Below are 53,628 nucleotides of genomic sequence, written 5' to 3'. Positions count from 1 at the left end.
GGTGGTGATCTCTTCGGGTGCCCTTCGGGGCGAGCCTTGTTGATCCTTTCCTCAGGATCTTCCGGGTCTGCCCGCTGAAAAGGCTGCGTTGTCCAAGTCAAGTACACTAACCAAGCTGCAATTCCGCAAGGAATTGTCAGCAATGTCCAATCGCAAGATTGGGCGGGAAAGTATGCTTTTGGTCCAGTTAGCCCGCAAGGGTAAGATGGCAGAGACAAAAGGTCTGTCTTCTTCTGGATCAAATCAAGCGCGAGAAGGGCGTTTGGTGGATGCCTTGGCAGTAAGAGGCGATGAAGGACGTGATACTCTGCGATAAGTCCTGGCGAGTTGAGAATAAGCTTTGACCCAGGAATTTCCGAATGGGGGAACCCACCTGACAGTTCATTATAATAACTTCGGTTACTTATAGTGTTCTGAAACAGGTACTTAAGACCTGAATACATAGGGTTTTAAGAGCAAACCCGGGGAACTGAAACATCTAAGTACCCGGAGGAAAGGAAATCAACAGATACTCCGCTAGTAGTGGCGAGCGAACGCGGACCAGCCGAGCCATGATTGTGACTAGAACGACCTGGAAAGGTCGGCCAGAGTGGGTGACAGCCCCGTATAGGAAGCATGATTGGACGTATTAAGTAGGGCGGGACACGTGAAATCCTGTCTGAAGATCGGGGGACCACCCTCGAAGGCTAAGTACTCCTTACTGACCGATAGCGAACCAGTACCGTGAGGGAAAGGTGAAAAGCACCCCGACGAGGGGAGTGAAACAGTACCTGAAACCGAACGCCTACAATCAGTCGGAGGCCCCTTGCGGGCTGACGGCGTACCTTTTGTATAATGGGTCATCGACTTGGTCTATCTAGCAAGCTTAAGCCGTTAGGTGTAGGCGCAGCGAAAGCGAGTCTTAATAGGGCGAATGAGTTAGATGGATCAGACCCGAAACCGAGTGATCTAGGCATGGCCAGGTTGAAGGTGCGGTAACACGCACTGGAGGACCGAACCCACATCTGTTGAAAAAGATCGGGATGAGCTGTGCCTAGGGGTGAAAGGCCAATCAAACTCGGAGATAGCTGGTTCTCTGCGAAATCTATTTAGGTAGAGCGTCATACGAATACTCCCGGGGGTAGAGCACTGGATGGGTAATGGGGCCCCACAGGCTTACTGATCCTAACCAAACTCCGAATACCGGGAAGTACTATATGGCAGACACACCGCGGATGCTAACGTCCGCGGTGGAGAGGGAAACAACCCTGACCAACAGCTAAGGCCCCTAATTCATGGCTAAGTGGGAAAGCAGGTGGGACGACCAAAACAACCAGGAGGTTGGCTTAGAAGCAGCCATCCTTTAAAGATAGCGTAACAGCTCACTGGTCTAATTTAAGTTGTCCTGCGGCGAAGATGTACCGGGGCTCAAGCCATGAGCCGAAGCTTTGGGTGTGCGTAAGCACGCGGTAGCAGAGCGTAGTGTGACATAGTACTCATCCTCTTCTATCGCCTCGATATGAAAGTTGCGGGCAACCGCGCTCAAGTAGCGAAGCGGTAGCGCAGGGTAGAGTGCTTTCTGTGAAGCCGGCCTGTGAGGGATCCGGTGGAGAGATCACTAGCGAGAATGATGACATGAGTAGCGACAAAGGGGGTGAGAGACCCCCTCGCCGAAAATCCAAGGGTTCCTGCTTAAAGCTAATCTGAGCAGGGTAAGCCGGCCCCTAAGCCGAGGCCGAAAGGCGTAGGCGATGGGAACCAGGTTAATATTCCTGGGCCAGGAGGATGTGACGGATCGAGACTGTAGTTCAATCTTATCGGATTGATTGGGCTGCTGATCGGTTCCTGGAAATAGCCCTCCATCAGACCGTACCCTAAACCGACACAGGTGGATAGGTAGAGTATACCAAGGCGCTTGAGAGAACGATGTTGAAGGAACTCGGCAAAATACCTCCGTAAGTTCGCGAGAAGGAGGCCCGGTTCCAAGGCAACTTGGAGCTGGGGGCACAAACCAGGGGGTGGCGACTGTTTACTAAAAACACAGGGCTCTGCGAAGTCGCAAGACGACGTATAGGGTCTGACGCCTGCCCGGTGCCGGAAGGTTAAAAGGAGGTGTGCAAGCACCGAATTGAAGCCCCGGTAAACGGCGGCCGTAACTATAACGGTCCTAAGGTAGCGAAATTCCTTGTCGGGTAAGTTCCGACCTGCACGAATGGCGTAACGACTTCCCCGCTGTCTCCAACATCGACTCAGCGAAATTGAATTGCCTGTCAAGATGCAGGCTTCCCGCGGTTAGACGGAAAGACCCCGTGCACCTTTACTACAGCTTCGCACTGGCATCAGGCACAACATGTGCAGAATAGGTGGTAGGCTTTGAAGCAGGGACGCCAGTTCCTGTGGAGCCTCCTTTGAGATACCACCCTTGTTCTGCTTGATGTCTAACCGCGGTCCGTTATCCGGATCCGGGACCCTGCGTGGCGGGTAGTTTGACTGGGGCGGTCGCCTCCTAAAGAGTAACGGAGGCGCGCGAAGGTTGGCTCAGAGCGGTCGGAAATCGCTCGTTGAGTGCAATGGCAGAAGCCAGCCTGACTGCGAGACTGACAAGTCGAGCAGAGTCGAAAGACGGCCATAGTGATCCGGTGGTCCCGCGTGGAAGGGCCATCGCTCAACGGATAAAAGGTACGCCGGGGATAACAGGCTGATACTGCCCAAGAGTCCATATCGACGGCAGTGTTTGGCACCTCGATGTCGGCTCATCTCATCCTGGGGCTGGAGCAGGTCCCAAGGGTACGGCTGTTCGCCGTTTAAAGAGGTACGTGAGCTGGGTTTAGAACGTCGTGAGACAGTTCGGTCCCTATCTGCCGTGGGTGTAGGATACTTGAGAGGAGTTGCCCCTAGTACGAGAGGACCGGGGTGAACGATCCACTGGTGGACCTGTTGTTGCGCCAGCAGCAGTGCAGGGTAGCTATGATCGGACAGGATAACCGCTGAAGGCATCTAAGCGGGAAGCCCCCCTCAAAACAAGGTATCCCTGAGGGCCGAGGTAGACGACCTCGTCGATAGGCCGGAGGTGTAAGCGCAGCAATGCGTTCAGCTGACCGGTACTAATTGCCCGATAGGCTTGATTTGATCCAGTAGAAGACAAACCTACTGATCTCAAAAGCATACAACCCCAATATGCTTGACTTGGAAATTGGATTTTTACTCGGTTTGGTGGTCACAGCGCCAGTGAAACACCCGATCCCATCCCGAACTCGGCCGTTAAGCACGGTTGCGCCGATGGTACTGCGTCTCAAGACGTGGGAGAGTAGGTCACCGCCAAACCTAGTAAAAATCCAATAAATCTCTCATAAACGATGACAGCCCTGAACAGACATGACCAGGGCGCAAGAATTGGCGCGGGGTGGAGCAGCCCGGTAGCTCGTCAGGCTCATAACCTGAAGGTCGCAGGTTCAAATCCTGCCCCCGCAACCAATCAACCGGCCCTAGGGCCGGTTTTTTTGTGCCTGCAAAACCGTCCAGGCCAGGGGTGACTCTGCGGAATGTGGCTCATGCGCATGCAAGATCGCACTCTGCTCCCCACAACAGACCAACGTTCCAAAGGACTGGAAAAGCCCGCCCTTGGTTTCAAGGACGGGCTGTGCTTGATCTACTGAAGAATTGGGATGTGCTTACTGGCGGTCGCGGTGCGTCAGGTCAGCTCAGGCAAGGCACCGTTCAGCCAGGCCAGCACGCTGCCCGCGTCCGAAGCAAGCTCCTCGGCCCCACCGCTGGAGAAGGCATCGAATGCGTCCCGGTTTAGCTTGTTGACGCCGACCAGCACCGGGATATCGGCCTGTAGCGCCATGGCGATCGCGTCGCGAAAGCCGCGCCCTTCGGCCTCGTGCTTGCCGAACTTGTTGACCAGCAGAAGGTCGATATCGCCCTTCGTGAGCGCCTGTTCGGTCAGGGCCACGGCCTGTTCCAGCGCGTCCGTGTCCAAGCGGCAACCGCGCGCCTCGACGCCCCGGAATTGCGAGATGCGAATGGTCGGCCCGTCGGGCAGCACCTGCACGTCCATATCGCATTTGCCGCCATCCTCGCGGTCGCTGTCGATCTGCACCGTGCCCGCAATGCGCACGCCGCGATCAGCCAATTGGGCGGCGATATCGGCCAGAAGCAGGTTCGTCTCGCCCCGGCCGGGCGCGATGGTATAGGCGAATTTCATCATCTTGGTCCTTGATGGAAAAAGGGCGGGCCAAACGACCCGCCCCTTCAAGCCAGTGTTGCAGGCTCAGTTGTTGACGGCAAGATAGCCTTCCAGCTCGGCGGCCTGGCGTTCACGACCCGGCATGGCGGGCAGTTCACCGGCGGCGGCCAGCTCGTCGACGACCTCTTCATAGCGCTCCTGCCAGTTTTCCGGCAGACGGTGCGCGATGCCCTGGTGGCAGTCGATGCAGGTCTTGCCTTCGTCCAGCGCGATCTGGTGGTTGTCGGCGGCGCGATTTTCCTGCTGCGTGAAGTCCATGTAGTCGAACTTGTGGCAGTTGCGGCATTCGCGGCTATCGGTGCGCTTCATCGCGGTCCAGACGCGACCGGCCAGGTACAGGCGGTGGTCGTCGAATTTCTCGGGCGTGTCGATCACGCCGGTGATGAAGTGACCATAGAGCTCCCGCGAGGCCTGGATCTTGCGAATGATCTTCGGCCACCAGTCCTTGGGCACGTGGCAATCCGGGCAGGTGGCGCGCACGCCCGAGCTGTTCAACTGGTGCACGGTGCCTTCGTATTCTGCATAGACGTTCACCTCCATCTCGTGACACGAGATACAGAACTTCTCGGTGTTGGTTGCTTCAAGCGCCCAGTGGAAGCCGCCCCAGAACACGATCCCGGCGACGAAGCCCGTGATCATGAGGAAGCCCAGCGAAATGACGCCGGACGGCGACCAGAAGAAGCGCCAGAAGCGGCGGATGAGTCCGGGTTTCGTTTCAGACATGTCCCTTTTCCTTTCCCTCGCTCAACGGCCTCAGTTCGACGGCTCGAAGATGTTTTCCACCAACTCGGGCGCATCGGCTTGGGGCACGTGGCACTGGTTGCAGAACCAGCGGGTGCCCGCGACCGTGTCCAGCTGGTTGCCTTCGCGGTCCTGGTAGTGGGTCATCGACAGGGTCGGGGCCTTGCGTTCACCCGCGTTGGTCCAGTCGTGGCAGGACAGGCAGCGGTTGGCCTTCAGGTCGATCTGGTACTGGTCGACCGAGTGCGGAATCAGCGGCGGCTGCTGACGATAGTTGCGCGTGAAGCGGCTTTCGTCCTGGTGGAAAACATCCTCGACCGCAATGGGCTCGTCCACGCCGACCCCGCGCAGGGTCTCGACGTTCTGCGCGACGGCGATGCTGGCGAACAGGGCCGAGGCCGTGATGGCGCTTGTGAAGAAGATCTTTTTCATGGGTTATCTCCCGTGGTTGTCTCAGGCCGCGCGACTGGCCGTGGATTGGTGTTTGGGTTTCCGGCGCGGCGCGCGCGCGGGCGCCGGGGTTTCATCGAACCGCGTGGTAAAGCGGAATACGTCCGGTGCGCAGACATCCACGCAACGGCCGCAATTGGTGCAGTCGGCGGACAGGATCAGCGGCGTATCCTCGTCCGTCCCGCGCAGGGCGGGGGTTATGACGTGCATTTCGGGGCAGACGGCGAAGCAATCCATGCAATCGTCGCAGTCTGCGCGTTTGGTTGCGCTGATGCGCAGGATCGAACGGGCACCGAGCAGCCCGTAAAAGGCGCCGACCGGGCAGAGGTGGCCGCACCAGCCGCGGCGCGATACGAAGAGGTCGAACAGGAACACGGCGGCGACGAAGGTCCAGGCCGCGCCCATGCCGAAGATCAGCCCGCGGTGCAGCATCGAGATCGGGTTCACCAGCTCCCAGGCGACCGTGCCACCCAGGGCGGACACCGCCAGCACCATGCCCAGCACCCAAAAGCGGGTCGTGCGTTTCGGTTGCCAGCCCTTCTGCAGGCCCAGCTTGTCATGCAGCCAATGGGCGCCATCGGTGACCGGGTTGATCGGGCAGACCCAGCTGCAATAGACCCGCCCGCCGACCAGCGCATAGGCAACCGCGACGATCACCGCACCGATCAGCGCGGTGGTTTCCGGCCAATGTTGCGCGGCCAGCATCTGCACCGTGATGAACGGGTCGGTGAGCGGCAGGACATCGAAGGTCAGCGAACCCGACAGGTTGCCCTTGACCCACCAGATGCCGAACCACGGCCCCAGCATGAACAGGCCCAGGAAAACGGCCTGGCTGATCCGGCGCAGCACCAGGAACTTGTGGGCCTGCCACCAGCCTTTCTCGTCGATGGCCTCGCGGCCGACGGGGAGTTTCGTTTCCGCACTCATTGCGACGTCCCTCCTGTGCCGGGGAGGTTGAAACCGGGGTTGAACCCGCCATCCATCGAAGGATCGGGCATCGTCTCATAGAAACCACCCGGGGCGGCCAGGTTATCGGTACCCGGTCCGGGCAGGCGGTCGGGCAGGTCGATCAGCTCGTCGACCAGCTGCTCGCGGTCTTCCCAGCCCAGTTTGTAGTGATCGGCGGCCTCGGCGGTGGCCAGCCGGATCGGCAGCACCTTGATGGCGCTTTCGCCGGGCAGCACGCAGGATTTCTCGCATTTGCCGCAGCCGGTGCAGGCATCGCTGTGCACCACGGGCATGAAGATCGCATGCGCGCCGGAGCGCTGGTTGTGCGACAGCTCAAGCGTGATTGCCTTGTCGATAACCGGGCAGACCCGGTAGCAGACGTCGCAGCGCAGACCCAGGGCGTTCAGGCAGCGTTCCTCGTCGATGAGGACTGCCAGGCCCATGTCGGCCTCGTCAATATCCGTCAGGTCATGGTCCAGCGCACCCGTGGGGCAAGCCACGACACAGGGAATGTCGTCGCACATCTCGCAGGGGATATCGCGGGCCGTGAAGAATGGGGTGCCGGTGGCGGGGCCGTCCAGGCCCAGCTCGGCCAGTTTCAGCGTGTCATAGGGGCAATCCCGCACGCAAAGGCCGCAACGGATGCACGCGGCCAGGAAATCCTCTTCCGGAAGGGCTCCGGGGGGGCGGATCGCCTGGGCAGGGAGGGCACGGGCATCCGTTGCGAATTTGGTCAGCGCCATGCCCGCCACCGCGCAGCCCGCGGCCACCCGGGCCGCATCCTGCAGGAAGCGGCGCCGATCCATGGCACTGGGTTTGCGTTTCGTGGCGGCGGACATGGTCTTATCCTCTTGTTATCGTTGTGTCTTCAGCGCGATCAGGCGCGTTCAACCTTGCAGGCACACTTCTTGAAGTCGGTCTCTTTCGAGATCGGGCAAGTCGCGTCCAGGGTCAGCTTGTTGGTCAGCTGGCTTTCGTCGAACCAGGGCATGAAGACCGAACCGACCGGCGGCTTGTTCCGGCCGCGGGTTTCGACACGCGACAGGACCGAACCACGTTTGGTCGAGATCTCGATCTCCTGACCGCGACGCAGACCACGGGCCTTGGCGTCATCCGGGTGCATGTAGACCACGGCGGACGGGAACGAACGGTGCAGTTCCGGCACGCGGCGGGTCATCGAACCGGAATGCCAGTGCTCCAGCACACGGCCGGTGATCAGCCACAGGTCGAACTCGGCATCGGGCTCTTCCGCGGCGGGCTCGTAGGGGGCGAAGATGATGTTCGCCTTGCCATCGGGCTTGCCGTAGAACTTCACGCCTTCGCCGGCCTTCACGTAGGGGTCGTACCCCTCGCGGAAGCGATAGAGCGTTTCCTTGCCGTCAACCACCGGCCAGCGCAGGCCACGGGCCTGGTGGTAGGTGTCGAAGGGCGCCAGGTCGTGGGCGTGGCCGCGGCCGAAGTTGGCATATTCCTCGAACAGGCCTTTCTGCACGTAGAAGCCGAAGTGCTTGGATTCCTGGTTCTCGAAGCCGTCCTGAAGTTCCGACAGCGGGTACTTGTCGACCGAACCGTTGGCGTAGAGCACTTCGAACAGGGTCTTGCCGCGCAGTTCCGGCATCTGGTTCAGAAGCTCGTCGTCCCAGACCTCTTCGGTCTTGAAGCGTTTCGAGAATTCCATCACCTGCCAGACGTCCGACTTGGCGTCGCCCGGTGCATCCACCTGCTGACGCCAGAACTGGGTGCGGCGTTCGGCGTTGCCGTAGGCGCCTTCCTTCTCGACCCACATGGCGGTGGGCAGGATCAGGTCGGCGTTCATCGCGGTCACGGTCGGATAGGGATCGGACACGGTGATGAAGTTTTCCGGGTTGCGATAGCCCGGGAAGCCTTCTTCGTTGATGTTCGGCGCGGCTTGCAGGTTGTTGGTGCACTGCACCCAGTGGCAGTTCAGGTCACCATCACGCAGCTTGCGGTGCTGCAGCACGGCGTGGAAGCCGGGCTTGCCGGGAATGGTCCCTTTCGGGATGCCCCAGGCTTTTTCGCAGATGTCGCGGTGCGCTTCTTTCATGACCACCATGTCGGCGGGCAGACGGTGGGCGAAGGTGCCGACCTCACGCGCCGTACCACAGGCCGAGGGCTGACCGGTCAGCGAGAAGGGCGAGTTGCCCGGCTCCGAGATCTTGCCGACCAGCAGGTGCACGTTGTACATCAGGCTGTTCACCCAGGACCCGCGGGTGTGCTGGTTGAAGCCCATGGTCCACAGCGACATGACCTTGCGGTTCGGGTCGGCGTACTGCTTGGCCAGACGCTCCAGCGCGGCGGCGGGCACGCCCGACAGCTCGGCGGTGTATTCCAGCGTGTATTTCGATACGGCCTCGGCATATTCCTCGAAGGAAATCGGGGTCAGTTTGCCGTGCTTGCCGTCATGCGCCGGGTTGGCTGCGGCCTGTTCCAGCTCGTGGGTCGGACGCAGACCATAGCCGATGTCGGTGGCGGTCTTGGTGATGTTGACGTTCTTCTCGACGAACTCCTGGTTCACCGCGCCCGTCGTGATGATGTAGTTGGCGATGTAGTTCAGGATCGCCAGGTCCGTTTGCGGCTTGAAGATCATGCCATTATCAGCCAGCTCGAACGAACGGTGTTCGAAGGTCGACAGCACGTGCACCTCGGCGCCCGGTTTGGTCAGGCGGGTGTCGGTCAGACGCGACCACAGGATCGGGTGCATCTCGGCCATGTTCGAGCCCCAGAGCACGAAGGTATCGGCGTGTTCCAGGTCGTCATAGCAGCCCATCGGCTCGTCGATGCCGAAGGTACGGATGAAGGCGGCCACGGCCGAAGCCATGCAGTGACGCGCGTTCGGGTCGATGTTGTTCGAGCGCAGGCCGGCCTTCATGAACTTGGCGGCGGCGTAGCCTTCCCAGACGGTCCACTGGCCGGAGCCGAACATCGAGACGGCGGTCGGGCCCTTCTCGCGGATCGAGGCTTTCCATTTCTCGGCCATGATGTCGAAGGCTTCGTCCCAGCTGACCGGTTCGAAGTCGCCGTTCTTGTCATAGACGCCGTTGGTCTTGCGCAGAAGCGGGGTGGTCAGGCGGTCTTGGCCGTACATGATCTTGGACAGGAAGTAGCCCTTGATGCAGTTCAGGCCGCGGTTCACCGGGGCTTCCGGGTCGCCCTGTGTGGCGACGACGCGGCCGTCCTTGGTGCCGACCAGCACCGAACAGCCGGTGCCGCAGAAGCGGCAGGCCGCCTTGTCCCAACGGATGTCGGGGCTGCGCGGCTGCGCGGTGGCGCCATTGGGCAGGGTGATGCCGGCGGCCGACGCGGTGGCGGCGGCGGCCGAGGCCTTGAGGAACGAGCGGCGGGACGTGGACGCTGTCATGTTGTGGGTCTCCCGGGTTCAGTGTTTCGTTGGCGAAGCGGCATCGACGGCACCGATTTCGTCGTCATGCTCTTCGAAAGAGTGATAGGTCAGCGTGACGGTCAGCACGCCGGGGATCTGGTGCATGTCCATGATCTGATCCGAGGCGCGTTTGTCCTCGGTATCTTCGACGGTCACGACGATGCGTCCGTCTTCATGAGCGTGAACTTCGCCGCCCTCGGTCGCGTTGATGGCCGTGACGACCTCGGCGGTCCTCTCGGGCTTCGTGTGGACCAGGCAGCCGCAGATGTTCAGCATGGGCGGGCCTCCGTTTCGGGTTTGATTTGTACAAGAGTGATGGCGCCGACCGGGCAGGGGGCAATGCAGGCCCCGCAACCGGTGCAGCTGTCGCGATCAAGCGACATGTCGGCAAGCCCGCCCGGTTTCAGCTGAAAACCGATCGCGCGGGCGTCGCAGAAATCCTGGCAGGTGCGGCAATGCACGCCCTGGTCGGACAGGCAGGTGTTGGCAACTTGTGCGCGCCAGAGCCAGGGCAGCTCGGCGTTCAGCGCGCCGGGTTCGCAGGCGTCGATACAGGCGTTGCAGAAAGTGCATTCCCCGTTCGCAAAGGACAGGACCGGAAGCCCTTCCTTGTCGCGCATGATGATCTCTTCGGGGCAGGCTCGCGCGCAGTCACCGCATTGGGTGCAGGCATCGTGGAACGCGATCTCGCCGCTGGCCCCGGGGGGGCGTTGGACGGGCGCCTCGTTCACTCTTCCCCTGAGAAGGGCGCGTCTGGAAGGCTGTGCGTTCACGGATCCTAGGCTCGCTTGCAATCTGCTGGCTCAGATTTTCCATAGGACGGATGGGCTCGCGACATCTTGACCTAGATCAAACATTTTGGCGAATTTTTCTATTTGAAATCAGTAATTTACACATTCATTATTTTGAATGATGGCGGTAAAATCCGGGCAATGCGCTGAAAATGCGCACTTTTTTGTGATCGCGGGTTGTAATGCATATGCGGCATGCAGGTTTTCTGCATTTGCATCTTAACACGTTCAAAATTCAGTGAGTTTTAAGCGAGTCGCGCGACTCAACCGCCGCGAAACTGCTGCAGGATGAAGACTTCGCTATCCGGGCGCACCGGGTGGTGCATCGCGCGCTGTACGATCTCGTCATCCACGGCGACCGACACGCCCGCCTTGATGACCGGATCAAGGCCCGGATGGGCCTTGACCAGTTCTTGCAGAACCTCGCCGACGGTCGAGGCCTCGACCTCGACCACCTGGGCCCCGTCGGTGAACCGACGCAGGCCAGACCAGAGGTTCACGGCAACCATCAGCTGACGCCCTTGCCCTGGATCGCGCGCAACACGCGCGGGGGCGACATCGGCAGTTTGGTCATACGGTGACCGGTCGCCTTGCTGACCGCGCAGGCGATGGCGGGCAGGGGCGGGGTGATGCCCGTTTCGCCCACGCCGCGCACACCGTAGGGATGGCCGGGGTTCGGCACCTCGACAATCACCGTGTCGATCATCGGCAGATCGCTGGCGACCGGGATGCGGTAGTCCAGGAACACATCGTTCTGAAGGCGACCATCTTCGCCATAGATGTATTCCTCGTTCAGCGCCCAGCCAATGCCCTGCGCAGCGCCGCCCTGGAACTGCCCTTCGACGTAATCCGGATGGATCGCCTTGCCCGCGTCCTGAATGACGGTATAGCGCGTGACGGTCGAACGCCCGGTGTCCGGGTCCACATGCACATCAACGATATGGGTGCCGAAGCTGCCGCCGAACCCGGTCGGGCTGGCGTCGTGGTGGCCGGTGATCGGCCCACCGGTCGATCCCATCTCACCCGCGATCTCGGCGATGCTCAGCGGCTCGAAGTCGCCCGCATTGGGGCCGGAGGGATGGGCAGCGCCGTCCTTCCATTCCACCGCGTCCACGTCGATGCCCCACTTGTCCGCAGCGCGCTGGCAGAGCTTGCCGATGGCCTCGCGGGCGGCCTCGATGGTGGCCAGTCCGCTTGCATAGGTTGCGCGCGACCCATGTGTGGGTTCGTTCACCCCCAGGGCCGCCGTGTCCACCACGTTCACCCGCACGTTCTCATAGGGAATGCCGATCGCTTCCGCCGCCATCAGCGCCATGGAGGCGCGCGAGCCGCCGATATCCGGCGTGCCGACGCCGACCTGCACCGTGCCGTCTTCACCGATCGCCAGCGAGACCGAGGTCTCGCCGCCCCAGTTCATCCAATAGCCCGAGGCGACCCCGCGCCCGGTGTTTTCCGCCAGCGGGGCGGAATAATGCGGATGTGCCTTGGCGGCTTCCAAAGTCTCGACCAGACCCACGGCCTTGTATTTCGGCCCGAAGGAGCTGCGCGTGCCTTCCTTCACCGCGTTCTTCAGCCGCGCGTCGATGGGATCCAGCCCCAGCCCTTCGCAGAGCTCATCAAACACGCTTTCCACCGCGAAGGCGCCCATCGGTGCGCCCGGCGCACGGTAGGCCGCCTGTTTCGGGCGGTTGGTCATCACGTCGAAGCCCTCGTGATGCACATTGTCCAGGTCATAGCAGCTGAACGCCAGCATCGTGGTCATGTCCATCGGCGCACCCGGGAAGGCGCCGCCCTGCATGCGGAACACGCCGGTGGCGGCGGTCAGCTTGCCGTCCCTGGTCATGCCCATCTTGACGTCCATCGAGGCCGAGGCGGTCGGGCCGGAGGCTTTCAGCACCTCGGAGCGGCTCATCACCAGTTTCACCGGCTTGCCCGACTTGCGGCTCAGTGCGAGCGCAATCGGGTCGATGAAGACCGTGGTCTTGCCGCCGAAGCCGCCGCCGATCTCGGACGCGGTGACGCGCAACTGCGTGGCTTCCAGACCCAGCAGAGCCGCGCACATGCGGCGCACATACCAATGGCCCTGGGTGCAGCACCACAGATCGCCCTTGCCGTCCGTGCCCAGCTGCGCGAGGCAGGCGTGGGGTTCGATATAGCCCTGGTGCACGGCCTCGGTCTTGAAGCTGCGCTCGATCACCAGGTCGGCCTCGGCGAAACCTTTTTCCACGTCGCCGCGGCCAAACTCGGTATAGCGCACTACATTCGGGTGCAGCCCCTCCGGCACCGAATGGTCGGCAGCCCCTTCGCGCAGAACCGGCGCGCCGTCGGCCATGGCGGCGTCCACGTCGGTCACATGGGGCAGGACCTCGTATTCCACCTCAATGAGCTTGGCGGCGTCCTTTGCCAACAAAGCCGAGGTCGCGGCCACACCGGCCACCGCATGCCCGTCATACAGCGTCTTTTCCCCGGCGATGGTGTTTTCCAGAAGATTCCAGTCCTCGCCCACCAGCCCTTCGGCAAAATCCGCACGGGTCACGACCGCCTTGACCCCGTCCAGCGCCAGCGCCTTCGAGGCGTCGATCTTGACGATCCGCGCGTGCGCATGGGGCGAGCGCACGACCGCACCATGCAGCATCCCCGGCGCGTAGGCATCGGCGCCGTAACGCGCCTTGCCGGTCACCTTGTCCAGCCCGTCGGGGCGTTCGGGACGGGTGCCGATATATTTGAAGTCGGTCTTGTTATCCAAAGCCATCATGCGCCCTCCCGCAGGTCCTTGGCGGTGTCCAGCACCGCGCGAATGATCTTGTCATAGCCCGTGCAGCGGCAAAGGTTGCCAGCCAGCCAGTAACGCACCTCTTCCTCGCTTGGGTCCGGGTTCTTCTTCAACAGCGCTTCGGTCGCGACCAGGATGCCCGGGGTGCAGATGCCGCATTGCAGGGCGGCATGTTCGATGAACTTGGCCTGCAGCGGGTGCAGGTCGTTGCCCTCGGCCATGCCCTCGATGGTCTTGACCTCACGGCCCTGCGCCTCGACCCCCAGCACCAGGCAGGAACAGACCAGACGGCCGTCGAGCTGCACAGAACAGGCGCCGCAGTCGCCGGTGCCGCAGCCTTCCTTGGCACCGGTCAGACCGACCTTGTCGCGCAGGCAGTCGAGCAGCGTTTCACGCGGATCGGCCAGGAAATCGACCTGGTCGCCGTTCACGGTTGTGGTGACATGAGTACGGGTCATTTTTCCCCTCCGGCGCGGGCGTAAGCGATCTTGGCGGCGCGCTGGGCAAGGACCCCGGCCACATGGGTGCGGAACTCGATCGTGCCGCGTTTGTCGTCGATTGGGTTGCAGGCGGCAGAGGCGGCGGCTGCCAGAGCGTCGAGCGCGGCCTCGTCCAGCGTCGAGCCGATCAGTGCCTTGGCAGCATCTTCGACCAGCAGGGCGGTCGGGGCCACGGCGCCCAAGGACACGCGCGCCTCGGTAATCACATCGCCATCACGGCGCAGGCTGACCGCGCAGCCGACCACGGCGATATCCATTTCCGTGCGCGGAATGAAGCGCAGATAGGCGTCGCCACCGTTTTCACCACGAGCCGGAATGTTCACGGCGGAAACCACTTCACCCTTGGCAAGCGAGGTGCGGCCCGGACCCACCGGCACGTCCTCTACGGCCACCTCACGCGTGCCTTCGGGGCCGGTAACGGTCACGGTGGCGCCTGCAGCAATCATGCCGGGCACGCTATCGGCGGCAGGCGAGCCATTGCACAGGTTGCCCACCAGCGTGGCGCGGCCCTGAACTTGCGTGGATCCGATCAGGTCCATGCCCTCGACCACACCGGGCCAGTCACCCATCAGCGCGGCATGTTCGGTCATCTCGGCGCCTGCAACGGCAACGCCCAGGGTCCACGATCCATCGGCGTTCTGCGTGATCTCTCTCACGCCCGGGATGTGCTTGATATCAATCAGGTCGTCCGGCGTGACGATATCGGCGCGCAGCTGCACCAGGACATCGGTGCCCCCGGCCAGGAACCGCGTGGTTCCGGTCGCCTCGGCGGCAATGCGGGACGCATCCGCAAAGGATGCGGGTGTGTGGTAGTTCATGTCGTCTCCCTGGCTGGCGGCGGCTATGCGCGAATCCTCGACAGAGTGGGAGCCTATCTTAACGTGTATAAATGTCGATCATGAAAACGACCCCGCCTGGCGCGATCAGGCGGGGTCGGCTGGGTCATGTGAGTGGTGGTTTACAGCCCCAGCATCTGCTTCACGCCGCCAATGAAGGTGGCGTCGTCCTGGGCGGCCCGCTGGGCCATGAACTGGGCCGCATCCTCACCGGCGGTATAGCGCAGCTGGGCGGTACCATCGGTGGCCGCCTGCCAGATCACCTCGGCCACGACCGAGGGGGCGGAGGCTGTGCCGCCCAGGCTGTCAAAGGCGGCCATCAGCCCCTGCACGGCAGGCTGGTATTCTTCGAGGCTTTCGTCATTGCGGAAATCGAAGCTGCGCCCGCCGAAATCGGTCCGGATCATACCCGGTTCGACGATCTTCACGCCGATCCCCACCGTTTCCAGCTCGTAATGCAGCGCCTCCGACAGGCCTTCGACGGCGAACTTCGTGCCGTGATAGAGCGTACCCAGCGGGAAGGTCATCTTGCCGCCGATCGAGCTGATGTTGATCACCGTGCCCGATTTCGCCGCCCGCATATGCGGCAGCACCGCCTTGGTCACGGCCAGGAGCCCGGTGACATTGGTGTCGAACTGGCGCTGGATCGCGTCCATCGGGAAGGCCTCCAACGGCCCATAGGCGCCGTAGCCCGCGTTGTTCAGAAGCACGTCGATGGCGCCGAAGCGGGCAATGCCCTCGGCCACGGCGGCGTCAATGGACGGCTGGTCCAGCACGTCGAGCCGGGTCACGAGCACATTGTCTAGCTGCGCCAGCTCCGCGCCGATTTCCGGCGTGCGCATGGTGGCGATGACGTTCCAGCCCTGGGCCTGGAAATGTTCCGCGGTGGCGCGGCCGATACCGGTGGAGGCGCCGGTGATGAGAATGGTCTTGGTCATGGTCTTGTCCTTTCGGGGGTGTCAGGCGGCCGGTTCGGCCGAGTGTTTCAGGTCATAGGTGACGCCGGTCAGTTCTTCGGACAGGGTCCAGAGCCGGGCGGCGGTCTGCGGGTCACGAGCGGTGGGTTTGATCGGTGCGGACATCGGCGGGCCGACGGTTTCAAACCGTTTCGCCGGGCCGAAATAGTCGCCGTTCCGGGCCTCCGGATCAAAGGCCGCACGCAGGGAGGGCTGGGTGCCCATCTCGACGCTTTGCGCGAAGAACCGGTTCAGGAATTCGGTCGGGCCCGAGTGGCGTTGCAGCTCGGTTGCGGTCCAACCCGGGTGGGCAGCGGTCACGCGCGGGCCCTGTCCGTCCAGACGGCGCACCAGTTCGGTCATGAACAAGAGGTTCGCCTGTTTGCTGTCCGCATAGGCGCGGCTTCCCTTATAGGAACGGCTTTCCCAATTCAGATCATCCAGGTCGATCTTGCCGAACTTGTGCGCGATCGAGGCGAGCACCACCAGGCGCGACCCCTTGGTGGCTTGCAGTTTCGGCAGCATCAGCCCGGTCAGCGCGAAGTGCCCCAGATGGTTTGTGCCGACCTGCAGCTCGAACCCGTCCTTGGTGCGTCCAAACGGTGGGATCATCACGCCTGCGTTGTTCACCAGCAGGTCGAGGCGCGGCAGGGCCTCCATGCGCTCGGCAAAAGCCTGCACGGAGGCGAGGTCGGCCAGGTCCAGCGCCTCGACAGTCAGGTTCGCGGAGGGGTTTTCATCGCGTAGCTCCTTCGCGACCGTTTCGCCCTTGGCGGTGTTGCGCACGGCCAGGATCACCGCGGCGCCCTTTTGCGCCAGCACACGGGCGGTCTGTTTGCCCAGCCCGCTGGTCGCGCCGGTCACGACGGCGTTGGTCCCGGTCAGGTCGGGAATGAGGTTGGGGGTCCAATGGTCGGTCATCTCTCTCTCCATGCGCTCGTCTGAGACAGAGATAGAGGGGGGGCTGTGTCATTTCACTCGCACACCGCGCCAATGCGCTTGCGTGTGGTGCCAATGGATTCCCTGCAGAGAGCTGCGGGAAACAGTTTTATCGCAGATGCCCGATGGGCGTTGTCTCTAGCCCCTCAATGCATCGCCTTGCCGCGCGCCTCTGATGGGGTCATGCCGGTCCAGCCATGGAAGGCGCGGTAAAAGGAGTTCGGGTCGCGATAGGCCAGCAGATAGCTGATCTCTTCCACGCTCATTTCGCTCTGGCGCAGGTAGTGCAGCGACAGGTCGGCGCGGGTGGCGTCCAGCACGGACTGAAAGCTCTCGCCCTCCTCCTGCAGCTTCCGCTGGAGGGACCGGCGCGACATGATCAGCCGTTCGCAAACCGCATCCACATTGGCTTGGCCTGCGGGAAGCATGTCCAGCAGCGCGTTGCGCACGCGGGTCGACAGCGACGCCCCTGCCTGTTGCTCGGCCAACTGACGGTTCAGCTCCGGTTCGAACTGCGCCCAGAGCGCCGGGTTCTCGGTGATCAGCGGGCGAAAGGCATCCTCGCGGGTCAGGGTCAGGGTCGGGAACTCGGCCTCATGCGCTGTCACGCCAAAATAGCCGTTCACCTCTTCCTGGTTCCCCTGCATCTGGGGGATGCCGACGGACACCGGCACGATATGTTCAGCCGTGTAGACCCGGCAGCATTCCAGGAAATAGACCATCTCGAACGCCGCCATGCTTTGCGGCAGCTTCAGGTCCGGAGTTTCCGGCACGATGGTCAGGGTCATGACCTCGTCGGTGTGGGTGATCCGAAAGCGCATCGGGCAGAGCAGCGGTTTGAACAGGCCCAGGCGCTCCAGCCCGGCGGCAATCGTCGCGCTGCAGGAAAAGGCGAACAGCGCCGAGATGAACGGGCCGCGGGCAAACTTAACGCCCAGGTCAAGGGCCAGGTCCGGGCGATCCGCCTCGTCAAACATCGCCTGCCACAGGGCAAAGAACTGGTGACCGTCAATTGACCGGTTGTCGTTCAGGAAGAAGTCCGCAGGCAGGCCGGCACGGCGCAGCACGCTGGCCTGGTCCGTGCCCACCAAGGACATCAGCCTGCCGTGATCCTTGGCGACATTGAAACGCGAGCCGCTCATCGGGGCCTCCTGTGGTTGAGATCACCAGTCTGGGCAAGCGAAGTGCGTTGCGCCAGCCCTGGCCGGGGTCCTGGCGCATCATGTTGGCGTTTTGGCGCGAAATGCAAGTCAGCTGGGATCAGCCCGCAGAAAGCGTGCGCTTCACCGCGTCCTTCCAGGTCGCCACGCGGGTTGCGCGGGTGGGTTTGTCCATTGCGGGGGTAAAGGTCCGGTCCAGCGCCCAGGTCGCGGCGAAACCTGCCTGATCCGGGTAGACGCCCGCGCGCATCCCGGCCAGCCAGGCCACGCCAAGCGCCGTCGTCTCCAACACAGTCGGCCGGTCCACCGTCGCGCCGGTGATGTCGGCCAGGAACTGCATGGTCCAGTCCGAGGCGGTCATGCCGCCATCGACCCGCAGCGCCGCGCCGTCACCGGCCCCCATGTCGCCCTGCATCGCCTCCAACAGGTCCAGGGTCTGGAACCCGACGCTTTCCAGCGCCGCGCGGGCGAACTCGTTGGGGCCCGATCCGCGCGTCAGCCCGTAGATCGCGCCGCGACATTCCGCATCCCAATAGGGTGCGCCCAGGCCGACGAAGGCGGGCACCAGGGTCAGCTCGGGTTCCGCCTCCGCAGCCATGGCGCCGGTCTGGGCGGCATCCTCGATGATCCCCAACCCGTCGCGCAGCCATTGCACCACGGCCCCGGCGATGAAGATCGAGCCTTCCAGCGCGTAGGTGGTCTTGCCATCGAGCTGATAGGCAATCGTGGTCAGCAGCCGGTTGGTCGAGGTCACCGGGGTCTCGCCCGTGTTGATCAGCGCGAAACATCCGGTGCCGTAGGTGGATTTCATCATGCCGGGCGCGAAACAGGCCTGACCGATGGTTGCGGCCTGTTGGTCACCCGCGACGCCCAGGATCGGCACAGGGGCGCCCAGCACCTCGGTCACGCCGAAATCCGCTGCGCAATCGCGCACCTCGGGCAGCATCCCCATCGGGATGTTCAGCAGCGCGCAGATATCTTCGTCCCACTCCCCGCGGTGGATGTCATAGAGCATCGTGCGCGCGGCATTGGTCGCGTCGGTCACATGGGCCGCCCCGCCGGTCAGGCGCCAGATCAGGAAGCTGTCGACCGTGCCGAAGGCCAGCTCGCCCGCCTCGGCCCGCGCCCGCACCCCCTCCACATTGTCAAGGATCCAGGCCAGTTTTGTGGCCGAGAAATAGGGGTCCAGCAGCAGCCCGGTGCGCGCGGTGACAAGTGCCTCATGCCCGGCCGCCTTCAGCTCGGAGCAGAGCTCGGACGTGCGCCGGTCCTGCCAGACAATCGCGTTGTGCACGGGCTTGCCAGTGGCGCGGTCCCAGACCAGCGTCGTTTCGCGCTGGTTGGTGATGCCGATGGCGGTAATGTCGCGCCCCTGGGCGGCCTCACGCATGGTGGCAAGGGTGGTGTCCCAGATTTCGTCGGGATCATGTTCGACCCAACCGGAGGCTGGGAAATGCTGGGTAAATTCCTGCTGGGCCGTGGCGACGGGACGCATGCCTGCGTCAAAGACGATGGCGCGCGAAGACGTGGTGCCCTGGTCAATGGCAAGGATATGGGTCATGTGTTCTCCTCCATCCAGGCGCTGACCGCCGCGCGCTGGTCGGGGTTCAGCCTAAGCCCCAGTTTCGTGCGCCGCCAGAGCACATCCTCACCCGTACGCGCATATTCCTCGTCGCGCAGGTAGGTCAGTTCGGCCTCGGTCAGCGTGCCGCCGAAATCCTGCCCCAGGTCGGCGGCGTCGTGTGCCCCAGCCAGCAGTTGGTGCGCGCAGGTGCCATAGGTGTGTACCAGCCGGTCGGCCCAGGCCTCGGTCAGGAAGGCATGGTCCTTGCGCAGGCTGGCCGCCAGCGCCGGGCCGCCGTCCCAGGCAAAGTCGCCGCCGGGCAGGGGCACGCCCGCGGTCCAGTTGTTGGTGTAACCCAGCTTGCCCATCGCCGCCTCGGCGAGTTTGCGATAGGTGGTGATCTTGCCGCCGAAGATGTTCAGAAGCGGTGCAGCGTCTTCATTGAGCGAAAGCACATAGTCCCGCGTCGCCTGGGTGGCCGAGCTGGCCCCGTCATCATAGAGTGGCCGGACCCCGGCAAACCGCCAGACGATATCCTCCATCGTGACGGGTTCGGCCAGGTATTCGGACACAAGGTCACAAAGGTACTGCGCTTCTTCGTCCGTGCAGTCCGCCCTGCCCGGATCGTCCCCGTGATCCACATCCGTGGTGCCGATAAGGGTGAAATCCCCCTCATAGGGGATGGCAAAGACGATACGATTGTCCGCGCTTTGCAGGATATAGGGCTGGTCGTGGTCGAAGAGCCTGCGCGTGACGATATGCGACCCGCGCACCAGCCGTATGCCGTCGCGCGAGTTCAGCCCAAGCGTGCCGGTGATCACATCGGCAATCCAGGGCCCGCCCGCGTTCACCAGCACCTTGGCGCGGTGGGTCTCGGCCCCGTTCGGCCCCTCCACCTGCACCTCCCAATACTCGGCATGGCGAGTTGCGCCCACAACCTTGGTGCGGGTCAGGATGGTCGCGCCGCGCCGTTCGGCATCCACCGCGTTCAGCACCACAAGCCGCGCGTCCTGTACCCAACAATCCGAGTACTCGAAGCCTTTGACAAAGCTGTCCTTCAACACCCTGCCCGTCGGATGGCTGCGCAGGTCCAGGTCACGGGTGGCGGGCAGGATCTTGCGCCCGCCCAGGTGGTCATACATGAACAGGCCCATGCGGATCAGCCAGCTGGGGCGCAACCCCTTGTGATAGGGCAGTACGAAACGCATCGGCCAGCTGATATGCGGCATCGCCTCCAGCAGCACCTCGCGTTCCTTCAACGCCTTGCGCACCAGGTTGAACTCGTAATGTTCGAGATACCGCAACCCGCCGTGAAACAGTTTCGACGAGGCCGAGCTGGTCGCCTGCGCCAGATCGCCCATCTCGGCCAGGGTCACGGACAGGCCCCGCCCGGCCGCATCGCGGGCAATGCCGCAGCCGTTCACCCCGCCTCCGATGATGAACAGGTCGACGGTTTTCTCGCTCATGAAGCTGTCCCTTCGAATGTTGGCGCGTTAGCGCAAACGCGCCTCGGTCTCGGGGTCGAAGAACATGGCTGTTTTAGGGTCGAAGTCAATGCTGACCTTGGTGCCTGCGGGCTGAACCTCGTCGCCCTTGGTCTCGACCACGATCTTCTCGCCGGTCGGCGTGGTCAGGTAATCATAGGCCACCCCGCCCAACCGTTCCGAGATATCGACCTCCACCGTCGCGCTGGGATCAGCCATCAGCACAAGGTTCTGCGGGCGCAGGCCGACGGTGACGGGACCATCGGGCAGGGCGACCGAGGGCGTGATCTCTTTGCCGTCCAGCGCTGGCAGCATGACCGTGCCGCCCGCCACCGTGCCATTCACGAAATTCATGGAAGGCGAGCCGATGAACCCGGCCACGAACCGGTTGTCCGGATCCTGATACAGCTGCATCGGGCTGCCGACCTGTTCGATCCGCCCCGCGCGCAGCACCACGATCTTGTCGGCCAGGGTCATCGCCTCGACCTGATCATGGGTGACATAGATCATCGTCGCGTCGATTTCCTTGTGCAGGCGCGCGATCTCGACCCGCATGTCGACGCGCAGCTCGGCGTCGAGGTTGGACAGCGGCTCGTCAAACAGAAACACCTCCGGCCCGCGGGTAATCGCACGGCCGATGGCGACACGCTGGCGTTGCCCACCAGACAGGGCCTTGGGCTTGCGTTTCATGTAGTCGCCCAGTTGCAGGATCTCGGCCGCACGCCCGACCTTCTCGGCCACTTCCGCCTTGGGCACACCGTTCATCTTCAACCCGAAGCCCATGTTTTCTTCGACCGTCATGTGCGGGTAGAGCGCATAGGTCTGAAACACCATGGCCACGCCCCGGTCCGCCGGATCCGCCCGTGTCACGTCCCGCGCGCCGATCCGGATGGCGCCTTCCGAGGTCTCCTCGAGCCCCGCGATCATGCGCAACAGCGTGGACTTGCCGCAGCCCGAAGGCCCGACGAAGACGCAGAACTCGCCATGTTCGATTTCCAGGTCGACGCCATGGATGACCTGCACGTCGCCATAACGCTTGATGGCCTGGGTAAGGGTGACTGCGGACATGGGGTTTTCTCCGTTCGGGTTCAGGCGGGGAACTGCCAGTTGGTGGCTTCGGCCCCGATCTTTTCGGCTGTGTCCAGAAGGGCCGCGCGGAACGCGTCCAGCCCCTCCAGCGTGTGACGGTTGGTCGAGGTGGCAATCGACAGGGCACCAATGACCCGCCCGTTGGTGGACAGGATCGGCGCGGCGATCGAGATGATGCCTTCCTCGTGCTCTTCGCGGTCATGGGCGATGCCCTTGGCGCGGATCTGGTCCAGCTCCGCCTCCAGGGCGGCGGGGTCGGTCAGCGTCGCGGGCGTGTATTGGAAATAGGCCTGCTGCTGCAACGCCAGCTGCAGGCGTTTCGGCGCCAGAAAGGCCAGCATCGCCTTGCCCACGCCGGTGCAATAGGCAGGGGCGACCTTGCCGACCTGGGCCAGCGTCTCGAACCGGTCGGTGGCTTGCAGCTTGTCGACGAACAGCACCTGCCCCTGTTCGATCTGCGCCAGGTGCACGGTCTCGCCGGTCTGGGCGGCCAGCTGTTCGACAAAGGGCCGCGCGATGGGGGCAAGCGAGGCGGTCTTCCACGCCGCGTGCGCCAGCCGCATCAGCCGTCCGCCCAGGGAATAGGTGCCGTCCACCTCGTTGAATTCCAGCATGTGCTGATTCGTCAAAGTCTGCAGCAGGCGGTAGCTGGTCGCCTTCGGGTGGGAAGATCGCGCCAGGATGTCCGTGAACCGCACAGGGCGCCCGAACTCGGCCACTAGGTCGAGCATTTCCAGGGCCTTACCCACGGTTCCATCCGATTTCACGGCGGTGGTCATCTGCGTTTTCCTCCCTGTTCCACGGGCAGCGTTGCCCACGAAACTGTTGACAACCCTAGGCTCAGGGCGCATCGTTTTCAATAGTTGAGATAAGGTTTCAATATGTGGAACTAAAAGTCAACACGGAATTGACCGGAACAACAGGGAGGAAACCATGTTCCAGAAAGTCACCAAGGCCGCTGCCGCCCTGGCGCTGACGACCGCCATCGCGACCCCCGCGATGGCCGAGCTGTCGGGCACGCTGCGCATCATCTCGGACATGTCGAACCCGGCGCCGCGCGCCATCATGGAGGGGCTCGCCGCCGATTTCGACGCGGTGCACCCGAACCTCACCGTCGAGCTGGAGGTGGTCGACCGCGAGGCCTGGAAATCGCAGATCCGCAACGCGCTGACGGCGAACCCGCCGGATGTGATCAACTGGTACGCCGCCAACCGCATGGGCCCCTACGTGAAGGCCGGTCTGTTCGAAGATATCTCGGACATGTGGGCAAATGGCGACCTGCCGGGCCTGGACAGCGTCAAGGGCGCGATGACCATGGATGGCAAGCAATGGGGCGTGCCCTATACCTATTACCAATGGGGCATCTATTACCGCGAGGACATCTTCAACGAACTGGGCCTGACCGAGCCCACCACCTTCGATGAAGAGATCGCCAACTGTCAGAAGATCGTGGATTCGGGCCGCAAGTGCTACACCATCGGGTCGAAGTTCCTGTGGACCGCCGGTGGTTGGTTCGACTACCTCAACATGCGCACCAACGGGTTCGACTTCCACATGAAGCTGGCCACCGGTCAGGCCTCCTGGACCTCGGACGAGGTGCGCGCGACCTTTGCCAACTGGCGCAAGCTGATCGACATGGGCGCCTTCATCGACGACCACCAGACCTATTCCTGGCAGGAGGCGCTGCCCTTCTTCGTCAATGGCGAGGCGACCGCCTATCTGATGGGCAACTTCGTCGTGCCGCACCTGCGCGAGGCCGGTCTGGGCGATGAACAGATCGACTTCTACCAGTTCCCGAAGATCGCTGATGTGGCGATGGGGGAAGACGCACCCACCGACACGTTCCACATCGCTAGCGGATCGCAGAACAAGGAGGCCGCCCGCGCCTTCCTGCAATATGTGACCTCGCCCGATGTGCAGACCGCGATCAACGCGGGCAGCGGGCTGGGCCAGCTGCCGGTCAACGCCAATGCCTCGGTGGATGATGACGAGTTCCTGAACCAGGGCTTCGACATGCTGTCCAACAATGCCACCGGCGGCATCGCGCAGTTCTTCGATCGCGACTTCCCGGCCGAGATGGCCTCGATCGCGATGGAAGGCCTGCAGGAGTTCATGGTCTTCCCGGACAACCTGGAGGACATCCTGGGCCGCCTCGAAAGCGCGCGCGAGCGTATCTATCAGTAAACTCCTCTGCTGCCCCGTCCCCACGGGCGGGGCAGCTTTGCCCCTGACGACCACATGCCCTCGGCAAGCCCGAACCATGGGTTTTCCCAAGGCATGTTCTGGGAGGATCCCATGTCCCTGACCGCAACCGCGCCAACAACTGCCCCCGCCGAACCCGGCTGGCTGCAACGCAACCGCATGATCGTCACGCCGCTTTTGTTCCTGACGCCCGGCGTGCTGTTCTTCATGCTCTACGTGATCATCCCGATCATCCAGAGCTTCAACATCTCGCTCTACCAATGGGACGGGCTGGGGGAGGCGACCTTTGTCGGTCTGCGCAACTACGAAGAACTCGCAACCGACCGCGCCTTCGAGATCTCGCTGTGGAACAATGTGAAATGGCTGGCGCTCTACTTGCTGGCCATTCCTGCTGGGCTGTTCATCGCGCTGTTCCTGAACCAGACCGTGATGGGCATCCGCGTCTACAAGTCACTGTTCTTCTTCCCCTTCGTGATCAGCCAGGTCGTGGTCGGCCTGGTGTTTTCCTGGTTCTACCTGCCCAATGATGGGCTCTTTGACATCATCATGGGCTGGTTCGGCGTGGACATTCGGGGCGGCGTGCTGGGCAATCCGAACACGGCCACCTATGGGATCATCGCCGCGGGCCTCTGGCCCCAGACCGCCTATTGCATGATCCTCTATCTGACGGGTCTGAACGCCGTGGATCCCGAGCAGATCGAGGCCGGGCGCCTGGATGGCGCCAAGGGCATTCGTATGCTCTGGCACGTGATCCTGCCGCAGCTGAAACCGGCCACTTTCATTGCCTTCGTCGTCACCATCATCGGCGCGCTGCGGTCCTTCGACCTCATCTCGATCATGACCAACGGCGGGCCATTTGGATCGACCCGGGTGCTGAGCTTTTACATGTTCGAAAAGGCGCTCAGCGAATATGGCTTCCGCATGGGCTACGGCTCCGCCATCGCCGTGGTGCTGTTCCTGATCATGCTGGTCTTCATCGCCTATTTCCTGTGGTCCATGTACCGCGAAGAACGCGCCGCGCGTCGCTGAGGAGGACTAATCATGTTCCCGACCCCGATAGAAAAACGCTCCCGCCCCGCGCAGCTCACCTATCAGGCGCTGCTGCCCGTTGCGCTGATCATGTGGCTCTTGCCGCTGGTCGCCGTTGCGCTCTTCTCCATCCGTCCGCTGGCCGATTTCACCAATGGCAACTATTGGGGCATGCCCTCGTCCTTCGAGCTCTTCACCAACTACGGCCGCGTCTTCTTTGAAAGCGATATGCCGCGTTACATGCTGAACTCGATCCTGATCACGGTGCCCACGGTGATCGGCGCCGTGGCCCTGTCGACCATGACCGGTTTTGCGCTGGGCATCTATCGCTTCCGCGGCAACCTGTTGATCTTCTTCATGTTCATCGCGGGCAACTTCGTGCCGTTCCAGATCCTGATGGTGCCGGTGCGCGACCTGACCGTGTCGGCGGGGCTTTACGATACGAAACTGGGGCTGGTGCTGTTTCACATCGCCTTCCAGACCGGCTTCTGCACGCTCTTCATGCGCAACTTCATCCGCGCGCTTCCCTTCGAGCTGATTGAGGCCGCCCGCGTCGAAGGCATCGCCGAATGGCGCATCTTCTGGTTCGTCGTGCTGCCCCTGATGAAACCCGCCATCGCGGCCCTGGCCGTCCTGATCTTTACCTTCATCTGGAACGACTATTTCTGGGCCATCGTCTTGACCCAGGGGCCGGACGCACAGCCCGTGACCGCCGGTATTACCTCGTTCAACTCGCAATTCGTGGCGCAGTACCACCTGATGAGCGCGGGCTCCATCGTCGCCGCCATCCCCCCTGTCGCCATGTTCTTCCTCATGCAACGCCACTTCATCGCAGGCCTGACCCTGGGAGCCGTCAAATGATCAAACTCGCCTTCATCGGCGCCGGTTCGACGATCTTCATGAAGAACATTGTCGGCGACATGCTGCACTTCGAGGCGCTGCGCGACGCGCGGATCTCGCTGATGGATATCGACGAAGGGCGCCTTGCCGAAAGCGCCCTGGTCGTGCGCCGCATGATCGCTACCATGGGCGCGGGTGCGACGGTGGAAACCCACACCGACCATCGCCGCGCGCTGGAAGGCGCGGATTTTGTCGTCACCGCCTTCCAGATCGGCGGCTATGATCCCTGCACCATTACCGATTTCGAGCTGCCCAAGCGGTATGGTCTGCGCCAGACCATCGCCGATACGCTGGGCATCGGCGGCATCATGCGCGGCCTACGCACCGTGCCGCATCTGTGGAAGGTGGCCGAGGACATGCGGGCCGTCTGCCCCGACGCGCTGATGCTGCAATACGTCAACCCGATGGCGATCAACACCTGGGCACTGGCGGAACGCTACCCTGACGTGAAACAGGTGGGCCTGTGCCATTCCGTGCAGAACACGGTCGAGGAAATTGCCCACGATCTGGACATGGCGCAATCCGATATCCGCTACCGTGTCGCCGGCGTGAACCACGTCGCCTTCTTCCTGAAACTCGAAGACGCGACCGGGCGCAGCCTCTACCCGGCGCTCAGCGAAGGCTACCGCGCCGGGCGCCTGCCGAAAGCCCCGCTCCTGATGCCGCGCTGCCCCAACAAGGTGCGTTACGAGGTGATGGAGCAACTGGGCTATTTCTGCACCGAAAGCTCCGAACACCTGGCCGAATACGTGCCTTGGTTCATCAAGGAGGGGCGCGACGACCTGATCCAGGACTTCGGCATCCCGCTGGACGAGTACCCGAAACGCTGCATTGAACAGCAGGCAGCCTGGAAGGAACAGGCAGCGGCACTGAACCAGGCTGCCGCCATCGACGTGCCCAAGAGCCACGAGTTCGCCGCCGAGATGATGAACGCCATCGTGACCGACAGTGCTTACGTGGCCTATGGCAACCTGCCCAACACCGGCCAACTGCCCCAGCTGCCCCTGGGCGCGGCGGTCGAAACCCCCTGTCTGGTGGATGCCAACGGTGTGCAACCCAGCGTGGTCACCGATATTCCGCCGCAGCTGATCGCGCTCATGCGTAGTCAGGTGAACGTGCAGGAATTGACCGTGCGCGCCCTGGTCGATCAGGAACCCGAACATATCTACCACGCCGCCATGATGGACCCCCACACGGCGGCCGAGCTCGACCTGCGCCAGATCCGCGCGCTGGTTGACGATCTGCTGGTCGCCCATGGCGACTGGCTGCCTGATTGGACCCGCGCAAGGATTGCCGCATGAGTAACGACACCAAGACCCGCCGCAACCGCGCCTGGTATGGCAAGCTGGACCGCGACGGGTTCATTCACCGCAGCTGGATGAAGAACCAGGGCTTCCCGGACCACGCCTTTGACGGGCGGCCTGTGATTGGCATCTGCAATACCTGGTCCGAACTGACCCCCTGCAACTCCGGCCTGCGCGACCTGGCCGAGGGCGTGAAACGCGGCGTGTGGGAAGCGGGCGGCTTCCCGGTCGAGTTCCCCGTCATGTCCCTGGGCGAGACCCAGATGAAGCCTACAGCCATGCTGTTTCGTAACCTCCTGGCGATGGACGTCGAGGAGTCGATCCGCGCCTACGGGATCGACGGCGTGGTGCTGCTGGGCGGCTGCGACAAGACCACGCCGGGCCAGCTGATGGGCGCGGCTTCGGTGGACCTGCCGACCATCGTGGTCAGCTCCGGCCCGATGCTGAACGGCAAGTGGCAGGGCAAGGATATCGGCTCGGGCACGGATGTCTGGAAGTTCTCGGAAGCCGTGCGCGCGGGGGAAATGACGCTCAAGGATTTCATGGCCGCGGAAAGCGGCATGAGCCGCTCGAAAGGTGTCTGCATGACCATGGGCACCGCCTCGACTATGGCGTCTGTGGTTGAGGCGATGGGCATGTCGCTGCCCACCAACGCGGCCCTGCCTGCGGTGGACAGCCGCCGCATGGCGCTGGCGCATATGACCGGAAAACGCATCGTGGAAATGGTCGAGGAAGAGTTGAAATTCTCTGACATCGTCACTCGCGAAAGCTTCGAAAACGCCATCCTCGCCAATGCCGCCGTGGGCGGGTCCACCAATGCGGTTGTGCACTTGCTGGCCATCGCGGGGCGGGTGGGTGTCGACCTGTCGCTGGAGGATTTCGAACTGGGCTCCGACATCCCCCTGCTGGTCAACTGCATGCCATCGGGCAAATACCTCATGGAAGATTTCTGTTACGCGGGTGGCATGCCCGTGGTCTTGAACCGACTGGGCGACAAGCTGCGCCCCGCGCGCACTGTGCTGGGCGGCGATATCCGCGCCTATGCGGATGGGGCCGAGTGCTGGAACGACGACGTGATCCGCACCATGGAGGACCCGCTGAAACCCGCCGCCGGACTGCGGGTGTTGAAGGGCAACTTGGCGCCCCAGGGCGCGATCCTCAAACCCTCGGCGGCGTCGGATCACCTGCTGGAACATGAGGCCGAAGCCTATGTCTTCGAGAGCATCGAAGACTTCAAAGCCAATATCGACCGCGACGACCTGCCGGTGACAAAGGATACGATCCTGGTGCTGAAAGGCTGCGGGCCCAAGGGTTATCCGGGCATGCCGGAGGTCGGCAATATGCCAATCCCCGCGAAACTGGTGACGGAAGGCGTGCGCGACATGGTCCGCGTGTCGGACGCCCGCATGTCCGGCACCGCCTTTGGTACGGTTGTCTTGCACGTCGCGCCCGAGGCCAACGCGGGCGGCACGCTCGCCCTGGTCCAGACCGGTGACCGCATTCGCCTGTCCGCCTCGAAGGGCGAGTTGGAGCTGCTGGTCTCCGAAGTCGAGCTGGAAAAACGCCGCGAGGCCTGGACCCCCGAACCGCCGCATTACACCCGCGGCTATGCCAAGATGTATGTCGACCACGTGTTGCAGGCCGACCAGGGCGTCGACCTGGACTTCCTGGTGGGCAAGGACACCCGCCCGGTCACGCGCGAAAGCCACTAGGCGGGACCAAAACTTTTCAGAAAAGTTTTGGGAAGAGTTTTCAGAAAACTCTTCCACCGCCAGACGAGAGGGAAAGACATGACCACAGCCACGTTCCACGACCTCAAGGGCGCATCCGTCTTCATCACCGGCGGCGGCGCCGGGATCGGCGCGTCGATCACCGAGGGGTTCCTCGAACAGGGCGCCAAGGTCGCCTTCGTACAGCGTTCGGACGCAGGTGCTTTCTGCGACGAGATGGAAGCGAAACACGGGCAGCGCCCCCTGTTTATCCAGTGCGACATTACCGATATCCCCGCGCTGCAAGCCGCCATCGCCCAGGCCGCTGAGGCCCACGGCCCGGTCACAGCCCTGGTGAACAACGCCGCCAATGACAAGCGTCACACGACCGAGGAAGTCACCGAGGCGTTTTGGGACTGGTCCCAGGCGATCAACCTCAAGGCCTATTTCTTCGCCTGCCAGGCCGTGGTCGCGGGCATGCGCGATGCAGGCGGCGGCTCGATCATCAACTTCAGCTCGATCAGCTACATGATGGGCAATGCGGGCTACCCGTCCTACACCACCGCCAATGCCGGGCTGAACGGCCTGTCGCGCTCGCTGGCTCGCGAATTCGGCCCCGACCGCATCCGCGTCAACGCGCTGGCCCCGGGCTGGGTCATGACGCCCAAACAGCGCGAGATGTGGGTCACGCCCGAGGCGCTTTCCGCCCATCTCGACCGCCAATGCCTGAAAGACGAGCTGGAGCCGCGCGACATTGTTGACGCCGTGCTGTTTCTCGCGTCCAACACCTCGCGTATGATGACGGGCCAGATGATGGTCGTCGATGGCGGCGTGGTAGTGACGGGATAGGGCAAGATGACGGTAGACTGGATTGCGGTGGATTGGGGCACGACGCATCTGCGCGCCTGGCTGATCGGCGGGGGCGAGGTGACTTGCCTGCGTTCGGAGAAAGGCGGCGGCGGGCTGGCGCCGGAAGACTATGAACCGGCGCTGCTAGAGCTGATCGGCGAGCACCTCACCGGTCCCGCCCCCGTCATCGCCTGCGGCATGGTCGGCGCCCGCCAGGGCTGGGTCGAGGCGCCCTATGCCACTGTGCCCTGCAAGGCCCCGGGCGTGGGGGAAGCCATCCGCGTGCCCACGCAGGACAGCCGCCTCGACCTCTACATCCTGCCCGGCGTCAGCCAGGCCAGCCCGGCCGATGTCATGCGCGGCGAAGAAACCCAGATTGCCGGGTTCCTGGCCGCCCATCCCAAGTTCGATGGTGTTCTCTGCCTGCCCGGCACCCATACGAAATGGGTGCATATCTCGGCCGAGGAAATCGTCAGCTTCCAGACCGTCATGACCGGCGAGCTTTTTGCGCTGCTGTCCGAACAGTCGATCCTGCGCCATTCCATGGGGGACGGTTGGGACGATGTCGCCTTTACGGGCGCGGTCAGCGACGCCATGTCCCGCCCCCAGGCGATTGCCGCCAAGCTCTTTGCCCTGCGTGCGGGCAGTCTGCTGGGCGACCCCGATCCCGGCATGGCCCGCGCGCGCCTGTCCGGCTTGCTGATCGGCCTCGAACTGGCCGCCACCAAACCCTATTGGCTGGGGCAGGAGCTGGCGCTGATCGGCGCCCCGGACCTCTGTGCCACATATGCCACCGCTTTGACCGCCCAGGGCCTCGCCCCCACCCAGCATTCCGGCGACGATCTGACCCTTGCGGGCCTCACCGCCGCCTACGCCAGCCTGAAGGAAACCGCATGAGCCGCGCCATCATCGCCATCCTGCGCGGGGTCACCCCTGCCGAGGTCACCGGCATCGCAGGCGCCATCCTGGACGCGGGTATCGACCGGATCGAGGTGCCGCTGAACTCGCCCGAACCATTGGGCAGCATCGCCCGCCTGGTCGCGGCCTTCGGCGACCGCGCCCTGATCGGCGCGGGCACGGTGCTCAGCCCCGAAGACGTTGCCGCCGTTGCCAGCGTGGGCGGCAAGCTCATCGTCTCGCCCGACTGCAACCCGGAGGTTATCCGCGCCACCAAATCGGCGGGGCTCACCAGCTTCCCGGGCGTCATGACCCCGTCCGAATGTTTCGCGGCCCTGCGCGCGGGCGCGGATGGGCTGAAGTTCTTCCCCGCCGAGCTGGTCGGCCCCACCGGTCTGAAAGCCATGCGCGCGGTGCTGCCCAAGGGTACACAGACCTTCGCCGTTGGTGGCGCAGGCCCGGAGAACTTCGCCGACTGGGTCGCCGCAGGCGCCACCGGCTTCGGCATCGGATCGGCGATCTACAAGCCCGGCGACACGGCGCAACAGGTCGCGGGCAAGGCCGCCAAGATCGTCGCCGCCTATGACAAGGCGATGCCATGATCTTCGACGACCGCGCCTGCACCCTGGGTGAAGGCCCGCTCTGGCACCCCGAACGGGCGCAGCTCTTCTGGTTCGACATCCAGGCCAAGCGCCTGATGACCCGCGAGGGCGGCAAACCGCGCCACTGGCAGTTCGACCACCACGTCTCTGCCGCCGGTTGGGTGGATCACGACACGCTGCTCATTGCCTCCGAGGTCGAGCTGTTCCGCTTCGATTTGACCACGGGCGCACGCGACCACATCGCGCCCTTGGAGGCCGACGAGCCCGTGACCCGCTCCAACGACGGGCGGGCGGATCCCTTTGGCGGGTTCTGGATCGGCACCATGGGCAAGGAGCTGGAGCCCGAGGCCGGTGCGATCTATCGCTTCTACAAGGGGCAGGTCGAGGTTCTCTATCAGGACATCACCATCTCCAACGCGATCTGTTTCGCCCCGGACGGGCGCACGGCCTATTACACCGACACGCCGACAGGTATCGTGATGCGCCAGGCGCTGGACGGGGAAGGTTGGCCCGACGGCGCGGCGGAACCATTCCTGCGTGTGGATCACCCAGATGGCGCCGTGGTCGATGCCGAGGGCTGCCTCTGGATTGCGCAATGGGGCAAGGGCCGCGTGTTGCGCTATGGGCCGGAGGGCAACCTGATCTCCCATATCGACCTGCCCGCCAGCCAGGTGACCTGCCCGGACTTTGGCGGCACCACCCTGCACGTGACCTCGGCGGCCGAGGGCGTGGAGGAGACCGATGGCGGCAAGACCTTCGCCGTGGATGTGGGCATCCAGGGCCAATCCGAACACAGGGTGATCCTCTGATGACCGCCCTGAAACGCACTCCCCTCAAACGTACATTGGGCACCTGCTACTACCCCGAACATTGGCCCCGCGATATCTGGGAGGAAGACGCCCGCCGCATGGTCGAGGCGGGGCTGACCTGGGTGCGCATCGGCGAGTTCGCCTGGTCCCGGCTGGAGCCGCAACCCGGCCACTACGCTTTCGGCTGGCTGGACGAGGCCATCGAGGTGCTGGGGCAGGCCGGGCTGAAAGTCGTGCTGGGCACGCCCACCGCCACCCCGCCACGCTGGATGCTGGACCGACACCCGGACATGCTGGCGATCGACGCGCTGGGCAACCCGCGCAAGTTTGGCTCGCGCAGGCACTATTGTTTCAGCCACGAAGGCTACAAGGCGGAGTGTGCCGTGATCACCGGCAAGCTGGCGGACCGCTACGGTGCCAACCCACATGTGGCCGCCTGGCAGACCGACAATGAATATGGCTGCCATGATACGGTGATCAGCTATTCCGATGCCGCCCGCGTAGCGTTCCGGAAATGGTGTGCCGCGCGGTATGGCGACATCGCCACGCTGAACGATGCCTGGGGCAATGTCTTCTGGTCGATGGAGTACGATCGCTTCGACCAGATCGACCTGCCGAACCTCACCGTGACCGAACCGAACCCGTCGCATGTGCTGGCCTTCCGCCGTTTCAGCTCGGACCAGGTGGTGGCGTTCAACCGGCTCCAGGTCGACCTGATCCGCGCCCATTCCAGCGCGCCGATCTCGCACAATTACATGGGGCGGATCACCGAATTCGACCATTTCGACGTTGCCGCAGACATGGAAATCGCCACCTGGGACAGCTATCCGCTGGGATTTCTCGAGGACCGCGTGGGGGCGGATGCGACGACCCAGCGCGCCTATGCCCGTCAGGGTCACCCGGATTTCCAGGCCTTCCACCACGACCTCTACCGCGCGGTCGGGCGGGGGCGTTGGTGGGTGATGGAACAGCAGCCCGGCCCGGTGAACTGGGCGCCTTACAACCCCGCGCCGCTGCCCGGCATGGTGCGCCTATGGAGCTGGGAGGCCTTCGCCCACGGCGCCGAGGCGGTCTGCTACTTTCGCTGGCGCCAGGCGCCCATGGCGCAGGAGATGATGCACGCGGGCCTCCTGCGCCCCGACAGCGTGGAGGCGCCCGCCATGGCCGAGGCGCGCCAGGTCGCCGCCGAGATCGCCGAGGCGCCTGATGTGCCCGCCACACAAGCCCCCGTCGCGCTGATCTTCGACTACGGTGCCGAATGGGCCTGGCAGGTGCAACCGCACGCGGCTGGCAGCGCCTATTTCGATCTGGTGTTCCAGACCTATTGCGCCTGCCGCAGGTTGGGCCTGTCGTTGGACATCCTGCCGCCCTCCGCGCGGGACTTCGCGGGCTACAAGCTGGTGTTGGCGCCAGGGCTGATGCATCTGCCGGAGTCCTTAAAGGATGCGCTAAGCAGCTGCGAAGGAAAGGTAATCCTTGGCCCACGTGCGGGGGCGCGCACGGCGGAAATGCAAATGCCGGTGCCGCTGGCCCCGGATCTCCCGGGCCTTGACGTGACCGTCTCGCGAGTCGAGAGCCTGCGCCCGGATATGCCTCTGGAGATCGCGGGCGGCGGCGCGGTGCAGCTCTATTGCGAAGAGCTGGAGGGGCAGGCCGAGGTCACCCTGCGCCTGGCGGGTGGCGCGCCGCTGGCGATGCGGGCAGGGCAGGTGACCTATCTGGGCGGATGGCTCGATCAGGACGGGCTGATCCGCCTTCTGCGCGACACCTGCGCCGAGGCTGGGATCGAGACCCTGGACCTGCCCGAGGGTCTGCGCATTCGCGACACCGGGCACGAGCGGTTCTGGTTCAACCACACCCCCCGCGACATGGTATTCGCCGGATATGACATTCCAGCGGCCGGTGTGCTGCGGCAACTTCTCTGAACCTCTCGCATTATATCGCATTGCGTGTGTGCGAGTTCTTGCCGCAGCCTGAGATTGTGCGCTGTCGAGCTCTCGCAAAGGTATAGTCTGCCTCCGTTAGTTTTGGTTAACGGGGGCTCACATGGCCGATATCACCTTCTCCACTCTTGTCGCAGGCACCGCGCCGCAAACCGATCTGGTCGCAAGCGATCACTTCGGAATCAACCACAGCTCCCTGTTCGAAAGGGTCTCCGCGCCCGGGGATGATGCCGGTTGGTACAAGTTCGACGACATCGTTCAGACCTTGGAGCTGACCGATGTACGTTGGCCCGGTGGGGCCTATTCGGAAATCTGGATGGCGATCGTGGACCCGGACCCGACCATATCAGGGGATGAGTACTTGGATCCCAATGCGACGACGGTCACCAGCCGATTGACCGGTGCCACGGACCAGGTCCAGGGGTTGGACACATTCGCAGAGGGGCTCAAGCAGGTCGGCGACGATATCGGCATCACCGTGGTTCTGCCCACAGGTCTGTTCGGGCCGACCTGGAAGGACGCAGACAGCACCTACCAGAACCTCGTCAACCCGGACTGGAACGCCTTTGCCAATCAGTGGACCGACATCGACACCGGGTCGGACCAGTATTCCGAGTTCCAGCGGGTGGTGGAGGATTATGTCTACCGCTGCCTGGAGGCGGTCGAAGGGAACGCGCGTATCGAAGCCTTTGAGCTGGGCAATGAATACGAGGCGATTTTCGGCTCGCGCGTCTACGGGCAGATTGCGGACGCCATGGCCCAGTTCACGCATAATGCGATCCAGCAAAATAACGCGGACAAGGGCGCCGATGCCGATCCGAATATCCTGGTGCAGATTTGGGCAAATACCAGTGGCAGCGGCATGTCGATTGAAGAGCTGCACGCCCGCAACCTGGGTGTTCTGGCGCAGTTCTCCGAGGCCGCGCTGTCGCTGATCGACGGTGTTGTCCCGCACAATTATTACGACCAGGATCATGTGATCGGCACGCCCGAGGATGCCAGCCAGATCACCGAGAGCTACGATAGCATCCCGGACCTCATGGCGCTTTATCGCGCGATGGCGGATGAATGGAATCTGGCAACCGGCAAGGATCTTGAGCTGGTCATCTCCGAATGGAACGTGGGTCACAAGCCTCACGTGCCTGAGGCTGATTGGTTCGTCTCGGGAACCAACACGGTGACCCAGACCTTCATCGACGGCACCACCCTGGGCCTGAAACAGCTCGCCCCGCTCATGGAACTGTTCTCGGCCATGATGGTTGAAGGGGTCGATGCGGCGCATGTCTGGTCTGCGCTGAACAACACGAACTCGATCGGGCGGCAGGGCAATGAGCTTCTGACCGTCGTTGGCGCCTTTTTCGAGACCTTGAAGCAGAAATCGCTGGGCCGGTCTTATGTCGAATTGGGCGTCGACAGCGACACGTATGACGCGCATCTCTTTGCCGGGGCGGACAGTTCGACCCTGTTCGTGTCGAACCTGGAAAGCGCCAATGGGTCTGTTTCGATCGACCTGGGCGCGCTGGGCGTGTCGGATGGCAGTTTCGAACTGACCGTGTTGGGCGTGCATGATGCGGATGGGAATTTCACCGGTGACGGCGCCTTCCGGGCCTATGGCCAGGACTTCGAGGGCGTGCCGGAGTGGCTCGAACATGACGCCTCCCTGGTGCCGCGCGTCATCACCGTCGAGGTGGTGGCTGGCGTGGCCGAGGTTCCGCTCGGCGCGCACGAGATTGCGGTGCTGGACCTGGATATCGGTTATGTCGATGGCCAGCTGGTCCTGCCGCCCCCGCCCGCTGTGGTCGACCCGGATGCGGTGCCAGAGGGCGGCGAAACCGCGACCATCCTTCTTGATCCCGAAAACACGCGAACCGATGGCACCAGCGGCGATGACATTATCATCGGCGATGAGCGGGACGAGGACCTGCGCGGCGGCGGCGGGGATGACATCCTTCATGACGGGGCTGGCAAGGACAGTCTGCGCGGTGACAGCGGGCGTGATATCTTCCGCCTCACTGCGGACAACGACCATGAAACCATTCGTGACTTCCAGCTGGATGATTTCAACGGCCAGGTCGAACGGGTGGACATCAGCGCCTTCGGAATTGCCTCCTGGGACGAGATCAACACGATGCTGAGTTCGAACTCCACTGGTAGCCACAAGGGGTTCTATTTCGACGAGGCCAAAGGGCGGCTCTACCTGCACCTCGGTGATGGTACGCGTGTCGAATTCCGCTTTGACAAGAATGACTTGGTGGATGCTGACGGGGCACTTCTGCTTGGTAAGGAACACTTCATCTTTGCCGGTTCGGTCAGTGGGGGTGACACTGGCGGCGGCGACACCGGTGGCGGTGACACGGGTGGAGGTGATACGGGCGACTACAACGTGATCCAGGCCCTCGAAGAGGACAGCCAGACCAAGGGCACCAAGGAGAATGATCAGATCATCGGCTCGGATGGCAGGGACGATCTGCGCGGCGAGAACGGCGATGATCGCCTGATTGATGGGGATGGCAATGACGTCCTGCGCGGCGGCAATGGTGCCGATACGTTCGTCTTCACCTCCGCAGGCGACAAGGAGGTCATCGCGGACTTCAATCAGGGCGATGACGTGATCGACCTGTCTGCCTTCAACCTGTCCGGTTGGGACGCGCTCGCGGATGGGTTCACCGTGCAACATGACACCAACGACCCGAACAAAAGCCGGGTCTACCTGTGGTTCGATACGGATGGCGACGGGGTGGACGACACCCGGATCGAGTTCCGCCACAAGGAGGGCAAACACGAAATCGTAGATGAGAGCGGCCGGCTTCTGATCGACGAAGGCGATTTCCTGTTCTGAGCCCACTTTCCCGGTCCAAGGGGGCGTGGTGACGCACGTTCCCTCTGCCTTCGGCCTGCCTGTTGAAAACTCTGCCTAGCCTGTGGAGCGCTGTGGATTTCCTGTGGACAACTTGCCGTGTTAACAAAGTTTCCCTTTACAGCGAATCACCTTTCGCGCACCATATCTCGTATAAGGACGGCGCAAAGAACGCCGAACCTAGTAGAGGCACCAAGGCTTTTCGGGATCTGCCCCCCGAAGCTTCGGTCACAGCAGAAAGGACCGCCACATGTCCGCAGCCGAGCAGTTTATCGAAAGTGATGACCTTCATCCGATCGACATTGTCGAACATATTGCCGAACATCACGCCTGGGAATTCGACCGCGTTGCCGATGATCAGATCGCCATGGCCGTCGAAGGCCAGTGGCGCACCTATTCGATCACCCTGGCTTGGTCGCCCTATGACGAGACCCTGCGCCTGATCTGCACCTTCGAGATGGAGCCGCCGGAAGAGAAGCTTCCGAAGCTCTATGAGGCGCTGAATGCGACCAATGACAAGATCTGGGCCGGCGCCTTTACCTATTGGCACGAGCAGCGGCTGATGGTCTATCGCTATGGGCTGGTCCTGACCGGCGGGCAATTCGCGGGGCCTGAGCAGATCGACCGGCTGATCGCCTCGGCGGTTGGTGCGTCGGAGCGGTTCTACCCCGCCTTCCAGCTGGTCAGCTGGGCCGACCGCGAGGTCGAGGACGCCATGCAGGTGGCGATCGACGAAGCCTACGGGCGGGCGTAACCGCTCCCGAACATGCGGCCGCATGAAGACGGCCATCACTCCCTGACTGGCCCTGCCTCGCGGCGGGGCCTTTGTTGCGATATATGTACGCGCCATGAACAGGTTTTACAGTTTCGTTTTACGATCTTTTCGAACCCTGCCGGTCCTGTGTGTCACATTGGGGCCGGTATTCTTGGCAGTTGGGTTCTGGATGCAATTCGACGCCTGGCAATTTCAGCGCAGGGCAGAGCCCGTACAGATCACCGTCTTGAGTGTCGAGCGCAAGTGGCATGATGGCCAGCGCGTGTTTCGACCCCACCTCAGCCTCGATGAACCGGGCAGCCGACGCTTGACCTATGTCGGCGTGACCTGGTGGTCGCATCTGCCCTTTCGAACCGGAGAGATCGCCCCGGGCTGGATTGATCGCGAAAGCGGCCAGATGCGGCTGGCCTATATGCTTGCCTCCAATTCCGCCCTGGGCCGCGATACGGCAAAGACCGGCGGTGGATTGTTCCTGTTCGGGCTTCTCATCTTCCTCTGGCGCTGGTTTCGACCGAGGTAATCCCGGCGCTCTTGCCCCCCTGCCGCCCCCCGCGTAACGTCGCGCCGACAGGTAAAGGGAGGCGTGCATGAACATGGACGATCTGAAGGCGCGGGGGCTGGTGCTCCTGGGCTGTGGCAAGATGGGCTCTGCGATGCTGGAGGGCTGGCTGGGGCAGGGGCTGCCGACCCGCTCGGTCTGGGTGCTGGATCCGTACCCCTCCGAATGGTTGCAGGGATTGGACGGGCTGAACCTGAATACGGAGCTGCCCGAAAACCCGGCCATCGTGCTGGTGGCGGTGAAGCCGCAGATGATGGGCGATGCGCTGCCGACGCTCGCCGCGCTGGGCAATGGCACGACCCTGTTCGTCTCCGTGGCCGCCGGCACGCCGATTTCGGCCTTCGAGGCGATGCTGGGTGCCGACACCCCGATCATCCGCGCCATGCCGAACACCCCCGCCGCCGTTGCGCGCGGGATCACCGCGATCACCGGCAATGCCCAGGCCACCGCCGCGCACCTGGACCTGGCCGAGGCGCTTCTGTCCGCCGTTGGCCAGGTGGTTCGCCTGGACGGAGAACACCAGATGGACGCGGTCACGGCGGTCTCCGGCTCCGGCCCGGCCTATGTGTTCCACCTGATCGAAACCCTGACCGCCGCTGGCGAGGCCGAAGGGCTGCCCCCCGCGCTGGCCGTGCAACTGGCCCGCGCCACGGTGGCGGGTGCCGGGCACCTGGCCGAAAACGCGGACGAGGACGCCGCCCAGCTGCGCGTCAACGTGACCTCGCCGGGTGGCACCACCGCCGCCGCGCTGGAGGTGTTGATGGACCCGGACACCGGCTTCCCGCCGCTTTTGAAACGTGCGGTCAAGGCCGCTGCCGACCGTTCGAAGGAGCTCGCAAAATGAGCGAAATCAGCTTTGACGACTTTCTGAAGGTCGATATCCGCAAGGGCACCGTGGTGCGCGCCGAACCCTTCCCCGAAGCCCGCAAACCGGCGATCAAGCTCTGGGTCGATTTCGGGCCTGACGTGGGCGAGAAGAAGAGCTCGGCCCAGATCACCGCGCATTATGATCCGGACAGCCTGGTGGGCAGGTCGGTGCTGGGCGTGGTGAACTTCCCACCGCGTCAGATCGGGCCGATGCGGTCGGAGGTGCTGATCCTGGGGCTGCACGACGATGATGACAACGTGGTGCTGATCACCGCCGACAAGGACGCGCCCGACGGCGCACGCATGTGCTGATGCGCCTGTTCATCTCCCGTCCACTGCCCGAGGCCGTGCTGGACCGCGCCCGCGCCAGTTTCGACGTGACTGTGCGCGAAGAGACCTCACCGCTCTCCCGCGCCGAAATGCTCACCGCCCTGCGCGACTATGACGCCGTCCTGCCCACCCTGCGCGACGATTTCAGCGCCGATGTCTTTGTCGAGGCCGGGGCAATCCGCGCCAAGGTGTTGGCGAATTTCGGTGTGGGCTACAATCATATCGACGTGGCCGCGGCCAAGGCCCATGGGCTCGCCGTCTCGAACACGCCGGGCGCGGTGACCGATGCCACCGCCGACACCGCCATGACGCTGATCCTGACGTGCGCCCGCCGCGCTGGCGAAGGCGAACGTTTGGTGCGGTCCGGGAGCTGGGAGGGCTGGCACCCGACCCAGATGCTCGGCCTGCATGTCACCGGCAAGACCCTGGGCGTGATTGGCATGGGCCGCATTGGCCAGGCGATTGCCCATCGCTGCCACCACGGCTTTGGCATGGAGGTGGTGTTCTACAACCGCTCGCCGAAACAGGTCGACCTGCCCGCGCGCCAGCTGGGCTCGATCGAAGAGGTCTGCGCGACGGCCGATATCGTTGTCGTGGCCACGCCGGGCGGGGCAGAGACCACCCACCTGATCGGCGCAGATGCTTTCCACGCGATGCAGCCCCACGCGCTTTTCGTCAATATCGCCCGCGGTGAGGTGGTGGACGAAGCCGCGCTGATCGCCGCGCTACAGGCTGGGGAGCTGGCCGGGGCCGGGCTGGATGTCTACGAGTTCGAACCCGAAGTGCCCGAAGCTCTGATCGCGATGGAGAACGTCGTGCTTCTGCCCCACCTGGGCACCGCCACGCTGGAAGTGCGCACGGATATGGGCATGTTGGCGGTTGAGAACCTGGAAGCCTTCGCCCGCGACGGCACGCTGGTGACACCGGTTTGAAACAAAGGTGCGCCTGCGGCGCGCTTGATGCCTCGTCGGCGGCCTGACGGCCTTCTCCTCGGTGTTGGGGCGCTGCCCCCAAACCCCCGGGATATTTCGGGAAAGATGAAAGGCAAGGGCCCTTGTTTTCAGCTTCTCCCAAATATCCTCGCCGGAGGCATCCCGAGGGGGCGGCGCAGCCGACACCGAGGTATCAAGCGTGCCGAAGGCGCTCAATTTGACGGCAGATCGCCCATTGCCTCGCGCCAATGCCTGCGGCACAGCGACACATAGCGTTCGTTGCCGCCGATCTGCACCTGGTCGCCGTCGACCAGCACATTGCCCTGGTCGTCCATGCGCACCACCATCGTGGCCTTCTTGCCGCAATGGCAGATGGTGCGCGCCTCGCGCATTTCATCCGCCAACGCCAGCAGGGTGGCCGACCCCGGAAACAGCTTGCCCTGAAAATCCACCCGCAGCCCGTAGCACATGACCGGCACGTTCAGGTCATCCACCGCGCGCGCCAGTTGCCAGACCTGTTCGGGTTCCAGGAACTGCGCCTCGTCGATGAAGACGCAGGCCACCGGCCCCTCGGCCAGCCGCGCCTCGAGCCGGGCAAACAGGTCGTCCCCGGGCTGGAACGCATCCGCCTCGGCGCCGATGCCGATGCGGCTGCCGATCCGGCCCTTTCCGGCACGATCGTCAAGTTTTGCAGTGATCAGATAGGTGTCCATGCCACGTTCGCGGTAGTTGTAGGACGCCTGCAGCAGCAGGGTCGATTTCCCCGCATTCATGGTCGAGTAGTGGAAGTAGAGCTTGGCCATGGCCCTCAGTTAGCGCGGGCGCGCGGCGGGGGCAACGGGCAAACCGGCTACCGGTCCGTGGAACGTTGCGACGGGCGCAGTCCCGCGCGAAATCCCTCCCCAATGCAACGGGATGGTGGGGGGAGGGGGATCGGTTCTTGGGAATTCGAGGCCGTGGGCGGCATGCGCCCTGGGGATGGAACAGACCTCACACCGGTTACGCACCGAAACCACTGCACATGTCGGTTTCCCGGACATGCCCCGCGGCAAAACACACGCCGCGGACCCCCACCACAACCGACGCTGGGGGCGTCGGTCACTCGTTACATCTTCCCCGGCTGCCCGGAGTACATGCATAAAGCCATTCCATTGCGATCCGATTAATGGGAAAAGGGGTCTGCAATTCCCCCTCGAAGCATTTCTTGAGGGGCCAAGCGGGGACAATGGGGACAGTAATGGCAAGTGTCGGGAGTTACCTGAAGAAACACACCGAAGCTCTGGTGAAGGACGTCGGATTGGAGGCCGCCTGCACGCTGACAGGCAAGTCCAAGGCGACCTTGGGCCGGTATTATTCGGATGCGGAAGAACATGGCGATCGCTTCATGCCGATCGACGCAGTGGCGGCCCTGGAAGAGGCCGCACGCTATCCGCACGTCACCTCGGCCCTGGCCGAGCTGCGCGGCATCACCATGTCCTATGACAGCGAGCGCCGCAACGCGCCCGAAGGGGGTGTCAACGCCGACGTGATCGCGCTCAGCCAGCGCTTTGCGATGCTGATGGCGGAATACCAGCAGTCGATCGAGGATGGCATCATCACCATCAACGAGGCCAAGCGGCTCCTGCGCGAGACCCTGGCGCTGCAGCATGTGCTTCTGGACATGAAGCTGCACCTGGAAGAAGAGACCAATCACAACTGACGCGACCTGCGGGGACGGTTCCTGACCGGTGTCCGCGCGGATGCGGGTATCGAGGGGGACCCCATGGATCTGCACATTGCCCTGGCCCTGGTGGCGGCAACCCTGCTGCTGGTGGCCATTCCCGGCCCGAACGTGGCCCTGATCGTCGCCAATACCCTGGCGCGCGGCTTTTGTGCCGGGCGGTTACCGTTCTGGGCACAACGCTGGGGGTTGCCTTGCAGCTGTCGGTGGTGGTGCTGGGGCTGAGCGTGCTGCTGGAACTGGCCGCTTGGGCCTTTGCCGGGCTGCGCTGGGCCGGGGTCGTCTATCTGCTGTATCTGGCGATGCAGTCCTGGCGTCAAGGCGTAGGTCGGCTGGAGGATGTCTCGGCCAGCCGCAGGCCCCTGGCGGCGCTGTTCCGTCAGGGCGCGTTGCTGGCATTGATCAATCCCAAGACCCTGCTGTTCAACGCGGCTTTCCTGCCGCAGTTTGCGCAGGCGGAGGCGGGGACCGCCTCTCTGCTGATCGCCGCTTCGCTGTACCTGGTCGTGCTGATGTTGGGTGATCTGCTTTGGGCGGCCCTGGCCCACCATGCGCGGCCCGCGCTCCTTCGCCTTGGCCGCTTGCGCCACAGGTTGACGGCTGTGCTGTTTGCAGGTGCCGGGATCGGCCTCGCGCTTGCCCGCACGGACCGTTAGGACCGCTACCCACCAGGATCCCCCCAGGCCGCCGCCGCAATCGTCGTGATTGAATCTCAAACCGAAGTGCCTCAGTTCGCCGACACCGTGACCATCCGGTCACGCTCAGCGACGGGCCGGGTGGCGTTGGTTGACCAATGGTTAAGTTTGGTTAACGTGACCCGGCTGCTTTATTAACGGGATGGGATTCCATGAACTACGCATTTGCTGCGGTCCTCGGGGCCGCTATGGGAACGATTGTGGCTACCGGGGCCTTTGCCGAGGATGACATGGCCGGGACCGATCACCCTTGGTCGGGCCTTTATGCTGGCGTGCACGCCGGGCTCGGGTTTGCCTCCTTTGACGGGATCTTTGACGGCGCCGACTCGGTTGACCGCCAGGATGACCTGGGCGCCACCGGGTTCATGGGGCTGCCCTTCGGCGGGCAGGTCGGTTACGACTTTGCGGTCAATGGGTTGGTTCTTGGCGTTGTAGGTGATTTCGGCACTGTTCTGGGCTCGGGCGATACCGCAAGCGCGACCAATGATGGCGTATTGGAAACGAGCTACAACTGGGTGGCCTCGGCACGTGCCCGGGTTGGCAAGCCGATGGGTGATTTCATGCCCTATGTTACTGTCGGCATCGCACGCGCGTCGGTCACTGTCAGTCACGAGTTCATTCTGTTCGATGACCCCAGTCTGAACGGGAGCAAGAACATCACCGACAGCGGCACTGTCTTTGGCGCCGGGATCGAGTGGGTGCTGAAGGACAATGTGACTCTGGGCGCCGAGGCGCTTGTCTATGATTTCAACGTCAGCGATGACCTGGTTGACCTCGGGAATGATCGGGATTTCGGTGATGGGATGACCGCCATGGACCTGGTTCAGGCGCGGGTCGCGTTGAATTTCCGTTTCTGACGGCGTCAAGGCCTGATCCAAGAGGGCCAGGCTCGCCTCCGAGATCTTTTCATGGCCTGGAGTTGGGCGAGTTCTCTACCCCACGAGCACCGCGACCCAAGCAACCCCAGCCGCAATCGCGGTGACTGCGACGGTGGCTGAGGCCAGGTCCTTGGCCCGCCGCGCCAGGTCGTGTTCGGCGGTCGAGATGTAATCCACCGTGCGTTCCACCGCCGTGTTCATCAGCTCGGCCGCCAGCACCAGGATGCCCAGCGCCAGGATCAGCGCGCGTTCGCCGCCCGTCAGGTCGATCACCATCGCCAGGCCTGCCGAGATCACATTGGCCACCACCCATTGCATGATGGATTTCTCGTTGTGCCAGCAGTCCAGCCAGCCGCGCCAGGACCAGATGCAGCGCCATTTGAACCGGGTCCATTCGCGGTGGATCGTATTACGCAGCGCCATTCAGCCCCTCCGCGTTCGCCATGTAGTGATCAACCGCATCCTGCACCCGGCGAAACCGGTCGCCGCCCAGCTTGGTGCCGCCGAACCAGCGGGTGACGACGACGATATGGCCCTCCAGCCCCTGGCGTTCCAGCATGCGCAGGATCACCATGCCTGCGCCCGCCTCGCCATCATCGCCCTTGGTCGGGCCGTCATCGGGCAGGATCGCGGCCCAGGTATTGTGCGTCGCCTTGGCATAACGCTTGTCGCGGCAGAGCACCTTCAGGAAGGCCTTGACCTCGGCACGCGAGGCAACCGGCCCACCGGAGACCGCATATTTCGACCCGCGGTCGGTCAGGAAGTGTTCGAACTGCTGCATTTGGCCTCCGTTCGGAGGACTTAAAGCGTTTCGAGAAGAAGTTGCAACAGAGGATGGTTTCGGAGGGGCGTCTGTGTAATGTCGCGCGGTTTTGGTCCGGACAGGTGAATTGTTGAGGGTCGATCTAAGTAGCATTTCCCCAAACTCAGTCTCATACGCTGAGCAAGACTGGCGCAATGGCTGCTCGGCGGACAAACTGTGCTTTCGCTGCAAACGCTCCAAAGTCGGCTTTCGTCCGAGCGAGACCGTGCAATAGCCGCAGAGGGGTAACTAATTTGCAGGCGATCCGATAGGAGGAACCGCGTAGCAGGATCATCCACCAATAAACACATCTCCAGAGCCGCTTTCGACGGTCCCGCCGCCGTCAATGGCATCGCCGACGCGTCCAGCAGGCTTTCCGTTGATGAACACACCGCCAGATCCAACCGCCAGCGCCGCCCGTGCGGAGGATGCTTGGGCTTTGAGTGCGGCGCAAAAGCGTCCCTCACGCGCAAAGCCGGTTTCCCATTGATACCGACATCACCGCTGCCTTCTGTGGCTGGTGTCGGCGGGAACCCATTGTGTTCAGACCCGGTGTCGCCTTCTCGTCCCGCCGCTAGCATAATGTGCTCTCCAAAATTTTGTTTCTGCTCTACGCACGGGGTTTCAGACGCTATCGGCACATTCCGTTGCCAAGGGCAATTCCATCGGCTCGGAAAATCAAGTACTACGAAACAAAAAGAACCCGATCACCATGAGCACAATTCCAACTGCAACCATGATATATATCTCCGCCACGAAAGAACCGAGCACAATCATCAGGCCAATCCCTGTGAGCAGTTGACCGAGTATGTCTGAAACGAGCCCCAAAACAAAGCGAATGAACTTCATTAGCTTCGCCCTCCGCTCGAGCCAAAATCGAGCAATGCCTGAATGAACTCGCGATACAGCACGAAGTCATCGCCGAGCGCATCCATAAATTCTGCGTTTTCCGTAAGTGTTTGCGCTACCCGAAAAAGTGAAACATACGTGTCACTGTCGATAGAGTGGTCTGCATCGCCTGTAATCCAAGAAATGAATATCTCTATGATGCCGAAATTAGAAGGGTGGTTAATAGAAGCGTGAATGGCTGATCCCCACATAAGCATGATCGTATTAGTCCATGCGACTCCGCGCATCTCGAGACTACCACCGCCCCGTCGTCTGATCCGTGACTTCATCCAGCGCGTAAAAAATTGTCCTGAAGCATAGCGCCCGACGATCTGTGCGCGCCGTGCCTCATCGGGAACCGCGCGATCAATTGCATCGTTGAACAAGTTCCGGTCCGCCTCCGACAGGTGATCACGTGCCAAATTTTGCGCCGTTTCATTGGTCAGCAGCCGCCAAAGCAGGCCTCGGAAAATCAGATAGTAAATAACACGAACCCCTGCACCAAGGACGCCGAGAATGCGATCACGGTGATAAAAGCAGTTCTGCTGCACATGAGGGCCATAAAAACCGGCGTGTCCCACGACCCAATGGATACAGAGCGTGTAATCGAAGGGCCACGAATAGGCCCCCTCTGCTGTACCACCGACGATAGCCTGAAAGCGCTCCCAAGCCGTTTGCGGATTTTTATTCGCCGCAGCTACTAGAAAATCAGGGTCTCCTGCATCGATCTCGATCTGAAGCGCTTCGTCGTCTGCTTGCCCTCCGCCGAGGACAATTTCTCCATTATATGCAATTCCATCTTGGGGCATATCGTCCTCAATTTAAATCTATGCGACTAGACAAAACCTCAAAAGTCGCTTTCGCCTTTGTTGCCATGGCCTTAGTGAAAATTGTGATCCGATCTTTGAAGGACTGGTTTAGCGTGATCCCGCTCATTTGGACACGTCCGTCAGCATGCAGCGTGATGCGTGCCTTTCCACAAATTAATTCTAGCTTCCTTGCCGCCTGGATGACGCGCTTAGAGCCAGCGCTTTCGGTATGGTTCTTGGCCACAGCAACGTCGAGATGTGTACCTACATCAAGAGACATGTCTTTCGACATTTGTTGATCCCAACGCCCACCAACCGAGAACAACACGTTGCGATCAATCATTGAACTGCTGGACCCTTCAACGCGAAGCGCATAATTACCTTCCCCGCGCTCAGCACGCCCGCGTTCACCGTAATTCACGCCAGCCGCTGGGATGCCTTGCCAATGATCTTCAATCGCGTGAGGCACAATGTCGTCTAGGTAGCTCCGGCCAATACTCAGCGTCATATTGCCACCTACAACATCATCGCTGTTATTTTCGACCTCCGCAGCGCGGTTGTGGCCCACACTTTGTACCCAGTTGTTGTCGATACGTTCTGTGTGATTGTGCAGGATTTTTTCGTTCCGGTCTTTCTGGGCATGCACGAATATTTCTTCTCGCCCCTTTTCATCCTCAAACCGCAGTTCATTGAACCCGCGCCCTTTGTGTGTATCGGTTTTGAAGGTCGACCGTGTCTTATACTTTGGCAGCTCATATGGCGGTTTGTTTTTACCGTTATAGACACAGCCGGTGACAATGGGTTTGTCCGGATCTCCCCGCAGGTGTTCGACGATGACTTCCATGCCGATGCGGGGGATGACCATGCCACCCCAGCCTTGGCTCGCCCAGTTCTGGCTCACGCGCACCCGCATGGTATGCGCCTTTTCGCAGTCCCAGTGGAAGCGCACCAGAATGCGGCCGTGTTCGTCGCAATCGATCTCGCCGTCGCCCACCACTACGGCTGTCTCCGGCCCCTGCACACGCGAGCCGGTGGTGCGGCGCTCGGGGCGAAAGGGAGCGGCTTCCGGCAGCAGCACGTAAGCGCCGTCATAAGGCGCCTCATCGCCGCCCCCATCACCCGAGCCATAGGCCTGTGCCCGGAAGCGGTGGCTGGCCTTGAGGCAAACGAATGTCTCACCCGTCGCGCCCGGCACATCATCGCCTGCCAAAGTCACCCGCCAGCCCGCACCCAGGGACACCGCGTCGCCCTCAGCGTGGTGGCGCAGAGCCTGGCCGCGCTCTTCCTCCAGGCGCCGGTCCGCCACGCCGCGCCCCTCGCCCTGGGTCAGGTAGTCGCCGGGCCAGTCGTAGCTCTCGATATCGCTGCTGGGGTGGGCGGCCTCGCTGAGTTGCTCGGTCTCCTGCGCGGCATTGGGAATCTTGAAGTTGTACTCGGTCAGCCGCACCGCTCCGGTTGTGATGCGCTGCGACGGGGACCAGCTGCGGAAATGCTCCTCTTCGTGGCGGTGATAGCCCGCGACACCGTAATAGGGCCGAGACAGGCCCGGCACCTGCGGCAGGCTGAAGGCCGCATCGCTCAGCAGCATCGTGTGTGAACCCGCCTCATGCCGCCAGGACCAGGTGATGCCGTGGCGCTCCAGCTGGCGGCGCACAAAATCCGCGTCAGACTCGCCGTATTGCACGGTGTATTCCAGCACCGGATAATCGTCAGAGACCTGCACCTCCAGATGCGGATGTCCGAGGCCTGCATAGGCGCTGAGCACTTCCTGAACGATTTCAATCACGGTTTTGCTGTGGAAAATCCGAATGTTGCGCCTAAGGCCCGCCACATGCAGCCAAGGACGCAGCAGCAGATCATAGCGGAACCCGTTCTCAAACGCGCCGCGCTGGCGGGCCTCGCAGACGGTCCCGTCAAAGGCGCGGGTTCCCTGCCCATGATTAATCTCCACCGTTGCATGCGTACCCAGAAGAGCGGTCAGATCCAGCCCGTCCTCGGCCGCCAGCGCCTCAACGCGCCATTCAAAATCCCCTGACAGCTCCTCGCTGCCATCCATGCGCAGCAGCACCAGACTGTCCGCGCCAAGCACGGTCGACAGGCGGCCCTGCCGGTCCTGCTGAGAAAAATGCGTGTTCATAAATCCACAAAACAACCAATGCGGGAAGTGTTTACGCGGTTTGCGGCGGACCTGCAAGGCGGCAGCGAACTGGAAGGAGCGTTTCCTGACAGAGGGTTGATCTAGCCGGGGCAGTGCTCATCAGCAGCACTATCAGCGGGAAAGATCCAGCAAGCTGACATTCATGACGCATGCGGCATTCGGCAAAATGGGCTCAAAGCCGTCACTCATCGCTCGCTGCACGTTTTCCACGTCTTGGGCGTTGGGTCAGTTCACGACCTGCGGGTCAAAGCCCGGGGATGTTCGCCGCTGGCGCCGGAGGCAGGGCAAGCGCCCCCGCCTCAGCCGTACTCCCGCAGGTTTTCCAAGAGCGCCTTGTTGCGGCAGATGCCCGGCGCGTGGGTGGCGCCGTCATTACGCTGCTCCATCCACAGCTCGCAGCCCTCGGGGTCGGGGCAGTCCATGCAGCGCACCACCGCGCCGTCGAGCTGCTGGAAGGTGAGCCGGGCGCGCTCCATCTCGCGGCGCAGGTCCAGGCCCAGGGTGTCGGCCATGCGGTCGACAAGGTTGGCGTGATGGTCATATCCGGATTTCAGCGGCATGGCGGCGGTCCCCCTCTGGTTTTCTCAAGAAAACGTCGAATCAGGGGGCTCCGCCTTGATCCCGGTCAAGTGGCACAGGGGCGCTACATACCCGCCACGGCACGGCGCACGGTCTGCAGGCGCTGGGCGTTGGGCGGGTGGGTGCCCAGGTACTTGTGCCCCGGATCGCGCATGCGCCGGAAATATTGCGACCCGGTGATGGCATCATAGCCCGCGATTTCAGTGATCACCGCGCCCAGGGCGTCGGCCTCCAGCTCGAACTCCTTGGAAAAGCCGCTGATCGCAATGAGCCCGCCCAAGGCGGCGGCCTGTTGGGTTTCTTCTTCGCTCGCACCGGCCACATGGGCGGCCACTTCGCCCGCGATCCAACCCGCGATCAGCGCCTCGGTCTTGACCGGCAGATGGCCGCGAATGTGATGGGCGGCCTCGTGCCCCATGATGAAGGCGATCTCGTGATCGTTGCGCAGTTCGGCCAGGAGTTTGCGGGTAAAGGCAATGGTTGGCTGGCCGCGCCGGTTCTCGCCCTGATAGGCGTTTGCCGGCGCTTCGGGGTGGGTTTCCACGAAGATCTGGTAGTCGCATTTGCTGCGCGGGGCGCGGGCGCGGCACTCGCGTTCAATCACCGGTTCCATGCGCGCGGCGATGGTGGCATAACGCGCGATCGAGGCATCGCCCGGGAACATGCGCATCGCCACCTCCGGGCTGAAACGCGTCTCCTGCGGGGCCAGCTGCCCACCTCCACCCTGGGTCTCGGGCGTACAGGCGGCCAGGATCAGGCCGATCAGCGCAACGGCAAGGCGGTGCATGGGAAACCTCCGACTGACAATGCCCTGACCATAGGCGCGCTTCTTCGGGCTTTCCAGAGGCCAACTGCCCCGCTAGGCTGACGATATGTTTACCATCGAACACGATTTTGACGCCACCGTGGTCACCCTGGTCGACGAGCGCCGCGAGTTCCTGCGCGAGGATGTGGTGATCAACGCCTTCGACGACTGCGTGACCATCGAACAATGGGAACCGCAGGAGGATCGGGTGCACAAGATCACCCTTTCAATCAGCCAGCTGAAGGACCTCGCCGTGGCGCTGGACCTGCCCGAGGGGATCTACCAACGTGCGCGTCCGGGCGAGATATCGGAAGAGGGTGGGCAGGGCGGCCAATCCGACTGATGGAAAACTATTAAATAGTTTTCACCTGCGGGGCGGTGGCCGTGCTTCGCACGGGGCCGCGGGACCTTACTCCACTCGGAACACCTTGTCCCGACTGGTCGCGCCCCGCACCAGCACCAGCCGGGTTTTCGCCACCCCCAGCGCCTGAGCCAGCAGTTTCACCACCGCCTGATTGGCCTTGCCGCCTTCCGGCACCGTGGTGACCAGCACCCGCAGCCCGTCAGGCCCGTCCTCGACCAGATTGCGCGACGCTTTCGGCGTGACGCGCAAGGCGATTTCGGCGCCCGGTTGGGCCAGGTGGGCAAGCGATCCTTTCTTCATGCCCGCCACCATCCGCGATTGCGCTTTCCGGGGCAAGGCGCGACACTGTTCCCCTTAGGGGGAGGTGCGTATGACCACAGGATTTTTCTGGGACGAGAAATGCTTCTGGCATTCCGGCGGCAATTACGCAGGCACGGTGCCGGTGGGCGGGTTGGTACAGCCGCTCGCGGCCGGTGGGCTGCCGGAAAACCCCGAGACCAAGCGGCGGTTGAAGAACCTGATGGATGTGACCGGCCTGTCGGGAGAGCTGGACATGCTGACCGCCCCGGTCGCCTCGCTGGAAACCCTCGCCCTGGTGCATCCCGCGACCTATCTCAGCGACTTCAAGGCGGCGTCCGACAATGGCGGTGGCGAGCTGGGCCTGCGCACCCCCTTCGGCCAGGGCGGTTATGAGATCGCGGCACTGTCCGCGGGGCTTTCCGTCGCCGCGCTCGATGCGGTGCTGCGTGGCGATCTGACCAACGCTTACGCGCTCTCGCGCCCGCCCGGTCACCACTGTCTGCCGGATTTCCCGAACGGCTTCTGCCTGCTCGCCAACCTCGCCATCGCCATTCGGGCCGGCCGCGCGGCCGATCTGGTGCGCCGGGTCGCCGTCATCGACTGGGACGTGCATCACGGCAACGGGACCGAGGCGGTCTTTCTTTCCGATCCTGACACGCTGACCATTTCTCTCCACCAGGACCGCAACTATCCGCTCGACACCGGCGAGGCGGAGCAGCGCGGCGAAGGCGCGGGCGAGGGCGCGAACATGAACATCCCGCTGCCCCCCGGCGCGGGCCATGCGACCTATATCGAAGCGATGGAGCGGTTGGTGATCCCCGCCGTGCGCGCCTTCGAGCCCGAGGTCATCGTGGTGGCCTGCGGCTATGACGCCGTCGCGCTGGACCCGCTGAGCCGCATGTTGGCCACCGCCGACACCTTCCGCCAGATGACCCGCATGACCCTGGATTTGGCCGCCGAGATCTGCAAGGGCCGCGTGATGATGACCCATGAGGGCGGCTACTCCGAAGTCTGTGTGCCCTTCTGCGGCCATGCGGTGTTGGAGGAAATGTCCGGGTCGCCGATCACCGCCCCCGATCCCCTGGCCGAGACCTTTGCCGCCCGCCAGCCCTCCACCCGCATGCAGGGGATCTATTCCGGCTATCTCGGCGAGCTGGTGGAGTTTTTCGGCCTGTCCGGTTGACGTGGGCCGGTTCAGGTCCGACATGAAAGCGGACATTCGGAGGACCCCATGCCCGCACCCAATCAAGCCGCACTCGATTTCCTGCTGACCCGGCGCTCGCGCCCTGCCAAGACCCTGACCGCCCCGGCACCTTCACGGGACGAGTTGATGCCGCTGCTTGAGGCCGCCGCGCGCACGCCGGATCACGGCAAACTGGAACCCTGGCGTTTCATCGTGCTTGAGAAAGCCGCGCTGACCCGTCTGGCCGGTCTGGTTGGTCCGCGTGCCGAGGCGCTGGGCATTCCCGAGGACAAGGTGGCCAAGGCGCATTCCCAGTTTGCCGATGCGGACCTGGCGGTCGCCGTGATCTCGGCCCCTGTGGACAGCGAGAAAGTGCCGCAGATCGAACAGGTGTATTCGGCTGGTGCTGCCTGTCTGGCGCTGCTGAATGCCGCTCTGGCGGCCGGTTGGGGGGCGAACTGGCTGTCTGGCTGGCCCAGCCATGACCGCACCTTTGTCACCGAAGCCCTGGGCTTGGCCGAGCACGAAAGCGTCGCCGGTTTCATCCATATCGGCACCGAGACCTGCGCCCCGCCCGAACGCCCCCGCCCGGATCTGGACGCGAAAACCAGCTGGGTGGCCGACTGATGCTGGGCGATTTCTTCACCGCGCTGGGCCAGATGGGCGATGCACGTTTTCGCCGCGTGCTGCTTCTGGGTCTTGGCCTGACCATCGGGCTGCTTGCTGCCGTGACCGTGGGCCTGTTCTGGCTGGCTGGCTGGTTGGTGCCCGACACGTTCTCGCTGCCTTGGGTGGGCGAGGTCGGCGGCATCGACACCGTCGCCAGCTGGCTGATGGTCGTCTTGATGCTGGTCCTGTCGGTCGTGCTGATGGTGCCGGTGGCGGCGGCCTTTACCGGCATCTTCCTCGACGACGTCGCCGCCGCGGTTGAGGATATGCACTACCCCCAGCTTCCCCCCATAGGCTCGGTCCCCCTGGGCGAGACGATCCGCGACAGCATCGGATTTTTCGGTGTGGTGGTCGGCGTGAACCTGATCGCACTTGTGCTGTTCTTCTTCGTGGGGCCCTTGGCACCGATGCTGTTCTGGGCGGTGAACGGGTATCTTCTGGGGCGTGAATACTTCCAGATGGCCGCCATCCGCCGCCTGGGCCGCGAAGGCGCCAACCGCCTGCGCGCACGCCATTCCGGGCAGATCTGGCTGGCAGGCACGCTCATGGCGGTGCCCCTGGCGGTGCCGCTTCTGAACCTGCTGATCCCGGTGATTGGTGCGGCCACCTTTACCCATATGTTCCACCGCCTGAACGCCAAGTCCTAAGCCCGGGAACAGGCAACGCGCGCTGGCCCCCTCCCGACGTGGGCGGGGCCAGTGGATTGCTGCCAATGCAACGGTTTGTTCTGCAGCCCGGGCAGCTCCCGAAGTGACATGAAGCGACGACGGCCCGACATGTGCAAGACCCAGACCATCAATCTGATCGAATCGGAGTACCTTGCCGAAGGCAATACGCGCCGGGTCTATCTTCACCCGGATCGGGATGACGTGATCATCAAGATCGCCAAGCCCAACAACATGCCCTGGCTGAAACGCTACGTGCGCCCCCTGAACCGTCGGTTCGGCCCCCTGCGCAACGAATACCGCGAGTATGAAGCCTATTTCGCCTATGTCTCCCAACGTGGCGATCTGCCGCCCTTCCTGCCGGTGCTCAAGGGCTTCGTGAAGACCAACCTGGGGGTTGGCCTGATGTCCGAGAAAATCTCGGATGAACAGGGCGGCCTGGCCCCAGCCTGCGCGATTACGTTACCCGGAACGGGCTGTCGCCGCAGGTCAAGGAGCTGATCCACGAGTTGGTCGATGATCTTCTGGAGCACCACTACGTGGTCAACGATCTGACTGCCAAGAATGTGGTGATCGGCCGCAACAGCGCGGGCGTCTTCCGGGTCTATGCGGTGGATGGCGGATGGGATCAGACCCTGATCCGGCTGCGGACCTATTCGCGCACTGCCTTTGACCGCTGGTTGCAGGGGC

52 protein-coding genes, 1 tRNA gene, 2 rRNA genes and 1 pseudogene (1 of these 56 running past the window's edge) are annotated in these 53,628 nt (G+C 63.0%); 28 read left to right on the top strand and 28 right to left on the bottom strand.

Annotation, left to right across the window (positions count from 1 at the left end; all coding sequences use genetic code 11):
- Positions 1-241 precede the first annotated feature (241 nt).
- The 3 genes from ACO07D_RS05225 to ACO07D_RS05215 all read left to right on the top strand — a co-directional run bounded on the left by ACO07D_RS05225 (position 242) and on the right by ACO07D_RS05215 (position 3,453).
- Positions 242-3,108 (top strand): 23S ribosomal RNA (locus ACO07D_RS05225).
- Between the two features lie 80 nt (positions 3,109-3,188).
- Positions 3,189-3,303 (top strand): 5S ribosomal RNA (gene rrf / locus ACO07D_RS05220).
- Positions 3,304-3,376: 73 nt separating this feature from the next.
- Positions 3,377-3,453 (top strand) — tRNA-Met (locus ACO07D_RS05215).
- Between the two features lie 217 nt (positions 3,454-3,670).
- Here the strand turns inward: ACO07D_RS05215 and ACO07D_RS05210 are convergent.
- The 19 genes from ACO07D_RS05210 to ACO07D_RS05120 form a co-directional block, all read right to left on the bottom strand.
- Entirely contained in the window at positions 3,671-4,186 is a 516-nt protein-coding gene (locus ACO07D_RS05210; protein ID WP_421701900.1) for a DUF2478 domain-containing protein, read from the bottom strand.
- A 66-nt stretch (positions 4,187-4,252) separates the two neighbouring features.
- Positions 4,253-4,951 carry a NapC/NirT family cytochrome c gene (locus ACO07D_RS05205; RefSeq protein ID WP_421701899.1) on the bottom strand — a complete coding sequence of 233 codons (699 nt, stop codon included), beginning with the start codon at positions 4,949-4,951 and terminating at the stop codon, positions 4,253-4,255.
- Positions 4,952-4,981: 30 nt separating this feature from the next.
- On the bottom strand, positions 4,982-5,401 hold the full coding sequence (locus ACO07D_RS05200; RefSeq protein ID WP_421701898.1) for a nitrate reductase cytochrome c-type subunit: 420 nt from the start codon (positions 5,399-5,401) through the stop codon (positions 4,982-4,984).
- Positions 5,402-5,422: 21 nt separating this feature from the next.
- Positions 5,423-6,346: a quinol dehydrogenase ferredoxin subunit NapH gene (gene napH, locus ACO07D_RS05195; protein WP_421701897.1), complete on the bottom strand. Its 924-nt coding sequence runs from the start codon at positions 6,344-6,346 to the stop codon at positions 5,423-5,425.
- Positions 6,343-7,206, bottom strand: a complete 864-nt coding sequence (gene napG, locus ACO07D_RS05190) for a ferredoxin-type protein NapG (protein WP_421701896.1) — start codon at positions 7,204-7,206, stop codon at positions 6,343-6,345. Before napG ends, napH begins: the two co-directional genes overlap by 4 nt.
- A gap of 38 nt (positions 7,207-7,244) precedes the next feature.
- Positions 7,245-9,746, bottom strand: coding sequence for a nitrate reductase catalytic subunit NapA (napA, locus tag ACO07D_RS05185; protein ID WP_421701895.1), 2,502 nt, complete (start codon positions 9,744-9,746; stop codon positions 7,245-7,247).
- Positions 9,747-9,764: 18 nt separating this feature from the next.
- A complete protein-coding gene (locus tag ACO07D_RS05180) occupies positions 9,765-10,043 on the bottom strand; it encodes a chaperone NapD (RefSeq protein ID WP_421701894.1) in 279 nt (92 codons plus the stop codon).
- The gene (napF, locus tag ACO07D_RS05175) at positions 10,037-10,498 is read right to left on the bottom strand and encodes a ferredoxin-type protein NapF (protein ID WP_421701893.1); all 462 of its coding nucleotides are present in this window, start codon (positions 10,496-10,498) and stop codon (positions 10,037-10,039) included. Before napF ends, ACO07D_RS05180 begins: the two co-directional genes overlap by 7 nt.
- A gap of 323 nt (positions 10,499-10,821) precedes the next feature.
- Entirely contained in the window at positions 10,822-11,067 is a 246-nt protein-coding gene (locus tag ACO07D_RS05170) for a MoaD/ThiS family protein (protein WP_421701892.1), read from the bottom strand.
- On the bottom strand, positions 11,067-13,310 hold the full coding sequence (locus ACO07D_RS05165) for a xanthine dehydrogenase family protein molybdopterin-binding subunit (protein WP_421704989.1): 2,244 nt from the start codon (positions 13,308-13,310) through the stop codon (positions 11,067-11,069). The genes ACO07D_RS05170 and ACO07D_RS05165 overlap by 1 nt, the downstream gene beginning before the upstream one ends.
- The gene (locus tag ACO07D_RS05160) at positions 13,310-13,789 is read right to left on the bottom strand and encodes a (2Fe-2S)-binding protein (RefSeq protein WP_421701891.1); all 480 of its coding nucleotides are present in this window, start codon (positions 13,787-13,789) and stop codon (positions 13,310-13,312) included. The genes ACO07D_RS05165 and ACO07D_RS05160 overlap by 1 nt, the downstream gene beginning before the upstream one ends.
- Positions 13,786-14,649, bottom strand: coding sequence for an FAD binding domain-containing protein (locus tag ACO07D_RS05155; RefSeq protein ID WP_421701890.1), 864 nt, complete (start codon positions 14,647-14,649; stop codon positions 13,786-13,788). The genes ACO07D_RS05160 and ACO07D_RS05155 overlap by 4 nt, the downstream gene beginning before the upstream one ends.
- 140 nt (positions 14,650-14,789) lie before the next feature.
- Complete coding sequence (locus tag ACO07D_RS05150; RefSeq protein ID WP_421701889.1) at positions 14,790-15,605, bottom strand: SDR family oxidoreductase; 816 nt, start codon at positions 15,603-15,605, stop codon at positions 14,790-14,792.
- A 21-nt stretch (positions 15,606-15,626) separates the two neighbouring features.
- A complete protein-coding gene (locus tag ACO07D_RS05145; protein WP_421701888.1) occupies positions 15,627-16,544 on the bottom strand; it encodes an oxidoreductase in 918 nt (305 codons plus the stop codon).
- A 164-nt stretch (positions 16,545-16,708) separates the two neighbouring features.
- The gene (locus ACO07D_RS05140; RefSeq protein ID WP_421701887.1) at positions 16,709-17,704 is read right to left on the bottom strand and encodes an AraC family transcriptional regulator ligand-binding domain-containing protein; all 996 of its coding nucleotides are present in this window, start codon (positions 17,702-17,704) and stop codon (positions 16,709-16,711) included.
- Positions 17,705-17,822: 118 nt separating this feature from the next.
- Positions 17,823-19,283: a glycerol kinase GlpK gene (glpK, locus tag ACO07D_RS05135; protein ID WP_421701886.1), complete on the bottom strand. Its 1,461-nt coding sequence runs from the start codon at positions 19,281-19,283 to the stop codon at positions 17,823-17,825.
- Positions 19,280-20,752, bottom strand: coding sequence for a glycerol-3-phosphate dehydrogenase (gene glpD / locus ACO07D_RS05130; protein ID WP_421701885.1), 1,473 nt, complete (start codon positions 20,750-20,752; stop codon positions 19,280-19,282). Before glpD ends, glpK begins: the two co-directional genes overlap by 4 nt.
- A gap of 27 nt (positions 20,753-20,779) precedes the next feature.
- The gene (locus ACO07D_RS05125; protein ID WP_421701884.1) at positions 20,780-21,838 is read right to left on the bottom strand and encodes an ABC transporter ATP-binding protein; all 1,059 of its coding nucleotides are present in this window, start codon (positions 21,836-21,838) and stop codon (positions 20,780-20,782) included.
- Between the two features lie 20 nt (positions 21,839-21,858).
- Complete coding sequence (locus ACO07D_RS05120) at positions 21,859-22,638, bottom strand: IclR family transcriptional regulator (protein ID WP_421701883.1); 780 nt, start codon at positions 22,636-22,638, stop codon at positions 21,859-21,861.
- A gap of 154 nt (positions 22,639-22,792) precedes the next feature.
- Here ACO07D_RS05120 and ACO07D_RS05115 point away from each other — a divergent pair, with 154 nt between their 5' ends.
- From ACO07D_RS05115 to ACO07D_RS05040, 16 genes are all read left to right on the top strand, one after another.
- Entirely contained in the window at positions 22,793-24,043 is a 1,251-nt protein-coding gene (locus tag ACO07D_RS05115) for an extracellular solute-binding protein (RefSeq protein ID WP_421701882.1), read from the top strand.
- A 111-nt stretch (positions 24,044-24,154) separates the two neighbouring features.
- Positions 24,155-25,090, top strand: a complete 936-nt coding sequence (locus tag ACO07D_RS05110; RefSeq protein ID WP_421701881.1) for a carbohydrate ABC transporter permease — start codon at positions 24,155-24,157, stop codon at positions 25,088-25,090.
- 12 nt (positions 25,091-25,102) lie between these two features.
- The gene (locus ACO07D_RS05105) at positions 25,103-25,951 is read left to right on the top strand and encodes a carbohydrate ABC transporter permease (protein WP_421701880.1); all 849 of its coding nucleotides are present in this window, start codon (positions 25,103-25,105) and stop codon (positions 25,949-25,951) included.
- Positions 25,948-27,291, top strand: coding sequence for an alpha-glucosidase/alpha-galactosidase (locus ACO07D_RS05100; RefSeq protein ID WP_421701879.1), 1,344 nt, complete (start codon positions 25,948-25,950; stop codon positions 27,289-27,291). Before ACO07D_RS05105 ends, ACO07D_RS05100 begins: the two co-directional genes overlap by 4 nt.
- Positions 27,288-29,006 (top strand): IlvD/Edd family dehydratase, encoded by a 1,719-nt coding sequence (locus ACO07D_RS05095; protein ID WP_421701878.1) that lies wholly within the window; start codon positions 27,288-27,290, stop codon positions 29,004-29,006. The genes ACO07D_RS05100 and ACO07D_RS05095 overlap by 4 nt, the downstream gene beginning before the upstream one ends.
- A gap of 78 nt (positions 29,007-29,084) precedes the next feature.
- Positions 29,085-29,852, top strand: a complete 768-nt coding sequence (locus ACO07D_RS05090; protein WP_421701877.1) for an SDR family NAD(P)-dependent oxidoreductase — start codon at positions 29,085-29,087, stop codon at positions 29,850-29,852.
- A gap of 6 nt (positions 29,853-29,858) precedes the next feature.
- Positions 29,859-30,749 (top strand): 2-dehydro-3-deoxygalactonokinase, encoded by an 891-nt coding sequence (locus ACO07D_RS05085; RefSeq protein ID WP_421701876.1) that lies wholly within the window; start codon positions 29,859-29,861, stop codon positions 30,747-30,749.
- The gene (locus tag ACO07D_RS05080; RefSeq protein WP_421701875.1) at positions 30,746-31,351 is read left to right on the top strand and encodes a 2-dehydro-3-deoxy-6-phosphogalactonate aldolase; all 606 of its coding nucleotides are present in this window, start codon (positions 30,746-30,748) and stop codon (positions 31,349-31,351) included. The genes ACO07D_RS05085 and ACO07D_RS05080 overlap by 4 nt, the downstream gene beginning before the upstream one ends.
- Positions 31,348-32,160, top strand: a complete 813-nt coding sequence (locus ACO07D_RS05075; RefSeq protein ID WP_421701874.1) for an SMP-30/gluconolactonase/LRE family protein — start codon at positions 31,348-31,350, stop codon at positions 32,158-32,160. The genes ACO07D_RS05080 and ACO07D_RS05075 overlap by 4 nt, the downstream gene beginning before the upstream one ends.
- The gene (locus ACO07D_RS05070; protein WP_421701873.1) at positions 32,160-34,085 is read left to right on the top strand and encodes a beta-galactosidase; all 1,926 of its coding nucleotides are present in this window, start codon (positions 32,160-32,162) and stop codon (positions 34,083-34,085) included. The genes ACO07D_RS05075 and ACO07D_RS05070 overlap by 1 nt, the downstream gene beginning before the upstream one ends.
- A gap of 121 nt (positions 34,086-34,206) precedes the next feature.
- Positions 34,207-36,942 carry a calcium-binding protein gene (locus ACO07D_RS05065; RefSeq protein ID WP_421701872.1) on the top strand — a complete coding sequence of 912 codons (2,736 nt, stop codon included), beginning with the start codon at positions 34,207-34,209 and terminating at the stop codon, positions 36,940-36,942.
- A gap of 268 nt (positions 36,943-37,210) precedes the next feature.
- Positions 37,211-37,714, top strand: coding sequence for a YbjN domain-containing protein (locus tag ACO07D_RS05060; RefSeq protein WP_421701871.1), 504 nt, complete (start codon positions 37,211-37,213; stop codon positions 37,712-37,714).
- A gap of 190 nt (positions 37,715-37,904) precedes the next feature.
- Positions 37,905-38,255, top strand: a complete 351-nt coding sequence (locus ACO07D_RS05055; RefSeq protein ID WP_421701870.1) for a hypothetical protein — start codon at positions 37,905-37,907, stop codon at positions 38,253-38,255.
- 67 nt (positions 38,256-38,322) lie between these two features.
- Positions 38,323-39,138 (top strand): pyrroline-5-carboxylate reductase, encoded by an 816-nt coding sequence (proC, locus tag ACO07D_RS05050; RefSeq protein ID WP_421701869.1) that lies wholly within the window; start codon positions 38,323-38,325, stop codon positions 39,136-39,138.
- The gene (locus tag ACO07D_RS05045) at positions 39,135-39,473 is read left to right on the top strand and encodes a tRNA-binding protein (protein ID WP_421701868.1); all 339 of its coding nucleotides are present in this window, start codon (positions 39,135-39,137) and stop codon (positions 39,471-39,473) included. Before proC ends, ACO07D_RS05045 begins: the two co-directional genes overlap by 4 nt.
- On the top strand, positions 39,473-40,423 hold the full coding sequence (locus ACO07D_RS05040) for a 2-hydroxyacid dehydrogenase (protein ID WP_421701867.1): 951 nt from the start codon (positions 39,473-39,475) through the stop codon (positions 40,421-40,423). The genes ACO07D_RS05045 and ACO07D_RS05040 overlap by 1 nt, the downstream gene beginning before the upstream one ends.
- Before the next feature lie 212 nt (positions 40,424-40,635).
- On the opposite strand, the gene ACO07D_RS05035 is transcribed toward ACO07D_RS05040, so the two are convergent.
- The gene (locus tag ACO07D_RS05035) at positions 40,636-41,226 is read right to left on the bottom strand and encodes a thymidine kinase (RefSeq protein ID WP_421701866.1); all 591 of its coding nucleotides are present in this window, start codon (positions 41,224-41,226) and stop codon (positions 40,636-40,638) included.
- Positions 41,227-41,660: 434 nt separating this feature from the next.
- Between ACO07D_RS05035 and ACO07D_RS05030 the strand changes: the two genes are divergently transcribed.
- From ACO07D_RS05030 to ACO07D_RS05015, 4 genes are all read left to right on the top strand, one after another.
- A complete protein-coding gene (locus ACO07D_RS05030; RefSeq protein ID WP_421701865.1) occupies positions 41,661-42,122 on the top strand; it encodes a hypothetical protein in 462 nt (153 codons plus the stop codon).
- Positions 42,123-42,185: 63 nt separating this feature from the next.
- Positions 42,186-42,368: a hypothetical protein gene (locus ACO07D_RS05025; protein WP_421701864.1), complete on the top strand. Its 183-nt coding sequence runs from the start codon at positions 42,186-42,188 to the stop codon at positions 42,366-42,368.
- Positions 42,338-42,799: a LysE family translocator gene (locus ACO07D_RS05020; protein WP_421701863.1), complete on the top strand. Its 462-nt coding sequence runs from the start codon at positions 42,338-42,340 to the stop codon at positions 42,797-42,799. The genes ACO07D_RS05025 and ACO07D_RS05020 overlap by 31 nt, the downstream gene beginning before the upstream one ends.
- Positions 42,800-43,026: 227 nt before the next feature.
- A complete protein-coding gene (locus ACO07D_RS05015; RefSeq protein WP_421701861.1) occupies positions 43,027-43,695 on the top strand; it encodes an outer membrane protein in 669 nt (222 codons plus the stop codon).
- A gap of 75 nt (positions 43,696-43,770) precedes the next feature.
- Here the strand turns inward: ACO07D_RS05015 and ACO07D_RS05010 are convergent, their stop codons facing one another.
- The 7 genes from ACO07D_RS05010 to ACO07D_RS04980 all read right to left on the bottom strand — a co-directional run bounded on the left by ACO07D_RS05010 (position 43,771) and on the right by ACO07D_RS04980 (position 49,739).
- Positions 43,771-44,139, bottom strand: coding sequence for a diacylglycerol kinase (locus ACO07D_RS05010; protein ID WP_421701859.1), 369 nt, complete (start codon positions 44,137-44,139; stop codon positions 43,771-43,773).
- Entirely contained in the window at positions 44,126-44,497 is a 372-nt protein-coding gene (locus ACO07D_RS05005; RefSeq protein ID WP_421701858.1) for a YigZ family protein, read from the bottom strand. Before ACO07D_RS05005 ends, ACO07D_RS05010 begins: the two co-directional genes overlap by 14 nt.
- A gap of 699 nt (positions 44,498-45,196) precedes the next feature.
- Positions 45,197-45,367, bottom strand: coding sequence for a hypothetical protein (locus tag ACO07D_RS05000; protein ID WP_421701857.1), 171 nt, complete (start codon positions 45,365-45,367; stop codon positions 45,197-45,199).
- Positions 45,367-46,215: a hypothetical protein gene (locus ACO07D_RS04995; RefSeq protein WP_421701856.1), complete on the bottom strand. Its 849-nt coding sequence runs from the start codon at positions 46,213-46,215 to the stop codon at positions 45,367-45,369. The genes ACO07D_RS05000 and ACO07D_RS04995 overlap by 1 nt, the downstream gene beginning before the upstream one ends.
- A gap of 7 nt (positions 46,216-46,222) precedes the next feature.
- A complete protein-coding gene (locus ACO07D_RS04990; RefSeq protein ID WP_421701855.1) occupies positions 46,223-48,409 on the bottom strand; it encodes a type VI secretion system Vgr family protein in 2,187 nt (728 codons plus the stop codon).
- A gap of 263 nt (positions 48,410-48,672) precedes the next feature.
- Positions 48,673-48,933: a DUF6455 family protein gene (locus ACO07D_RS04985; protein ID WP_421701854.1), complete on the bottom strand. Its 261-nt coding sequence runs from the start codon at positions 48,931-48,933 to the stop codon at positions 48,673-48,675.
- Positions 48,934-49,016: 83 nt separating this feature from the next.
- On the bottom strand, positions 49,017-49,739 hold the full coding sequence (locus ACO07D_RS04980; RefSeq protein WP_421701853.1) for a M48 family metalloprotease: 723 nt from the start codon (positions 49,737-49,739) through the stop codon (positions 49,017-49,019).
- Between the two features lie 85 nt (positions 49,740-49,824).
- Between ACO07D_RS04980 and ACO07D_RS04975 the strand changes: the two genes are divergently transcribed.
- Entirely contained in the window at positions 49,825-50,100 is a 276-nt protein-coding gene (locus tag ACO07D_RS04975) for a hypothetical protein (RefSeq protein ID WP_421701852.1), read from the top strand.
- A 66-nt stretch (positions 50,101-50,166) separates the two neighbouring features.
- On the opposite strand, the gene ACO07D_RS04970 is transcribed toward ACO07D_RS04975, so the two are convergent.
- Complete coding sequence (locus ACO07D_RS04970; protein WP_421701851.1) at positions 50,167-50,421, bottom strand: DUF167 domain-containing protein; 255 nt, start codon at positions 50,419-50,421, stop codon at positions 50,167-50,169.
- 70 nt (positions 50,422-50,491) lie between these two features.
- Here ACO07D_RS04970 and ACO07D_RS04965 point away from each other — a divergent pair, with 70 nt between their 5' ends.
- The 4 genes and pseudogenes from ACO07D_RS04965 to ACO07D_RS04950 form a co-directional block, all read left to right on the top strand.
- Positions 50,492-51,604, top strand: a complete 1,113-nt coding sequence (locus ACO07D_RS04965) for a class II histone deacetylase (protein WP_421701850.1) — start codon at positions 50,492-50,494, stop codon at positions 51,602-51,604.
- 48 nt (positions 51,605-51,652) lie between these two features.
- On the top strand, positions 51,653-52,231 hold the full coding sequence (locus tag ACO07D_RS04960; RefSeq protein WP_421701849.1) for a nitroreductase family protein: 579 nt from the start codon (positions 51,653-51,655) through the stop codon (positions 52,229-52,231).
- Positions 52,231-52,920, top strand: coding sequence for an EI24 domain-containing protein (locus ACO07D_RS04955; protein WP_421701848.1), 690 nt, complete (start codon positions 52,231-52,233; stop codon positions 52,918-52,920). Before ACO07D_RS04960 ends, ACO07D_RS04955 begins: the two co-directional genes overlap by 1 nt.
- Positions 52,921-53,028: 108 nt before the next feature.
- Positions 53,029-53,628: pseudogene (locus tag ACO07D_RS04950) on the top strand (YrbL family protein); it runs 56 nt beyond the window's last position.

It is taken from the genome of Aliiroseovarius sp., from assembly GCF_965228805.1.
Taxonomy (GTDB): Bacteria; Pseudomonadota; Alphaproteobacteria; order Rhodobacterales; family Rhodobacteraceae; genus JASBTN01.
The sequence above is the reverse complement of the archived record's forward strand: the minus strand, read 5'-3'. Positions and strand labels throughout refer to the sequence as shown.

Bases quoted from the DNA above. Each gene is read 5' to 3' on its own strand.
- ACO07D_RS04965 (WP_421701850.1), top strand. From the start codon at position 50,492: ATGACCACAGGATTTTTCTGGGACGAGAAATGCTTCTGGCATTCCGGC.
- ACO07D_RS05025 (WP_421701864.1), top strand. From the start codon at position 42,186: ATGGATCTGCACATTGCCCTGGCCCTGGTGGCGGCAACCCTGCTGCTG.
- ACO07D_RS05085 (WP_421701876.1), top strand. From the start codon at position 29,859: ATGACGGTAGACTGGATTGCGGTGGATTGGGGCACGACGCATCTGCGC.
- glpD (WP_421701885.1), bottom strand. From the start codon at position 20,752: ATGAGCGAGAAAACCGTCGACCTGTTCATCATCGGAGGCGGGGTGAAC.
- ACO07D_RS05150 (WP_421701889.1), bottom strand. From the start codon at position 15,605: ATGACCAAGACCATTCTCATCACCGGCGCCTCCACCGGTATCGGCCGC.
- proC (WP_421701869.1), top strand. From the start codon at position 38,323: ATGAACATGGACGATCTGAAGGCGCGGGGGCTGGTGCTCCTGGGCTGT.
- ACO07D_RS05095 (WP_421701878.1), top strand. From the start codon at position 27,288: ATGAGTAACGACACCAAGACCCGCCGCAACCGCGCCTGGTATGGCAAG.
- ACO07D_RS05140 (WP_421701887.1), bottom strand. From the start codon at position 17,704: ATGAGCGGCTCGCGTTTCAATGTCGCCAAGGATCACGGCAGGCTGATG.
- ACO07D_RS05045 (WP_421701868.1), top strand. From the start codon at position 39,135: ATGAGCGAAATCAGCTTTGACGACTTTCTGAAGGTCGATATCCGCAAG.
- ACO07D_RS05070 (WP_421701873.1), top strand. From the start codon at position 32,160: ATGACCGCCCTGAAACGCACTCCCCTCAAACGTACATTGGGCACCTGC.
- ACO07D_RS05180 (WP_421701894.1), bottom strand. From the start codon at position 10,043: ATGCTGAACATCTGCGGCTGCCTGGTCCACACGAAGCCCGAGAGGACC.
- ACO07D_RS05035 (WP_421701866.1), bottom strand. From the start codon at position 41,226: ATGGCCAAGCTCTACTTCCACTACTCGACCATGAATGCGGGGAAATCG.
- ACO07D_RS05065 (WP_421701872.1), top strand. From the start codon at position 34,207: ATGGCCGATATCACCTTCTCCACTCTTGTCGCAGGCACCGCGCCGCAA.
- ACO07D_RS05105 (WP_421701880.1), top strand. From the start codon at position 25,103: ATGTTCCCGACCCCGATAGAAAAACGCTCCCGCCCCGCGCAGCTCACC.
- ACO07D_RS05010 (WP_421701859.1), bottom strand. From the start codon at position 44,139: ATGGCGCTGCGTAATACGATCCACCGCGAATGGACCCGGTTCAAATGG.
- ACO07D_RS05015 (WP_421701861.1), top strand. From the start codon at position 43,027: ATGGGAACGATTGTGGCTACCGGGGCCTTTGCCGAGGATGACATGGCC.
- ACO07D_RS05110 (WP_421701881.1), top strand. From the start codon at position 24,155: ATGTCCCTGACCGCAACCGCGCCAACAACTGCCCCCGCCGAACCCGGC.
- ACO07D_RS05210 (WP_421701900.1), bottom strand. From the start codon at position 4,186: ATGAAATTCGCCTATACCATCGCGCCCGGCCGGGGCGAGACGAACCTG.
- ACO07D_RS05030 (WP_421701865.1), top strand. From the start codon at position 41,661: ATGGCAAGTGTCGGGAGTTACCTGAAGAAACACACCGAAGCTCTGGTG.
- ACO07D_RS05205 (WP_421701899.1), bottom strand. From the start codon at position 4,951: ATGTCTGAAACGAAACCCGGACTCATCCGCCGCTTCTGGCGCTTCTTC.
- ACO07D_RS05125 (WP_421701884.1), bottom strand. From the start codon at position 21,838: ATGTCCGCAGTCACCCTTACCCAGGCCATCAAGCGTTATGGCGACGTG.
- ACO07D_RS05120 (WP_421701883.1), bottom strand. From the start codon at position 22,638: ATGACCACCGCCGTGAAATCGGATGGAACCGTGGGTAAGGCCCTGGAA.
- ACO07D_RS05090 (WP_421701877.1), top strand. From the start codon at position 29,085: ATGACCACAGCCACGTTCCACGACCTCAAGGGCGCATCCGTCTTCATC.
- ACO07D_RS04980 (WP_421701853.1), bottom strand. From the start codon at position 49,739: ATGCACCGCCTTGCCGTTGCGCTGATCGGCCTGATCCTGGCCGCCTGT.
- ACO07D_RS05080 (WP_421701875.1), top strand. From the start codon at position 30,746: ATGAGCCGCGCCATCATCGCCATCCTGCGCGGGGTCACCCCTGCCGAG.
- napH (WP_421701897.1), bottom strand. From the start codon at position 6,346: ATGAGTGCGGAAACGAAACTCCCCGTCGGCCGCGAGGCCATCGACGAG.
- ACO07D_RS05060 (WP_421701871.1), top strand. From the start codon at position 37,211: ATGTCCGCAGCCGAGCAGTTTATCGAAAGTGATGACCTTCATCCGATC.
- ACO07D_RS05170 (WP_421701892.1), bottom strand. From the start codon at position 11,067: ATGGTTGCCGTGAACCTCTGGTCTGGCCTGCGTCGGTTCACCGACGGG.
- ACO07D_RS04970 (WP_421701851.1), bottom strand. From the start codon at position 50,421: ATGAAGAAAGGATCGCTTGCCCACCTGGCCCAACCGGGCGCCGAAATC.
- ACO07D_RS05155 (WP_421701890.1), bottom strand. From the start codon at position 14,649: ATGAACTACCACACACCCGCATCCTTTGCGGATGCGTCCCGCATTGCC.
- napA (WP_421701895.1), bottom strand. From the start codon at position 9,746: ATGACAGCGTCCACGTCCCGCCGCTCGTTCCTCAAGGCCTCGGCCGCC.
- ACO07D_RS05040 (WP_421701867.1), top strand. From the start codon at position 39,473: ATGCGCCTGTTCATCTCCCGTCCACTGCCCGAGGCCGTGCTGGACCGC.
- glpK (WP_421701886.1), bottom strand. From the start codon at position 19,283: ATGACCCATATCCTTGCCATTGACCAGGGCACCACGTCTTCGCGCGCC.
- ACO07D_RS04955 (WP_421701848.1), top strand. From the start codon at position 52,231: ATGCTGGGCGATTTCTTCACCGCGCTGGGCCAGATGGGCGATGCACGT.
- ACO07D_RS05005 (WP_421701858.1), bottom strand. From the start codon at position 44,497: ATGCAGCAGTTCGAACACTTCCTGACCGACCGCGGGTCGAAATATGCG.
- ACO07D_RS04975 (WP_421701852.1), top strand. From the start codon at position 49,825: ATGTTTACCATCGAACACGATTTTGACGCCACCGTGGTCACCCTGGTC.
- napG (WP_421701896.1), bottom strand. From the start codon at position 7,206: ATGTCCGCCGCCACGAAACGCAAACCCAGTGCCATGGATCGGCGCCGC.
- ACO07D_RS05075 (WP_421701874.1), top strand. From the start codon at position 31,348: ATGATCTTCGACGACCGCGCCTGCACCCTGGGTGAAGGCCCGCTCTGG.
- ACO07D_RS05160 (WP_421701891.1), bottom strand. From the start codon at position 13,789: ATGACCCGTACTCATGTCACCACAACCGTGAACGGCGACCAGGTCGAT.
- ACO07D_RS04985 (WP_421701854.1), bottom strand. From the start codon at position 48,933: ATGCCGCTGAAATCCGGATATGACCATCACGCCAACCTTGTCGACCGC.
- ACO07D_RS04960 (WP_421701849.1), top strand. From the start codon at position 51,653: ATGCCCGCACCCAATCAAGCCGCACTCGATTTCCTGCTGACCCGGCGC.
- ACO07D_RS05145 (WP_421701888.1), bottom strand. From the start codon at position 16,544: ATGACCGACCATTGGACCCCCAACCTCATTCCCGACCTGACCGGGACC.
- ACO07D_RS05055 (WP_421701870.1), top strand. From the start codon at position 37,905: ATGCAATTCGACGCCTGGCAATTTCAGCGCAGGGCAGAGCCCGTACAG.
- ACO07D_RS05165 (WP_421704989.1), bottom strand. From the start codon at position 13,310: ATGGCTTTGGATAACAAGACCGACTTCAAATATATCGGCACCCGTCCC.
- ACO07D_RS04995 (WP_421701856.1), bottom strand. From the start codon at position 46,215: ATGCCCCAAGATGGAATTGCATATAATGGAGAAATTGTCCTCGGCGGA.
- ACO07D_RS05100 (WP_421701879.1), top strand. From the start codon at position 25,948: ATGATCAAACTCGCCTTCATCGGCGCCGGTTCGACGATCTTCATGAAG.
- ACO07D_RS05115 (WP_421701882.1), top strand. From the start codon at position 22,793: ATGTTCCAGAAAGTCACCAAGGCCGCTGCCGCCCTGGCGCTGACGACC.
- ACO07D_RS05000 (WP_421701857.1), bottom strand. From the start codon at position 45,367: ATGAAGTTCATTCGCTTTGTTTTGGGGCTCGTTTCAGACATACTCGGT.
- ACO07D_RS05200 (WP_421701898.1), bottom strand. From the start codon at position 5,401: ATGAAAAAGATCTTCTTCACAAGCGCCATCACGGCCTCGGCCCTGTTC.